The following is a 56825-nucleotide window of genomic DNA, read 5'->3' as shown; positions in this document are numbered from 1 at the left end:
GAAGAAAAACGGCGGCTCGCGGTCCGGATCGAAGCCCATTTCGCGCGCATGGGCGGCATAGTTGCGGCCCACGCAGTACACGCGACGCACGGGAAAACTGTCGCCGCTTCCGGCGACCGGCACGGCGACGGTCGCCGGCGGAGCAAAGACATAAGGCATGAGCAAGAAACCTTAGTTGGCAAAAGGAAAAACGACGACCGGCTACAGCAACGTCGACGGACTACGAACTACATCAAAGAAACCAGCTGCCCCAGACCCGGGACGCCGCGGATCCGGCTCCGCCGGTCCGCAGGCGTCGCCCCCTTGAGGGGGAGCGCGCAGCGCTTGGGGGTGGGCCCCACCCTCGGCTCCGCCGGTCCGCAGGCGTCGCCCCCTTAAGGGGGAAGCGAGCAGCGCTTCGGGGGGTGGGCCTTCCACCGGCCTGCCCTACACCCTCTCTTCGCGCAGCAGCCCCAGCGCCGCCTGCACCGGACGATCGGAATAGCTGAACAGGATGGCGTCTTCCATGGCGGCCAGTTGGACCGGTTGCCAGGACGGGGCCACGAAGACATCGCGCGGGCCGAAATGGAATTCCTGGTCGCCGACGCGCGCCGTGCCCCGGCCTTCCACCACCGAGTAGACGGTGGAGTCGGTGCTGCGATAGGTCTTGCCCTGGAAGCCGGCCGGCAGCAGTTGCATGAAGGTCGCCATGGTGGGCATGGGATAGCCGCCGGTCGCCGGATTGACGTAGCGCAGCTTGACGCCGTCCCAGGCGTCCAGTTCGCCGTGGCGGTACAGCTGGTCCAGCGCTTCGCGGCTGCGTTCGTAGGGATAGTTGAAGATGGGCGAGTTGCCGTTGGCCGGCACGTGGCGCACGGGCGCCATGTTGTGGCCGAAGCGGGCGAAGCTGTCGCCTTCCGGGCGCGTCACGGGCTGCGTGGAGGCCGGATAGTTTTCCGCGAAGCCGGCATCCAGCATGCGCAGCAGCGGGATATCCAGGCCGTCCAGCCAGACGACGGGTTCGCCGCCCTCGGCCGCTTCGATATTGCCGTGGTCGTGGAAAGTCCAGGACGGCGTGATGATGAAGTCGCCGGGATGCATGGTGGTGCGCTCGCCGTTGACCGCGGTATAGGCCCCCGACCCCTCGACGATGAAGCGCAGCGCCGATTGCGTGTGGCGGTGGCTGGGCGCGATTTCGCCGGGCAGGATCAATTGCAGGCCCGCGTACAGCGTCTGCGTGATGCTGGCCTGGCCGGGCAGCCCGGGATTTTCCAGGATCAGGACGCGCCGCACGGCCTCTTCCGCGGAAATCAGCGTGCCGGCTTCCATCACGTCCGCGCGGACCTCGTTGTAGCGCCACATGGCCGGCACGCAGCGCGGCTGCGGGGTGCGCGGGACCAGGTTGTGCAGCGATTCCCACAGCGGCGCCATGTTCTTGCGCGCGATGCGTTCGTAATAGGCGGCGCGATCGGCGCGCGGCGTGATTCCTTCAGCCATGGCCTTGTCTCCTTAGCGGTTTTCCGTATTATGGGAGCCGCGATATACGCTTAGAAATGAAATTATCTTATTATCCATACGCCGAATCGTATGGCCGGCCGGAATGCCCGCGCACTGTATCCCTTGATGGGGCAGCCGCCACTCCCTGCCCGGACGAAGAGACCCACATGGACTGGACCTACCGCCTGCGCCTGCGCAACCTGAAGATGTTGCTCAGCCTGGCCCAGACGCGCAACATCAGCCATTCCGCCGCCATGCTGAATACCACCCAGCCCGGCCTGTCGAAATGGCTGAAGGACCTGGAGGACGACATCGGCCTGCCGCTGTTCGAGCGGCATGCCCGCGGCCTGCGTCCCACCCCGTACGGCGAAGCCCTGATCGCCCATGCGCAGCGTATCGATGCCCAACTGGAGCGGGCCAGCGGCGATATGGCGGCGCTGCGCCAGGGCGGCGGCGGTCGGGTGGTGATCGGCGCGTCCGGCGCGTCGGCCTCGGACACCGTGCCGCTGGCCGTCATGCGGTTGCTGGAGCGCATGCCCCAGGCGCGCGTCAAGCTGGTGGAGTCCACCATGGACCACCTGCTGGCCCAGTTGGCGCAGGGGGAACTGGATATCGTCGTGGGCCGGTCGGCGCCGGAGCACCACGATCCCGCCATCCTGTCGGAGTCCCTTTACCTGGAGCCGGTGCACATGGTGGCGCGGCCGCGCCACCCCGTCTTCAGCCTGCCCCGCATCACCTGGGAAGACCTGATGGCCTACCGGTGGATCGTCTGGCCCAAGGGAACGCCTATCCGCAACGCGCTGGACACTGCGCTGGCCGCGGCCGGCAAGGCCCTGCCCGCGGATCATGTGGAATCGAATTCCGTCACCATCAATCTGACGCTGATCAGCAATAGCGACCTGGTCGGGGTGGCCTCGCATCGGGCCGCCCTGCGTTTTTCGCAGATGAACGCGATGCGCATCCTGCCCATCCGGCTGTCGGGTTTCGGCGCCGTCACCATGTATTGGCGGCAGGAGACCTTCCAGCCCGCGGCCGTCGAAATGGCGCTGGACAGCTTGCGCGCCGTGGTGGGCGAACACCAGGGCTAGGGTTTGGCGGCCCGGTCCCGATGCTGATCGGGCAGCAGCACGTGATCGGGACGGTCGGCGCGCGCCCGCGACATGCCGCGACAGGGCCATAATCCCGATGCAGGAGCGGAAAGCGGGGTGCATCGACATCCCGCCGCATACTAGGAGACTTCAATCATGTCACTGGAACACTGGCTGGCTTTCGTGGCCGCCTCGGCGATCCTGCTGGTCATTCCAGGCCCGACCATCCTGTCGGTCATCAGCTATTCGCTGGCGCACGGGCGGCGGGCGCGCTGGCCGCTGGTGGCGGCGGTGGCGCTGGGCGATTCCACCGCCTTGTGCGTATCCCTGCTGGGCCTGGGCGCCTTGCTGGCGGCCTCGGCCTTCTGGTTTACGGTGGTGAAGTGGATAGGCGGCGGCTACCTGCTGTACCTGGGGCTGCGCATGCTGGGTACGGGCGCGTCGGGCGGCGCGCTGCGGGCGGCGTCGGCGGTGCCGGCCTCGCGCTGGAAACTGTTTGCCAATACCTGGCTGGTCACCGCGCTGAATCCCAAGGGCATCGTGTTCTTCGTCGCCTTCCTGCCGCAATTCATCGAGCCGGCGCGCGATGCCTCGGGGCAGCTGTGGATCCTGGCGCTTACCTTCGTGGCGCTGGCGTCATTGAACGCCACCTTGTATGCCCTGTTCGCGGGCGCGGCCAGCCGCTGGCTGTCCTCGCCGCGCGCGCGCCGCGGGTTTCATCTGGCCGGTGGATCGCTATTGTCCGCGGCCGGGGTGTGGGCCTTGCTTGCCCGCCGGCCTTGAGGCAGGCCGGCGGGGATGCCGTCCGGACGCTTCAGTTCGCCGTGATGTTGGCCTTTTCGACGACGGACTTGTAGCGCACCAGCTCGTCGCGCGTGTACTTGCCCAGCTGTTCCGGTCCCATGAATTCCGCCTCGGCGCCCTGTTCGGCGGCCTTCTTGCGGAACTCGTCCGTCTTCATGATTTTCTCGATTTCGCTGGACAGCTTCACGATCACGTCGTTGGGCGTGCCGGCCGGCGCGTACATCGCGAACCAGGACGAGACGATCAGGTCGGGGTAGCCGGCTTCGGCGGCGGTGGGCACATCGGGCAGCGATTCCAGGCGCGCCTTGCCGGTGACCGCCAGGGGACGCAGCTTGCCGGCGGCGATCTGGCCCAGCAGGGGCGGCGGCGTGGTGATGGTCATGTCGACGGCGCCGCTCAGCAAATCGGCCAGCGCGGGGCCCGTTCCCTTGTAGGGGATGTGGGTGGTCTTGATGCCCGCCATCTGGTTCAGCAACTCGGTGGCGACCTGCTGCAGCGAGCCGTTGCCGGACGACGCATAGTTCAGTTCGCCCGGGTGGGCCTTGGCGTAGTCCACCAGTTCCTTCATCGACTTGATGGGCAGGCTGGGGCGCACCACCACCACTTGCGGCGCGGACAGCACGTTGGCCACGGGCGCGAAGGACTTGATGGGGTCCCAGTTCAGGCCCTGCGTGATCAACGGGGTGATGACCTGGTACCCGGAATATTGCAGCAGCAGGGTGTAGCCGTCGGGGGCCGCACGGCTGACCGCCTGCGCCGCGATGCTGCCGGAGGCGCCAGGCTTGTTCTCCACCACCACCGACTGGCCCAGGGCCTTGGCCAGCGGCTGCGCGATCAGGCGCGCCGCGATGTCGGTGGTGCCGCCCGGCGCGGCCGAGACGATCAGCGTGATGGGCCGCTCGGGGTAGGCCGCATTGGCCGCCAGCGGCGCCGCCGCGAGCGCGCAGAGGCCCGCGCCGGCAAGCAGGCGGCGCAGCGTCGTGATGGGATTCGAGGTTTTCATGGCGATGTCTCCGTTCGTTGTTGTGCGGAAGAAGGCGGTACTGAAGAAGGCGGTACTGAAGATGTCGGTACTTCCCGCTGGGTGGTGCGAGGCCGTGCGCGGGCGCGGGGCGCCATGCGCTCGGGCCGCACCATGCGTGCCGGCGGTAGGCCTGAAGCCGTCCCGCCGGGGCTTATGCGATCACCCCCGCGGCGCGCAGGGCGGCCCGGCGTTCGTCGTCCAGGCCGATCTCGCGCAACACGACGTCGGTGTCTTCGCCCAGGGTCGGGGCGCGTTCGCGCACCTGCCCGGGATTGCCGGAAAGCAGCGGAAAAACGGCGGGCATTTCGACGGCGACCCCGCTGGCCGATTCCACCGTGACGATGGCCTGGCGGGCGCGGTAATGCGGGTCCTGCGCGATGTCGGCGATGCTGTAGATGCGCCCGGCGGGCACGCCGGCCTCGCGCATCGCGTCCAGCACCTGGTCTATGGTGCGAGCCTGCGTCCACGCGGCGATGGCCTGGTCGATCTCCGTGACGCGGGCGACACGGCCGTCATTGCGGGCCAGGGCCGGGTCGCGTGCCAGGTCTTCGCGGCCGATGCGGGACATCAGCCGCGTGTAGATGCCATCGCCATTGCCCGCGATCAAGACATAGCCGTCCTGGCAGGGGTAGGCGTTGGAGGGGGCGATGCCCGGCAGCGCCGCGCCGGCCGGTTCGCGCACGGCGCCGAACACGGAATATTCGGGCAGCAGGCTTTCCGTCAGGTTGAAGATGCTTTCGTATAGCGCGGCGTCGATCACCTGTCCGGTGCCGCCGCGCGCGTCGCGCTCGTACAGCGCCAGCAGGACACCCAGGGCCCCGTGCAGGCCGGCGATGGTATCGCCCAGCGACAGCCCGGCGCGCACGGGCGCGCGGCCCGGTTCGCCGTTCAGGTAGCGCAGGCCCGCCATGGCTTCGCCGATGGCGGCGAAGCCCGGTTCGCCGGCCTTGGGGCCGGTCTGGCCGTAGCCGGAGATGCGCAGCATGATCAGGCGGGGATTCAAGCGGTGCAGCGCCTCCCAGGACAGGCCCCATTTCTCCATGGTGCCGGGCCGGAAGTTCTCGATCAGCACGTCGGCCTCGGCGGCCAGCTGGCGGACGATGTCCTGACCCTCGGGCTGGCGCAGGTCGACGCAAACCGATTGCTTGTTGCGCGACTGGGCCTCCCACCAGACCGAGGTCCCTTCATGCAGCATGCGCCATTTGCGCAGCGGATCGCCGACGCCCGGGGGTTCGATCTTGATGACCTGGGCGCCGAAGTCGGCCAGCGTTTTTGCCGCGAAGGGGCCGGCGATCAGCTGCCCCAGTTCCAGCACGCGGATGCCCGCGAGTATTTGTCGTGCCATGTCTCCTCCCTGCGTAGGCGTGCCAGGGAGCGACAGTGTGCCGCAGGCCGCCGCGGCGCGGGAATGACACATTCGCCAAAAGGGGTTTCCGCAAACGAGAAGGCCGGCGCGGGCGGGGCCCTGCGCGGCCCTACAGCAGCCCGAGCGAAGACGCCTTCAGGATGGCCGCCGCCCGCGTCGTGCACTGCAGCTTGCGGAAGACGTTCTCGACGTGGGTACGCACCGTGCTCGGGCTGAGCGCGAGCTGGCGGGCGGCTTCCTTGTTGGTGCAGCCCACGCTGATGGCGCGCAGCACGTCGCGTTCACGCGGGGTGAGGAGGGCGGCGTCCGGGCGGGCCGCGTCGTCCATGGTGTCCTTGACCCCACCGACGCCGACGATGCCGGCGCCACCGCCGCCGCTACAGCCGACCCCGGCGCCGCCGGCCTCGCCCGCCGCGCCGGACCATCCGGCCCCCGCTCCGGTCCCGCCGGCGAGCAATGCCTCGATGATGGGGCGGTCGAAGCGGCCGCGCTCCGCCTGGCCGCGCAGGAGCGAGGCCGCTTCATCGTCGGGCATCGCCCCCCGCCATGGCCGCGCGCAACGCAGCGCGACCCAGGCTACGGCGGCGGCGACGATCTGCGCCGGTTGGCTCACGGCGGGCGTGCCGACGGCGCGGAAATATCCGGAGCCGTCGGCGCGTTCATAGACATACGAGGCAAGCTCGGCGGCATCGGCCAGGGCGCCCGTCTGCTTGCCGGCGCGCGCCGTCCAGTATGGCACCAGGCGCACTTTTTCCCACGCGGCCGCGGACAGCCTGCCCGGCGTATTCCAGATCGCGTTCGGCACGGCGGCGCGGCCGATGCCATGTATCAGCCCCGCGCGATATACCGCGTCCATGGTGACATCGTCCAATGCCATCCTTCGCGCACATGCCGCCGCGGCTGTCGCGACGGCGCGTGAATAGCCCGTCATCCACGGGAGTTTCAGGTCGATGACGTCGGCGATCAGCTCCAGCGGCGCGTCGCGCAGCGTGGCCGGCGTGGGCTGGAGCGCCCGCGACGGCGATTCGTCCCGCGTCGCTTCCCCGCCGCGGTCCAGCTCGGCCAGCCAGGCGTCGGCGTGGGCGATGGCGATATCGGCCAGGCTGGCGGGATACGCGGCCTGCGCCTTCCCGCGGATGATCTCGCGCGCCTGCGCCATGCCGTAGGTGCGGCCGAGTATTTCCACGTCGCCGGCCAGGACCACCACGAAGACCTCCGGCGGGATCTCGGCGCCCCGCAATCCGCGCGGGTTGCCGCTGCCGTCCCAGGCCTCGAAGACGGCGCGCAGGATCTCGCCGACGCGCGCAGGCAGCCCCAGCATGGCCGCCACCTGGCCCGATACCTCGCAATGGATCTCCGCCAGGGGGCGCAGCGCGGCGGCGGTTCCGCCATGCAGCGCCAGCGACGCCGACCAGCCGGGACGCATCGCCAGCATGGCCGCGCGGCCGGCCACGTCGTCGCCGAAGACGCTGGCGACTTCCGCGGCGTTGGCGGTGCAGCCGGACCAGCGCAGCAGGGCGGCGTCCTGCACCGCGTGCACGGCTTCGGACGGCATGCCGGCGGCTTGCGCGATGCGGCATGCCAGCCGCGCGACGCGATCCGAGTGATCCGTCGGCTGCCCCATGCTGAGGTCGCCGATGAAGGCCAATGCCCGTATGGCATCGAAGACAGCGACCGGATGGTGGGACGCATGCATGCGCGAAGACTCCGTGGTGGCGGGCCCCGCCGGCCGCGGCGACAGCGGCCGGCAGCCGCTTCAGGGCCGGCCGCCGGCGGCATCGGATGTTCATCCGATGCCCTTATTCCGCCTCTTGCCTCAAGCTGGCGTCTCCTCGAACTGCACGGAGAATAGCATCGTGAAAACCCTGTTGAAGAAATTCCTGCCGGCCCTTTTTCTGACCGGTGCCCTGGCGGCCACGGCTGCGCATGCCGCGCCGCCGGCGCAGGACCTGAAAGGCAAGAACATCGTACTGGTGCACGGCGCTTTCGCCGATGGCTCCAGCTGGAACAAAGTCATTCCCCTGCTGGAGGCCCGCGGCGCTCACGTCGTCGCCGTGCAGAACCCGCTGTCTTCCCTGCGCGATGACGTCGATGCCGCACGCCGCGCCATCGAGGCGCAGCAGGGTCCAGTCATCTTGGTGGGACATTCCTGGGGCGGCGTGGTCATCACCGAAGCGGGCAACACGGACAAGGTGAAGGCGCTGGTCTACGTGGCCGCCTTCGCGCCCGACAACGGCCAGTCGATCAACGACATGACGCAGGGCGCGCCGGCGCCGGCATGGGCGGCGCAATTGCGCAAGGATTCCGGCGGTTTCCTCACCTTGTCGACGGAAGGCATCCTGCAGAACTTCGCACAGGATCTGCCCGCGCCGGCCGCCCGCCTGGTGGCGGCCACCCAGGGACCTGCCGCGGAAGCCATCTTCGGTACAAAGGTCGCGACGGCGGCCTGGCGCAACAAGCCTTCGGCCTTCGTGGTGGCCGACGCCGACCGGATGATCGATCCGGCCCTGCAGGCGAAAATGGCCGCCGACATCGGCGCGACGGTGACGCATGTGCGTTCCAGCCACGTCCCGATGCTGAGCCAGCCCGCCGCGGTGGCCAACGCCATCATCGCGGAGGCAAAGAAAGTCCGTTGAACCCCGCACCCCGACCGCGGTAATGGCGCCGGGGCCGGCGCGCACCCGGAATGTCCCGCGATCCGGGCGCGCCGGTCGCCGCCGTCGCCCCGCCGGGTGACGCGGCCGGCGATACATACCGCCCGGCCGGGCGGGCCGCGGGTGCCGCCGTCGCGGTACAAAATCCGACCTCCATATCGGAGGCCATCCGCCCACCGCGCATAGAACCGATCGAGCCGGTCTCCGCACTCAGGATTCCGCGGTCCGCCCGGGCCGGACGTACTGGAGATCGATCGTGTTGCTGCCCGTGATGTTGCAAGGCCTGTCCATTCTTGTCGTCGTGGGGGCCGCGTGCCTCGCGTTGCGGCACCTTCTGCGCGGCGGCTGGGCAGGCAGGATCTATTCCGGGATCATGCTGGCGTGTCTGGTGCTGGGCGTCGCAGGAATCGCTACGGCGCCACCGGACGATTCCGTCCACTCGCAGTTTGCCTGGGGCCTGTGGCTGGTACTGCTTTCCGTGGCGGGCGTAACCTTGCCCGGGCTGGGCGCCTTGTGCCTGCGCGTTGCCGCACCGGGCCGGCGCATGCGCGCACTGTGCGCGCGACTGCGAAGAAGGTCCTAGCCCGCCGCGCGCAATTGCGTCAGCAGCATGCGCGGCGCCAGCGCCAGCGTGTCGACATCGCGCACGGCCAGCAGCAGCCAGCGCCGGGTCCAGTCGTCCGTCAGGGGAATCAGCCGCAATTGCATGGAGCGGGCATGCGGCTCGGCAGCGATGCGCGGCAGCACGCCGATGCCGCGCGTGGCGACGACCATGCGGCAGATGGCGTCGAAGCTGCGCACCTGGATGCGCAGTTTCATGGGCAGCTCCAGGCGCGCGCATTCCTGCGCCAGCAGGCCCGCCAGCGACGTACTGGGCGGCAGGCCGACGTAGTCGTACTCCAGGGTTTCGGCGAAGGCCACGCTGGCCCGCGTGGCCAGCGGGTGGCTGTCGGGCACCACCAGCATGAGCTCGTCGCGCTTGTAGGGAAAGGTCTGCAGCCCGGCGTCCGGCGTGCGTTCGCCGAACACGCCGATATCGGCGCGGTTTTCCGCGACGGCGGCAACGATTTCGCTGCTGTTCTGTTCTTCGAGCTCGATGCGTACCGCAGGATGCTCGGTCATGAAACGCGACAGGTCGTCGGGCAGGAACTGCGTGATCGAAGAGGTATTGGCGGCGATGCGCACCTGCCCGCGCGCGCCCTGCGCGTAATCCGACAGCGTTCCGGCCATCTGGTCGACTTCCTGCAGGATGCGGGTGGCGTGTGCCAGGCAGGCCTGGCCGGCATCGGTCAGCTCCACGCCGGCGGCCTTGCGGAACAGCAGGGGCGATCCCAGCGCGGCTTCCAGGTCGGATATCCGCTTGCTGGCCGCGCCCACCGCCAGCCGCGCCTGGCGCGCGCCGGCGGATATGCTGCCCAGGCGGGCGACGGAGACGAACAACGCAAGCGTGACGAGGTCGATGCGGGCCAGGTTCATGGGCGCATTGTAGGCGCGGACGCCCAGTGTCCGGCGCCGGCCGGCACCGGGAACGCCGCCGCGGCGCCGGCCGGCGAGCCGGGTGGCGTCAGGCCGCCACGGCGACCCCGGTCAGCGATCCGGCATCATCGCGCGGCTTCAGCCGCGCGCCCAGTTCTTGGAAAGCTCCACCGCCTGTCCCCAGCGCCGCAACCGCGCCTCGCGCCGGTCCGCCGACCACGCGGGTGCGAAGCGCCGTTCGGCCTGCCATTGAGCGGCGAAGGCGTCCATATCTTTCCAGAAACCGACCGCCAGCCCGGCCAGGCCCGCCGCGCCACGCGCCGTGGATTCGGATACGCGCGGCCGCACCACCGGCACGCCCAGCAGATCCGCCTGCATCTGCATCAGCAGATCGTTGCGTGCCGCGCCGCCGTCCACGCGAAGCTCGGACAGCTCGATTCCGCAGTCCGCTTTCATCGCCGTGAGCAATTCCGCGCTTTGCAGGGCGATCGATTCCAGCGTGGCGCGTGCCACGTGGGCGCGGCTGGTGCCGCGCGTCAGACCCACCAGCGTGCCGCGGGCGTAGGGATCCCAGTGCGGCGCGCCCAGCCCGGCGAAAGCGGGCACCAGGAAAACATCGTCCGTATCGGCCACGCTGCCGGCCAGGGCTTCCACGTCTTCGGAGCGCTGGATGATGCCCAGGCCGTCGCGCAGCCACTGTACGGCCGCTCCCGCCACGAACACCCCGCCTTCCAGCATGAAGGTGGGCGTCCAGGCGGGGCCGCCGTTGGGGAATACTTGCGCGTCGGCCGTGTCTTCGGCCGGCCGCGGCAGGCCCCAGCCCACCGTCGACAGCAGCCGGTGGCGCGAAGCCACCGGCTTGTCGCCGACGTTCATCAGCATGAAGCAGCCGGTGCCATAGGTATTCTTGGCCATGCCCGGCTTGAAGCAGGCCTGCCCGAAGGTGGCGGCCTGCTGGTCGCCCGCCACGCCCGCGATCGGAATGGCGCCGCCGAACCATTGCGGCAGGGTTTCGGCCACCACCGCGCTGCTGGGCGCGATCGCCGGCAGCACGGCGCGCGGAATGTCCAGGCATTGCAGGAGCTCGTCGCTCCAGTCCTGCGTGTGGATATCGAACAGCAGCGTGCGCGAGGCATTGGTGCAATCGGTGCTGTGGACCTTGCCGCCGGTCAGTTGCCAGATCAGCCAGGTATCGATGGTGCCGAAGGCGACCTCGCCGCGCTCGGCCGCGGCGCGGGCGCCCGGCACGTGGTCCAGCAGCCAGGCCAGCTTGGTGCCGGCGAAATAGGCATCCAGCACCAGTCCCGTGCGCTGTTGCAGGAAGTCCGCCTTGCCCTCGGCGCGCATGCGGTCGCAGGCCTCGGCGGTGCGGCGGTCCTGCCAGACGATGGCATGGGCCAATGGCCGGCCGGTGGCGCGATCCCAGATCAGCGTGGTTTCGCGCTGGTTCGTGATGCCGATGGCGGCGATGTCGGCCGCTGTCGCGCCGGCGTTGTCCAGGGCTTCGCGCGCCACGTCCAGCTGGCTGCGCCAGATTTCGTTGGCGTCGTGCTCGACCCAGCCAGGGTGCGGGTAATACTGCCGGAACTCGCGCTGGCCCACGCCGCGCGCGCGTCCGGCGCGGTCGAACACGATGGCGCGTGAGCTGGTCGTGCCCTGGTCCAGGGCAAGAATGTATTCATTCTTCATCGCTGGTCTGCACCTTTCGTCCGTTCAATTGGCTGCCGGCCGCCGGGTCCAGCCGGCGGAATGAGAAAAAGGACGCCGCGCACAGCAACCCGATCACCAGGAAGCCGGCGACGATGTCCGCGACCTGGGCGCGATCGGAGCCGCGCAGCGCCATACTGACATTCAGCGTCACGGCGGCCACGCCCACGCCCAGGCTGACGCCCAGCTGCTGGGCCATGGCCGCGAAGCTGCTGGCGCGGCTCATTTTGTCCGCGCCGATGTCGGCATAGGTCAGGGCGTTGACGCCGGTGAACTGCAGCGAACGGAAGAACCCGCCGATGAGCAAAACCAGGATGATCACCCAGGACGGCGTGCTGGGCTGGAACAGCGCGCAGACGCAGATGAACAGGCCGGTCAGCAAGGCATTCACGGTCAGGACGCGGCGGAAGCCGAACCGGCGCACGATGGGGGTGGCGACGAACTTCATCAACAGGGCGCCCGCCGCGCTGGCGAAGGTGATCATGCCCGCGGCGAAGGGCGACAGCCCGAAGCCCACCTGCAGCAGCATCGCCAGCAGGAAGGGCGTGGCCCCGACCGAGAACCGGCACAGGTTGCCCGCCAGGGTGGAGATCGCGAACGTGGGGATGCGCATCAGCGTCAGGTCGATGATGGGATGGGCCGCCTTGCGCGAATGATGCACGTACCAGAATCCGCTGGCCAGCCCGATGGCGATGATGCCCAGGGCCTGGGCGGACGCATCCCGCCCCACGGCCTCGAACCCGCTGACCAGGGTGGCCATGCTGATACCGCTGAGCACGAAGCCCAGCCAATCCAGCCCCGGCACGTTTTTCTCGCGGATCTCCTGGATATAGCGCAGGATCAGGGCGATGCCCAGCACGCCCATCGGCACGTTGATCAGGAAGATCCAGTGCCAGGACGCATAGGTCACCAGGAAGCCGCCCAGCGGCGGGCCGATCACCGGGCCCAGCAGGGCGGGGATCGACAGGAAGGACATGGCCTTGAGCAGGTCCTCCTTGGGGACCGTGCGCAGCAGGATGATGCGGCCCACCGGCACCATCATGGCCCCCGCCACCCCCTGCGCCACGCGCGACAGCACCAGTTGCGCGACGGTCTGGGAGATGGCGCATGCCACCGAGCTCAGGGTGAACAGGGCGATGGCGGCGATGAAGACCCGGCGGGCGCCGAAGCGGTCGGCCGCCCAGCCGCTGACCGGTACGAATACCGCCGCCGCCAGCAGGTAGGACGTGATCGCCACGTTCAGCCGGACCGGCGTGGAATCCAGGGACGCGGCCATGGCCGGCAGCGCGGTGGCGACTACCGTTGCGTCCAGCATCTGCATGAACAGGGCGCAACCTACGATAAAGGGAATCATTTTTGCCGCGCGCAGGGCGGCAGGATCGGCAAGCGGGGGAGAGGCCAGCGTTTTGGTGGGCATGTCGGGAGGGACGGCGGGGGTGCCGTCCCATTGTAGCGCCGCGCTTTCCGCCGCCCTGAAGTAAACTGGCGGGTAACGCAACTCCCTGACGCACGGTTCCATGGCCACCAACTACGAGTCGGAAATCACCCGGTTCCTGAAGGACTACAAGAAAACCCATCCCGATGTGGAAAAACGGCAGCGCGAAGGCCGCGGCCTGCTGTGGGACAAGCCGCAGGATCCCGAACTCCTGGAAGGTTTCCGTGCCGCGCGCGTCCCGCAAAGGCCTTACGTCTATTCCAACGACTGAGCGGCCGGCTACCGTCCATGTCGCAAAATGCCGCCGTGCCCGGCAAGGACCTTGCCGCGCTCGTGGAGCCGCAGGTGGATAGCACGCCCGACACGGTCGATAGCGTGGCTTTCGCGCGGCTGTATGGCGAGCCGCTGTTCCAGCTGCCGCAGGACCTGTACATCCCCCCCGATGCCCTGGAAATCTTCCTGGAGGCCTTCGAGGGCCCGCTGGACCTGCTGCTGTACCTGATCCGCAAGCAGAACTTCAATGTGCTGGACATCCCCATGGCGGATGTCACGCGGCAATATCTTTCCTATGTAGAGCAGATCCGGCTGCACAACCTGGAACTGGCCGCCGAATACCTGCTGATGGCGGCCATGCTGATCGAGATCAAGTCGCGCATGCTGCTGCCCGTGCGCAAGAGCGACACCGGCGAAGAGGTCGAGGACCCGCGCGCCGAGCTCGTGCGCCGCCTGCTGGAATACGAACAGATGAAGCTGGCGGCGCAGAAACTGGACGCGCTGCCCCAGCTGGGCCGCGACTTCCAGCGCACCCAGGCGGTGGCCGACCTGAGCGTCGAGCGGGCCATGCCCGACGTGTCGCCGGAAGACCTGCGCCAGGCCTGGGCCGACATCATGAAGCGGGCCAAGCTGAATGCGCACCATCACATCACGCGCGAACAGCTGTCCGTGCGCGACCACATGACGCACATCCTGCGGCGCCTGAGCGACGTGCGCTTCATGGAATTCAGCGAAATGTTCATGGAGCGCATCGACGAAGGCGCGCCCGCCGCCGTGGTGGTGGTGCATTTCATCGCCATGCTGGAACTGGCGCGCGAATCCCTGCTGGAAATCACGCAGGCCGAGCCTTACGCGCCCATCTACGTGCGCCTGGCCTATACCAGCGTGGCGGCCGCGGCGGCCTGATTTCCGGCGCCCGCCCGCGCGGCGCGCCATTCCCGGAGACATTCTTGAAAGTCGTACACACCATCCAGGAACTGCGCGATCACCTGCGCGGGCAGAACCGGGTTTCCTTCGTGCCCACCATGGGCAACCTGCACGAAGGCCACCTGGCGCTGATGAAGCTGGCGCGCCAGCACGGCGATCCTGTCGTGGCCAGCATCTTCGTCAACCGGCTGCAGTTCGGGCCCTCGGAAGACTTCGACCGCTACCCCCGCACCCTGGCCGAGGACATCGAAAAGCTGGAACGCGAACGCGACGTCTATGTGCTGTTCGCCCCCGACGAGCGGGAAATGTATCCGGAGCCGCAGAATTACCGCGTGCGTCCCCCGGACGATCTGGGCGACATCCTGGAGGGCGAATTTCGCCCCGGTTTCTTCACCGGCGTATGCACCGTGGTGCTGAAGCTGTTTTCCTGCGTGCAGCCGCGCGTGGCGGTGTTCGGCAAAAAGGACTACCAGCAGCTGATGATCGTGCGTGCGATGTGCCGCCAATTCCAGTTGCCGGTCGATGTGCTGGCGCACGAAACCGTGCGGGCGGACGACGGCCTGGCCCTGTCCTCGCGCAACCGTTACCTGAGCGATGCCGAGCGCGCCGAGGCGCCCCGGCTCTATGCGCAGTTGCAGGAGGTCCAGCGCCAGCTGGCGTCCGGACAGCGCGACGCCGCCGCCCTGGAAGCCGATGCCATCGCGGCCCTGGCGGGCCGGGGGTGGCAGGTGGACTACATCGCGGTGCGTCGCCGCCGCGACCTGAAAGCCCCGGAAGCCGCCGACATGGCGGCGGGCGAGCCGCTGGTGGTGCTGGCCGCCGCCAAGCTGGGGTCGACCCGGCTGATCGACAACCTGGAGCTATAAACCACGCGGGCTAGGACCAGTCCTAGCCCGCGTGCGTCCAATCTGTACTGGTCTCGTGGCGAAATCGTCACCCTGTCAGAACTGACAGCTTTCGGCGGCATGGCATCCATGCAAGACTACCGGCCAACCCAATCTCAGGGAGGCCAGCATGATTCACCCGCAGGGGTGCGCAAGCAAGCAGGCGGTGGCATTGACGCCCCGCGAACGGGATATCGCGACTTATCTCGTCACCGGCAAATCCAATAAGTACATCGCCATCGAGCTGAATATCTCCGCGCGCACGGCAGAGGCCCACCGGGCGCGGATTTTCCGCAAGATGGGCGTGCGCAACGCGATGGAGCTGGCGTGCCGCATGTGCCCGCACAGCCGCTGCAACGACTAGGGCAACGGACCGGCCTGGCCGGCCTTCAAGGGCACTGGGGCGGCGTCTGCTTGGCCAGCTCGTTGATCGGGTCCAGGTCCGGCTGGCGCGTCAGGGTGTAGTTCAAGGACGGCGTGACGCCGGCAATGGCGCGCAGGCGCAGCACATTGTTGGCCGCGACGACGAATTCCGCGCGCACATTGTTGTCCCGGCCGATCAGGAAGACACGCGGCGGTTTTTCGTCGGTGACCGTCCAGCAGCCTTGTTCGGCAAGCGGTTTGTCGCGGTTGGGCGCGTCGTCCAGATAGGCCGAGCGGCCGCGCCAGCGGCCGTTGGGCGCCAGGGTCAGGGTGATGCGTTGGGCTTCGCATTCCATGCCCGCCGCGAAGCAGGGCAGGGTGCCCATATAGGTTTGCGGCTGCGGCACCAGATCGCGTTCGGACGCGTTGGGCGACCGCGGCTGCGCGGGGGCGCTGCTGTCGCCGGCGGACGACGCCACGGCCGTTTGCGGCATGGGCTGGCCGTCTTCCGTCGTGTTGCCTTCCTGGATCGCGCGTGCCCGCTGGGCTTCGACTTGCTGTTGCTGGCTGGGCGTGGGCGCCTTCAGGTCGAACTGCAGCTGCGAAGGGGCGCGTACCACGTTGCGGTAATCGGCGCCCGTGCCCATGATCTGGGCGTCGGTAACGGTGCTGGCGCGCGGCGGGTCGTAATAGCCGGCTTGTTTCTGTTCCGCGCAGCCCACGATGCCGGCCGTGCCGGCCAGCACCATGGCCAGTACCGCGGCGGGCAGGCCGCGCGAAGGCGGTACGGATGAGGCCGGGGATTCACAGGCAGGGGTAATGGCGGGCATGACAGCGTATCCAGGTTAATCACACATGCGCGCAATTCTCGCATGAATGCTCTGCCGCGGCGCGCTGTCTCCCCCGTTGAAACGGGGGAAATGGCCGGCATTGAACAAACCGCCACATGTCGGAATAATGCCGGGCGCCCGCCGTCCGCATACGGGCGGGGCCTGGGGTCGCACGCCGCATGCCCGGCCGTAGGCTCCGCATCCCGGCCGTTCCGCCCGGCCGGCCGGTCACGCGCCTGCTGCGAAAAGTACACGCGCGGGTAAAACGCGGCCGCTATCGTGCCAGTTCTCCATGGATCCATCCGTGCCTTTCGATTTCCATCCCGTCCTTCTGGATGCCGCCATTCCGCTTGCCGCCCTGCTCGGCCTGGCGGTCGGCAGCTGGCTGACCACGGTCGTGGATCGCCTGCCTCGCATCCTGGAATACGATTGGGACGAATCGTCGCGCGAGGGGCGGCGCGACCCGGCATCCCGGCCCAGTCTTTGGCGCCCCGCCTGCCGTTGTCCGGCCTGCGGTGGCGCGATACGGGGCTGGCGGCGCATTCCCCTGGCGGGATGGGCCGGCCTGCGCGGCCGCTGCGGCGATTGCGGCGCGCGTATCGCCTGGCGCTATCCCTTGATCGAAGCGCTGACGGCGGCGCTGTTCGCGCTGTGCGTCTGGCACTATGGGCCCGGTCCCGCCGCGCTGTGCGCGATGGCGCTGGCCGCCGCGCTGGTGGCGCTGGCATGGATAGACGCCGAAACCGGCCTGCTCCCCGACCTGATCACGCTGCCATTGACCTGGGCGGGGCTGCTCGTCAATGCCTTCCATGTGTTTACCTCTCCGGAGCAGGCCATACTGGGCGCGGCCATCGGCTACCTGTTCCTTTGGGCGCTGCACCATGCCTTCCGCTGGGCCACCGGCCGCGAAGGCATCGGCTACGGGGACTTCAAGCTGCTGGCGGCGCTGGGCGCCTGGCTGGGCCTGGGCGCCTTGCCGATGATGCTGATCGTCGCGTCGCTGGCCGGGGTTGCCGTCGGCCTGGGCTTGATCCTGGCCCGTCGCGTGGGCCGCGACCAGCCCCAGCCCTTCGGACCCTATCTGGCCCTGGCTGGTATCGTTGCGCTTCTGGTGACCGGACTGCCCTAGCGCTGGCGGCGGTCCCATCGCGGGCAGGGGAGAACGCAATGAAAGAGGTAACGCCACGCTTGAAGATCGGCCTGACGGGCGGCATCGGCTCGGGCAAGAGCCGCGTGGCCGATCTGCTTGCGTCCTGGGGCGCCTCGGTAATCGATACCGATGAGATCTCGCGCGCGCTTACCGCGGCCGACGGCGGCGCCATGCCGGAAATCGTGCGTGCTTTCGGTGCTCGCGCCGCCGGCCCGGACGGCGCCATGGACCGTGACTGGATGCGCGCCCAGGTGTTCGCCGACCCGCAAGCGCGCGGCCGCCTGGAAGCCATCCTGCATCCCTTGATATCGCGCGCCGCGCTGGATGCCGCGGCCAGCGCCGCGGGATGTTACGTGGTGTTCGTGGTGCCGCTGCTCATCGAATCGGGGCGCTGGGCGCGGCGCGTCGACCGGGTCTGCGTGGTCGACTGCGACCCCGAAACCCAGATACGCCGCGTACGGTCGCGCAGCGGGCTGACGATCGACACCATAGAGCGTATTATGGCGGCACAGGCCGCGCGGGACACCCGTCTGGCCGCTGCGCACGACGTTATATTGAATGACGGCGCCACGTCCGCTGAAACGCTGTGCGCGCGGACGAAAGCATTGCATGACCGATGGTGCGCCCTGGCGTCGCATCGGGCCACGCCGGGTGACACCGGCGGGCATCCATGACAACTTCGGCGCGACTCCGGTCGCGACCGGTTCCAACGACGGGCCTGTATCGAGCGTGATTCTTTACGAATATCCCTTCAACGAGCGCATCCGGGCGTATCTGCGCCTGGAATACCTCTTCGACCGGTTGTTCTTCTTCGCACGCCCGGGTGATCCCAAGAATCACCAGATCGCCGTCGGCACCATTTTCGACATCCTGGACGCCATCGAGCGCACGGACGTCAAAAGCGCGGTGCTGCAGGACATCGAACGGCAGCGGCTGCAACTGGTCGCGCTGCGCGATCATCCGGACGTTTCCCAGGACGTGCTGGAAGGCATGCTGCGCGATATGGAAAAGACCAGCACCTCGCTGGTCAGCCAGGGCAAGACCGGCCAGCCGCTGCGCGAAAACGAATGGCTGGTCAGCCTGCGCGGGCGCCTGGCGGTGCCGGGCGGCGGCACCCAGATCGAGATGCCCTCGTACTACGCCTGGCAGCAAAAACCCGAGGCCGTGCGCTGCGCCGACCTGAAATCCTGGATCGAACCCCTGCTGCCGCTGCACGAAGGCCTGCAGATCGGCCTGCGCCTGCTGCGCGAATCGGGCCGCCGTGTGCCGGCGGTGGCGGAACAGGGCACCTTCCAGCAGATGCTGGCCGGCAAGGCCCATCAGCTGCTGCGCGTGTGGGTGGATGGCGAAAGCGGCATCTTCCCCGAAATCAGCGCCAATAAGTACATGATCTGGATCAGGTTTTCCACGCAGGACGGCGAACTCAAGCCGCAGCAGGTGGCGCGCGACGTCGCATTCGAAATGTCGCTGTGCGCCTGAGCGCCGACGGGCGCGCCAGCCCGGATCGGCGGGCGGTCCGTCTCGCGCGGCCGGTTCAGGATCGCGCCGGCCGATTCCTGTTGCGGGCGATTTCAAATTCGGCAGGGTCGCTACTAAAACCGGACTTGTCTGATGGACAATAGCGGGTCACGGTAGCGTCCCCCTTTGCCCTCATGTCCGATCGTCCTTCCCTCCCGTCTTCTTCCCGTCCGCGCCGGCGCCTGCTGGCGTGGGTCGTGGCGCTCGTGGTGCTGGCCGGCCTGGCCTGGCTGGTCTTCCGGCCCAAGCCGGGCGCCGAGCCAGGGAAAGGCCAGGTCCGGGGGGGCGCGGCCGGGCACCGCCCGGCCGGCGGTGCCGGCCACCGGGGCCCCGGGGCCGGGCCCATGGCCGAGCCTGCCGTGCCCGTCCGGGTCTACACCGCCGCCACCAAGGACGTGGACGTAACGCTGCCGGCACTGGGAACGGTAACCGCCTATAACACCGTCACCGTGCGTGCCCGCGTCGATGGGGAACTGGTCCAGGTCAATTTCAAGGAAGGGCAGCGCGTCAAGGCCGGGGACGTGCTGGCGCAAGTCGATCCGCGGCCTTTCAACGTGCAATTGCAGCAGGCCCTGGGCACGCAGCAGCAGAACCTGGCCCAGCTGGAGAACGCCCGCCGCGACCTGGCCCGCTATCAGGCGCTGTACAAGCAGGATTCGATCGCCAAGCAGCAGGTCGACACGCAGGCCGCGCTGGTGCGCCAGTTCGAAGGCACGTTGAAGACCGACCAGGCCAATGTCGATAACGCCCGCCTGCAGCTTACCTTCGCCCGCATTACGGCGCCCATCGACGGCCGCCTGGGCCTGCGCCAGGTGGACCCGGGCAATCTGGTATCTTCCAGCGATACCAACGGCCTGGTCGTGATTACGCAGACCCAGCCCATCGCGGTCATTTTCACGCTGCCGGAAACGCAACTGCCGGATGTGCGCGAGCAACTGCACGCCGGCCGGACGCTGCGCGTCGATGCCTGGGACCGCACCAACACCAGGCGCCTGGCCACCGGGGTGCTGGAAACCCTGGACAACCAGATCGATGTCACCACCGGCACGGTCAAGCTGAAGGCGCGCTTCGACAATGCCGACGACGCCCTGTTTCCCAACCAGTTCGTCAACATCCAGCTCCTGGTGCAGACGCTGAAGGGCATGACGGTGATCCCCAACGGCGCCGTGCAGCGCGGCTCCCAGGGGCCCTTCGTGTTCGTGGCGCAGGCCGACAATACCGTGGCCGTGCGCCAGCTAAAGCTGGGCCCGGTCAGCGGCGACCTGGTGGTCGTGAGCGATGGCCTGAAACCGGGTGACCGCGTGGTCACGGAAGGCACCGACCGCCTGCGCGCCGGCGGCAAGGTCGAGGTCGTCACCGATCCGGCCGAGGTGACGCCCCCCACGCCCGGCGCCGCGCTGGGCGCGGGCCCCGCCACCGCCACGCCCAACGCCCCCGCCCGGACCGCGCCGTGAGCCCTTCGCGCGTCTTTATCCTGCGACCGGTTGCCACCACCTTGTCCATGGTGGCGATCCTGATCGCGGGATTCATCGCCTACCGGCTGCTGCCGGTTTCGGCGCTGCCGGAGGTCGACTACCCAACGATCCAGGTGGTCACCCTGTACCCCGGCGCCAGTCCGGACGTGATGACTTCGCTGGTCACCTCGCCGCTGGAGCGGCAGTTCGGGCAGATGCCGGGCTTGAACCAGATGTCGTCGACCAGTTCCGGCGGCGCCTCGGTGATCACGCTGCAGTTCACCCTGGATATCTCGCTGGACGTGGCCGAACAGGAGGTGCAGGCGGCCATCAACGCGGCATCCAATCTGCTGCCTTCGGACCTGCCGCTGCCGCCGACCTACAACAAGGTCAACCCCGCCGATGCGCCGGTGCTGACGCTGGGGATTACCTCGCCCACCATGCCGCTGCCGCAGGTGCGCGACCTGATCGATACGCGGATGGCGCAGAAGCTGTCGCAAATCCCGGGCGTGGGCCTGGTCAGCATTGCGGGCGGCCAGCGTCCCGCCGTGCGCATCCAGGTCAATCCGCAGGCGCTCGCCGCCAACGGCCTGGCAATGTCGGACCTGCGCACCGCCATCGTGGCGGCCAACGTCAACCAGCCCAAGGGCAACCTGGACGGTCCGCGGCGTTCGACCACCATCAACGCCAACGACCAGCTGAAGGCGCCCACCGACTACAACGACCTGATCGTCGCCTACCGCAACAACGCGCCGTTGCGCCTGTCGGACGTGGCCAAGGCGGTGCAGGGCGCGGAGGACGTGCGCCAGGCCGCGTGGGCGGGCGACAAGCCGGCGGTGCTGCTGAACGTGCAGCGCCAGCCGGGCGCCAACGTCATCGACGTGGTCAACCGTATCAATGCGCTGCTGCCGCAACTGCGTTCCTCGTTGCCGGCCACGCTGGACGTGACGGTGGTGGCCGACCGCACGCAGACCATCCGCGATTCCATCGACGACGTGCGCTTCGAGATGCTGCTGTCCATCGCGCTGGTGGTGATGGTCACCTTCCTGTTCCTGCGCAGCCTGACGGCGACGCTGATTCCCAGCGTGGTGGTGCCGCTGTCGTTGATCGGCACCTTCGGCATCATGTACCTGGCCGGCTTCAGTATCAACAATCTGACCCTGATGGCGCTGACCATCGCGACCGGCTTCGTGGTGGACGACGCCATCGTGATGATCGAGAACATCGCGCGCCACCTGGAAGAAGGCGAAACGCCGCTGCAGGCGGCCTTGAAAGGCGCCGGCCAGATCGGCTTCACGCTGATCTCGCTGACGTTTTCGCTGATCGCCGTGCTGATTCCGCTGCTGTTCATGACCGAAGTCGTCGGCCGGCTGTTCCGCGAATTCGCCATCACGCTGGCGGTGTCCATCCTGATTTCGCTGGTGGTGTCGCTGACGCTCACGCCGATGATGTGCGCGCGCCTGCTGCGTCCGGAAGGCAAGCCGGCGCGGCGCGACGCGGCGGGCCGGCCGTTGCCGGGGAGCGAGGCGGATGCGGCCCCCGGGACCGGCGACGCGGCCCGGCCGGCCGCCCACCACGGTCGCTTCCACCAATGGACGGGCAGCCTGATCGACCGCACCATCGCCGGCTACGACCGCATGCTGCGGGTGGTGTTGAATCATCAGCCGCTGACCCTGCTGGTGGCCCTGGCGACCTTCGCGCTGACCGTGCTGCTTTACATGCTGGTGCCCAAGGGCTTTTTTCCATCGCAGGATACCGGGCTGATCCAGGCCATCACCCAGGCGCCTCAAACGATTTCGTTCCAGGCCATGGCCGAGCGCCAGCAGGAGGCCGCGCGCATCATCCTGGCCGATCCGGACGTGCAGACCGTTTCGTCCTTCATCGGCGTGGATGGCAGCAATGCCACGCTGAGCGCCGGCCGCATCCAGATCGCCCTCAAGCCGCACGAGGCGCGCAGCGGCTCCATGACCGAGGTCCTGGCGCGCCTGCGGAGGTCGCTGGCGGACCTGAAAGGCATGACGGTCTACATGCAGCCGGTGCAGGACCTGACCATTGAGGACCGTATCGCCCGCACGCAATACCAGATGACGCTGTCGAACCCGGACCTGAAACTGCTCAGCGCCTGGACGCCGCGCGTGGTGGACCGCTTGCGCCAGCTGCCGCAGCTGGCGGATGTGACGGACGACCTGCAGGACGAGGGCCTGGAAACCTATGTGGACATCGACCGCGACGCCGCGTCCCGGCTGGGCATCACGGCCGCGGTCATCGACGAGGCCCTGTACAACGCCTTCGGCCAGCGCCTGATTTCCACCATCTTCACGCAATCCGCGCAGTACCGCGTGGTGCTGGAGGTGCAGCCGCAGTTCAGCCGCGGCCCGGACGCCTTGTCGCAAATCTACGTGCCGACCGCCGCGGGCACGCAGGTGCCGCTATCCAGCGTGGCGCGCATCAGCGAATCCAGCACGGTGCTGGCCATCAACCGCCTGGACCAGTTCCCCATGGTGACGGTGTCGTTCAACCTGGCGCCGGGCGCCTCGCTGTCCGACGCGGTGCAGGCGATCCAGGCGGCCGAGCGGGACATGGGCCTGCCGGCCGGCATCGAGACGCGCTTCCAGGGCGCGGCGCAGGCCTTCCAGAATTCCCTGACCAGCACGCTGTGGCTGATCCTGGCCGCCATCGTCACCATGTACATCGTGCTGGGCGTGCTGTACGAGAGCTTCATCCATCCCGTGACCATTCTGTCGACGCTGCCTTCGGCCGGCGTGGGAGCGCTGCTGGCGCTGCTGCTGACGCGCACGGAGCTGGACATGATAGGCATCATCGGCATCATCCTGCTGATCGGCATCGTCAAGAAGAACGCCATCATGATGATCGACTTCGCCCTGGAGGCCGAGCGCAAGCGCGGCCTGCCGCCGCGCGAAGCCATCCATGAGGCGGCCCTGCTGCGCTTCCGGCCCATCCTGATGACGACCCTGGCCGCCCTGTTCGGCGCGGTGCCGCTGATGCTTTCCACCGGCACGGGATCCGAGCTGCGGCAGCCCCTGGGCCTGGTGATGGTGGGCGGCTTGCTGGTCAGCCAGGTGCTGACGCTGTTCACCACGCCGGTGATCTACCTGATGTTCGACCGCCTGGCGCGCCGCTGGGGCAGCCGTCCCCAGACCGGCCGGGCCGAGGCGCCGCGATGATATTGTCCGCGCCCTTCATCGTGCGGCCCGTGGCGACCACGCTGCTGTCGCTGGCCGTGGTGCTGGCCGGTTCGCTGGCGTTTCGCCTGCTGCCGGTGGCGCCGCTGCCGGAGGTCGACATCCCCACCATATCCGTGACGGCCAGCCTGCCCGGCGCCAGTCCCGAGACCATGGCGTCCAGCGTCGCCACGCCGCTGGAGCGGGCGCTGGGCGCCATCGCCGGCGTGACTGAGATGACCTCCAGCAGCACGCAGGGCTCGACGCGCATCACGCTGCAGTTCGACCTGAGCCGCGACATCGACGGCGCCGCGCGGGACGTACAGGCAGCCATCAATGCCTCGCGCACGCTGCTGCCCAGCGGCCTGAAGAGCAATCCCACGTATCGCAAGGCGAACCCTTCCGCGGCGCCCATCATGACGCTGGCGCTGACCTCGGATACGCATACGCAGGGCGAACTGTACGACCTGGCGTCCACCATCGTCGCGCAGAAGCTGTCGCAGGTGAACGGCGTGGGCGATGTGACGGTGGGCGGCAGTTCGCTGCCCGCCGTGCGGGTGGACGTGCTGCCGGGCGCGCTGACCAGCCGCGGCGTGTCCCTGGACGATGTGCGCACGGCGCTGTCCAACGCCAACGCCAACCGGCCCAAGGGCTTTATCGACAGCGGCGAATACCAGTGGACCATCATGGCCAGCGACCAGCTGAGCAAGGCCGCGCAGTACCGGCCGCTGATCGTCGCCTGGCGCGACGGCGGGCCGGTGCGGCTGTCGGACGTAGCCACGGTACAGGATTCCGTCGAGGACCTGTACCAGACCGGCTTCTACAACCAGCGCAAGGCCATCCTGCTGATCGTGCGGCGCGAGGCGGCCGCCAACATCATCAAGGTGGTGGACGAGCTGCGCGCGCAGCTTCCGGAACTCCAGGCGCAGATGCCCGGCGGCGTACAGCTGAACGTGGCCCAGGACCGCACGCCCAGCATCCGCGCCTCGCTGTACGAGGCCGAGATGACCCTGGTCATCGCGGTCGGCCTGGTGATGGTGGTGGTGCTGGTGTTCCTGCGGCGCTGGCGGGCCGCGCTGATACCCAGCGTGGCGGTGCCGGTATCGCTGGTGGGCACCTTCAGCATCATGTACCTGTGCGGCTACACGCTGAACACCATATCGCTGATGGCGCTGATCGTCGCCACGGGCTTCGTCGTGGACGACGCCATCGTGGTGCTGGAAAACATCATGCGCTATATCGAGCGCGGCATGTCCCCGGTGCGCGCCGCCATGCGCGGCGCGCGCGAAGTGGGCTTCACCGTGCTGTCGATGAGCCTGTCGCTGGTGGCCGTGTTCATTCCCATCCTGCTGATGGGCGGCGTGGTGGGGCGTTTTTTCCGCGAATTCGCCGTGACGCTGTCGGCCGCCATCCTGGTGTCGCTGGTGACCTCGCTGACGCTGACGCCGATGATGTGCGGCCGCATGCTGCGGGCCGAACGCGAGGCGCGGTCCGCGGCGGATGGCGGCGAAACGGACGCCGCCCGGCGGCCCGGCCGCGTAAAGGCCCTGCTGGCGCGCCTGGGGCAATGGTCCGAGCGCGGCTTCCAGCGGCTGAGCGATGGCTATGCCCGCACACTGGGCTGGACGCTGAACCACGGCCCGGTGGTCATGCTGGTGCTGCTGCTGACGGTGTGCCTGAACGTGTACCTGTACATCGTCGTGCCCAAGGGCTTCTTCCCCAACCAGGACACGGGACAACTGCTGGGGTTCTTCCGCGTCGATCAGGGGACGTCCTTCCAGGCGACGGTGCCCAAGCTGGAGTACATGCGCAAGGTGGTGCTGTCGGATCCGGCGGTGCAGAGCATGACGGGTTATGCGGGCGGACGCGGGGGCAGCAATAGCAGCTTCATGCAAATCCAGCTCAAGCCCCTGTCCGAGCGGGGCGTGTCGGCGGAAGTGGTGATCGAACGCTTGCGCGGGCGCCTGCAAAGCATACCGGGCGCGCGCATGTTCCTGGTGGCGCAGCAGGATATCCGCATCGGCGGCCGTGCAAGCAGCACGGGATCCTACGACTACGCGCTGATGGCCAGCGACCTTTCCATGCTGCGTACGTGGATGCCGCGCGTGCAGCGGGCCCTGGCGGCGCTGCCCGAGCTGGTGGACGTCGATACCGACGTGGAGGACAAGGGCCAGCAGGTCAACCTGGTCATCGACCGCGAGGCCGCCACGCGCCTTGGCGTGAGCATGTCGGATATCTCGGCGGTGTTGAACAACTCCTTCAGCCAGCGGCAGGTGTCGGTGATGTACGGTCCCCTGAACCAGTACCACGTGATCCTGGGCGTGCCGCAGAACTTCGCCCAGGACGCGCAGTCGCTGCGCAAGGTCGACGTGGTGACCAGTACCGGCGCGCGCGTGCCGCTGGCTTCCTTCGCCTCTTTCGAGGTGGGCAGCGCGCCGCTGAGCGTCCAGCACCAGGGCCTGTTCGTGGCCGATACGATTTCCTTCAGCCTGGCGCCGGGCGTATCGCTGGGACAGGCCAGCGATGCGATCGATGCCGCGGTGGCGCGCATCGGCCTGCCGACGGACCAGATCCAGGCCAGCTTCCAGGGCACGGCGGCGGCGGCGCAGCAGAGCCAGCAGCAGCAGCCGCTGTTGATCCTGGCCGCGCTGGTGACCATGTACATCGTGCTGGGCATGCTGTATGAAAGCTTCGTCCATCCCTTCACCATCCTGTCCACCTTGCCGTCGGCGGGCATCGGCGCGCTGCTGGCGCTGATGCTGATGCGCACGGAGTTCACCGTGATCGCGCTGATCGGGGTGTTCCTGCTGATAGGCATCGTGAAGAAGAACGCCATCATGATGGTTGACTTCGCGCTGGCCGCCGAACGGGGCCAGGGGCTGGCGCCGCGCGAAGCCATCTTCCAGGCCTGCGTGACCCGCTTCCGGCCCATCATGATGACGACGCTGGCGGCGATCATGGGCGCGATTCCGCTGGTGGTGGCCACCGGCACCGGGGCGGAGATCCGCCAGCCCCTGGGCATCACCATCGTGGGCGGGCTGGTGGTCAGCCAGGTGCTGACGCTCTACACCACGCCCGTCGTTTATCTCTACCTGGACCGCCTGCGCCACTGGGCGCGCCGCCGCCGCGCCGCGCGCGCCGTCGCGCCTTCCACGGACTATTCATGACCCGCTTGCTCGAACCACGCCCGCGCGCCGCCCTGGCGCGGCTATTACCGGTGATGGCCCTGTGCGGCGCCCTGGGCGCCTGCGCGGTGGGCCCCGACTATGTGCGCCCCCCGGTGGACGTCGGCACGCAGTTCAAGGAAGGCCAGGACGACACGCCCGGCTGGAAGCCGGCGCAGCCCAACGAACTGGCCGACCGGGGCGCATGGTGGCGCGTCTACCAGGATCCGGTGCTGGACGAGCTGATGCGGCAGCTGGACGCGGCCAACCTGGACATCGCCCAGGCCGAGGCCAACTACCGCCAGGCGCAGGCGCTGGTGCGCGGGGCGCGGTCGGCCTTCTTTCCCACGGTCGGCGTGGGCGCCGGCGTGACCCGCTCGGGCAGCGGCGGCGGCACGGGCTCGTCCGCGACGAGCGGCAGCACGACAGGCAACAGCTATTCGCTCAGCGGCACCGTCAGCTGGGAGGCCGATATCTGGGGTTCGGTACGGCGTTCCGTGGAGGCCAGCCGCGCGGGCGCGCAGGCCAGCGCCGCCGACCTGGCGGCCGCGCGCCTGAGCGCCCAGAGCACGCTGGCGCAGAACTACTTCCAGCTGCGCGTGCTGGACGAGCAGGAACGGCTGCTGCGCGAAACGGTGGAAACCAACGAGCGATCCCTGCAGCTGACCATCAATCGCTATAACGCCGGCGTCGCGGCGAAGTCCGACGTGGCCGTGGCGCGCACCCAGCTGGAGAACACGCGGGCGCAGTGGGTGGACCTGGAGTGGCAGCGCGGGCAGTTCGAGCATGCCATCGCGGTGCTGACCGGCCAGGCGCCGTCGAAGTTCTCGCTGGCGCGCACGCCGTTTACGCAGCGCGTGCCGGCCATCCCCGTGGGCCTGCCTTCGCAGCTGCTGGAACGCCGGCCCGACGTGGCGGGCGCGGAGCGCCGCACCGCCCAGGCCAATGCGCAGATCGGCGTGGCGCAGGCGGCCTGGTTCCCGGACCTGACGCTGAGCGCGGACGGCGGCTTCCGCAGCGGCCAGTTCGCGCAATGGCTGACCGCGCCGGCGCGTTTCTGGTCCATCGGTCCGGCCCTGGCCCAGACCTTGTTCGACGGCGGTTTGCGCGCCTCGCAGGTGGAATCGGCGCGCGCGGCGTACGATGCCCAGGCCGCGGCCTACCGCCAGGTGGTGCTGGGCGCGCTGCGCGAAGTCGAGGACACCATGATCCAGCTGCGCGTCTTCGACCGCGAACAACAAGTCCAGCGGCGCGCGCTGGAGGCGGCGCGCGAGTCGCTGGAGCTGACGCGCAACCAGTACAAGGAAGGGCTGGTGGATTACCTGAGCGTGGCGGTGTTGGAGAACACCGCCCTGAGTTCCGAGCGCGAGGCGATATCCCTGATGGGCAATCGCCTGGTGGCCAGCGTGCAATTGATCGCGGCGCTGGGCGGCGGCTGGGACGGCAATGTGGATGCGCCGACGATGGCATCGGCGGCAGGCACGGACGGTCCGGCATCGCGCGCCGCGCCGGCATCGCAACCCGGCGTGGCGCCGCAGGCCGGCGCGCCCGCGGATACGGCCACGCCCCCCGCCGGCGCAGCGCCGCCGGCCATGCCCGCCGAGGCGCCTACGGTCCCCCGAAGACGCCCCTGATCGCCGCGACGCCATGGGCGCCGTGCTCCATGGCGGCCGCCAGGGTGTCCGGTCCCTGGCCGCCGATGGCATAGGCGGGCAGGCCGGCATCCCGGTTGATGTCCATGAAGGCCTGCCAGCCCAGTGCCGGGCGGCCGGGATGGCTGGCGGTCTGGGCCACCGGTCCCACCACCGCGAAATCGGCGTCCAGCCGGCGCGCCTGAGCCATTTGTTCCGCGTCATGCACCGAGACGCCCACCCAATAGCCATTGCCCGCCAGGGGGCGCTTGGCCATGGCCGCCGCATCGGCCGCGCGCAGGTGCACGCCGTCGGCTTCCCGCCACCAGGCCTCGGGATGGACGCTATTGACCAGCACGCGCGCGCCGGCCTGGCGGCAGCGCTTCAAGATCTGCTGCAGGGCCTCGTGCAGGCTGGCCGAGGCCGGCCCCTCGGGCCAGCCGGGCTCGCGCAGCTGCACCAGCCGCAGGCCGTTCTCCAGGGCGCGGTCCAGCCGCGCCAGGAAGGCGGGCAGCGCGGCGGGCGAACCGGCCTGGGTGATGCCGTACGTATCGGGCAGCCGCAGCCAGCGCAGCGGCGGCAGCGTGGCGGGCAGCAGCTGGCCCACGCTTTCGGCACGGGCGGGATCCACCCATTCCAGCCGCTGGTTTTCCAACCCCCGCGGATCGCCCAGCCAGCCGGTGACGCGGCAGAAGGCCAGCCGGACCGTCGTATGGGGATAGGCGTGGACATAGGTGACCCAGCGCGTGGCCTGCGTGACCTGGATGCCCAGTTCTTCGTCGAGCTCGCGCGCCAGCGCCTGCAGTACGGTCTCGCCGGGTTCCAGCTTGCCGCCCGGCAGTTCCCACCAGCCCGACCAGGGCTTGCCTTCCGGACGCTGGCCCAACAGCAGCTTGCCGTCGCGGCGCAGGATCAGGCCGGCCGCCACGTCCAGGATCTGCTCAGACATGGCGGGCGGCCCAGTCGCGCGCGAACTGATAGGCCACGCGGCCCGAACGCGAGCCGCGCTCTATGGTCCATTGCAGGGCTTCCGTGCGCGAGGCTTCGATATGTTCTTCCGGGCAGCCGAGTTCGCGCAGCCAATGGCGCACGATGTCCAGGTAGTCGTCCTGGCGGAAGGGATAGAACGACAGCCACAGGCCGAAGCGCTCCGATAGCGAGATTTTTTCTTCCACGGTTTCGCCGGGGTGGATTTCGCCGTCGGGCTGGTGCTTGGCCTGCAGGTTCTCGCTCATGTATTCCGGCATCAGGTGCCGGCGGTTGGAGGTCGCGTAGATCAGGACGTTGTCGCCCGAGGCGGCCACCGATCCGTCCAGCACGGACTTCAGCGCCTTGTAGCCGGCCTCGCCTTCTTCGAAGGAAAGGTCGTCGCAGAACACGATGAAGCGTTCCGGCCGCGTGCCCACCAGTTCGACGATGTCGGCCAGGTCGCCCAGGTCGGATTTGTCGACCTCGATCAGGCGCAGGCCGCGCGGGGCATAGGCGGCCAGCATGGCCTTGACCAGCGAGCTCTTGCCGGTGCCCCGGGCGCCGGTCATCAGCACGTTATTGGCCGGCTTTTTTTCCAGGAAGTGCAGGGTGTTGCGGTCGATCACGGCCTTTTGGCGCTCGATGTGCTGCAGGTCGTCGAGATCGATGCGGGCGATATGGCGCACCGCGTCCAGCCAGCCGCGCGAACCGCGCTTGCGCCAGCGGAAGGCATGCGCGCTCCAGTCTATGTCGGGCGGGGCGGGGGGCAGATAGGCTTCCAGTTGGGCCAGCACCCGTTCGGCCCGGGCAAGAAGGGTGGTGAATTCGGAAGAGACGGTCACTGTTGCGATTCCTGCCTATCAGGAGCGGTAATCCGCGTTGATGCTGACGTACTCGTGCGAGAAGTCGCAGGTATAGACGGTGTCGGCGACCTGGCCGCGGCCCAGGGCGATGCGCACCAGGATCTCGGGCTGCTTCATCACCCGCTGGCCGTCTTCTTCGCGGTAGTCGGGATTGCGGCCGCCCTGGGTGGCGACCAGTACGTCGTCCAGCCACAGGCGCAGGCGGCCGACGTCGAGGTCGTCGATGCCGGCGTAGCCGATCGCCGCCAGGATGCGGCCCAGGTTGGGGTCGGAGGCGTAGAACGCGGTCTTGACCAGGGGCGAGTGCGCCACGGCGTAGGCGACCTTCAGCGCTTCTTCCGTGTTGCCGGCTTCTTCCACCCGGATGGTCATGAACTTGGTGGCGCCCTCGGCGTCGCGGACGATCTTCTGCGCGAGCTCGGCCGCCGCGTCGCCCAGCGCGCGGGCCAGTTCGGCGTAGTGCGGATCGCCTTCGCCGTCGACGCGCAGGCCGGACTTTCCGGTGGCGATCACGATGAAGGAGTCATTGGTGGACGTATCGCCGTCCACCGTGATGCGGTTGAAGGACAAGTCGGCGATACGGCGCGTCAGCGTTTGCAGCAGCGGGGCGGCGATGCCGGCGTCCGTGGCCAGGAAACCCAGCATGGTCGCCATGTTGGGCCGGATCATGCCCGCGCCCTTGCTGATGCCCGTGATGGTGATCGTCCGGCCGCCCACGGTTTTGCGCGTGGAAACCACCTTGGGCAGGGTGTCCGTGGTCATGATGCCGTGCGCGGCGTTCATCCAGTTGTCGGGCGCCAGCGCGGCGACGGCCTTGGGCAGGCCGGCCACCAGGCGATCCACCGGCAGCGGTTCCAGGATCACGCCGGTGGAGAAGGGCAGGATCTGCGTGGGCTGGACCCCCAGCAGGCCGGCCAGGGCGTCGCAGGTGGCCTGGGTGCGCGCCAGGCCGTCGGCCCCGGTGCCGGCATTGGCGTTGCCCGTGTTGATGACCAGGGCGGCAATGGCTTGTCCCCCGGCCAGGTGGCTTTCGCAGACCTGGACCGGCGCGGCGCGGAAGCGATTGCGCGTGAACACCCCCGCCACCGTGGCCCCGTCCGCCAGGCGGAATACCGTCAGATCTCGCCGCCCGGCCTTGCGGATGCCGGCTTCGGCGACGCCGATCTCGACGCCGGGTACGGGGAAAATTTCGGATTCGGAGGGGATCTTCAGGTTGACGGCCATGGACGGAGTCTCTGTGGCGGCCCGGTGCGACGGACCGGCGTGGGGGAACGCCGTCCGGTGCGAACGGCGGTGCCAAAAGTGCGTATTATCCCAGCCTTTTGTTCAGGGCGTCGTACCGATGGACGCGACGTCCAGCACGCCCGCCGCGCGGTTGCTCATGACCGCGCGCACGGTGCCGTCGGGCGCTTGCAGCACCGATTGCCCGGAGGGCACGTCGTCGCCGTCGTTGCGGCTGGCGGAGCGGCCGCGCGAGGGGCTGAAGACCATGTCGCCCGGCTTGGCGCCGGCCACCGCCGCGCCGGCCGTGGCCACGCGCGTACCGGCGGGATAGGTCATGGGGCCCAGGTCGTACTCCGAAGCCAGGCTGCCCTCGAACCAGACCAGCTTGCGCTGGCGGTCCAGCCGCAGGTCGGCCTTCAGCAAGGGCATGCCGGCGACCATGGAAGGATCGCTGCCGTCGGTGCGCAGCAGCCAGCCGTCCACGTGCTGGAAGTCGCTGGCCGGCCGGGCGCCATGGCGCAGCGCCACCCAGGTGCCGGCGGGCAGGGACTGTCCGCCCACGGTATTGCCCGCCGCCAGATGGCAGCTGCTGAACCGCAGCCTGCCGTCTTCGTCGGGCTTGAATTCCACTTTGTGGCCGCGCGCGCAGCGCCAGCCGTCCGCGGCTTCGTCGCCGGGCAGGGTCCCGGATGCGCCCGTGGCACGGAATTGCTGTACCCCGGATTTGGCCAGGTAGCGTTCCAGGCTGACCACCGGGATGCCGCCCACCGGGACGGGGCCGGGAAAGTGCGCCGCCTCGAAGGTGTCGGGCCGGTCTTCCAGGCGCACCAGCAGGCGCGTTCCCGCCGGCATATCGATGCCGCCCAGCGTGCGCGGGCCATCCAGCACGACCGTGTGCGCCGCCTTGTCGGCGGCGGCCTGGTGGCCGTCCATCCAGCGCAGGGCCAGCCGGACGGGGAAAATGCCGCCGAGCACCGCCAGGGCCAGCATGGCGACCGCATTGCTGCGCGGTCGGGCGCGCAGCCGCATCCGGGCCAGCCTGTTGGTGCAGAGCACGGCGATCCAGGTCAGCAGCGTCGCCAGGCATACCAGCGAGACGGCCAGCATGGGATAGAAATTGCCGCCGGGCAGCGCGACCGGATTCATGCGGGGGGTTCTGACGGATCGTTGAGAAATTCAGCGCGCCCGGGAGCGGCTGGCCACGACCTGGAGTTTAAGCTCTCCCAGGGTCTGGAAGAGCGCATTGCGACTGCTTTCCGGCAAACCGGACAACAATTCCTTTACCCAGCTTTCATGCGCCCGCGCCATCCTGGCGAAGGTCTTGCGCCCCTGGGGCGTCAACTTGATGAGCGAGCTGCGGCGGTCGGACGCCACTTTGGTGCGCACCACCAGGCCTTCTTTTTCGAGCTGGTCGGTAATACCGGTGATGTTCCCGTTGGTCACCATCATATGGCGCGACAATTCGCCCATCTTCATGCCCTTGGGCGCGCGCTGCAGCTGCGCCATCAGGTCGAAGCGGGGCAGCGTGGTGTCGAACTCGGCGCGCAGGCGGCCGCGGATCTCGCCTTCCACCAGGTTGGCGCAGGTCAGCAGGCGCAGCCACAGGCGCAGCGCGTGGTGGTCGTCCGGCGCGGCGCGGGATTCCAGGTCGGGAAGTTGTGTCATCGTGGCGGCGCGGCCGGCGGGCTTGCGGCGGCCAGACCCATCTGTTCGAAAATGGCGCGCGTGATCGGCGCATCCGGGTCGTTCAGCCGCAGCACGATGTCGAAATGGTTGCTATCGGGCATGGCGACGTAGCGGGCATCGCCGCCACGGGCCCGCAGAGCCTGCACGTAATCGCGGGTCTGGCGCTTGAATTCGTCGGTCTCGTTGCCGCCATGGCTGGCCACCACCGGCGGTGGCGAGGCGGGCAGGTGCAGCATGGGGCTGTTGCGCGCGGCGGCCTCCGGCGTCAGGCGCATCCATTCGTTGATATGCGTGTGCACCAGGGGCGTCAGATCGAACAGGCCGGACAGCGGCGCGGCGCCGCGGATGACGTCGGCCGGCACGCCGTAGCGCGCCTGCCAATCATCGGCCAGCAGCATGCCCGCCAGGTGGCCGCCGGCCGAACTGCCGCCCACGTGGATGCGCGCCGGATCGCCGCCGTGGGCCGCCACGTTGCCGTGCAGCCAGGCGACGGCGCGGCGGACCTGGTCCACGATACGGTCCAGCGTGGCCGCCGGGGCCAGCGAGTAGTTCAATGCCACCAGCATGGCGCCCGCGCGGGTGAAGGCCGGCGCCATGCCGCTGGAATCGTCCTTGGAAAGCAGCCGCCAGTAGCCCCCGTGCACGAAGACGAAGACCGGCGCGGGCCCGCCGCCGGCGGCCGGGAAGATGTCCAGCGTTTCGTCCGCGTGCGGCCCGTAGGCCACGTCCAGCGCGCAGGGCAGCGTCTCGCGCGCGCGCCGGCTTTCTTCGGCATACTGGCGCGTGATGGCGCTGAAGTCGGGCACCGTGGCGCGTGCGTTGTACTGGATGTCCAGCGCGGCGCGATCGTAGTCGCGATAAAGTGTGGCCATTACGGGGGTATTGGTAAAAACCCTAGACTTGTTCGGCACATTACTTTAAACCTAAACTATGTCGGACGCCAGCGTGCAGGGGGAATGCAAACGCCGGCGGTCGTGGAATCGCATCACACATTTCAAGAACCGGCCGGCGCGGCTCGCGCCAGGAGCATCGCATGCGTTTCATCCCGTCTCTCGTCGCGGCCGCCGTGCTGCTGCCCGGCATCGCCGCGGCGGACACCATCAAGGTCGGCATCGCCAACGATATCTCCGGGCCGTTCTCGGCCCTGGGCGCCGAAGCCCGCGATGGATTCAACCTGGCCATCAAGCAGCTGGGCAACAAGCTGGGCGGCCAGCCCGCCGAGTTCCTGCAAACGGACATGGGCGGCAACCCGGACCAGGCGCGCCAACTGGTTACGCGCTATATCCAGCGCGAAAAGATCGATTTCTTCACCGGGCCCATAGGCTCGAACGTGGCGCTGGCCGTCGGCCCGGCGCTGTTCGCGGCCAAGGTGCCTTATCTGTCCAATAACCCCGGCCCCAGCCAGTATGCGGGCGAGCAGTGCAACGCCTACTGGTTCGGCACCGCCTACCAGAACGATGCCTTCCACGAGGTAGCCGGCAAGATGGCGGCGGACCGCGGCTATAAGAAGATGCTGATCATCGCGCCCGACTACCCGGCGGGACGCGACGCGCTGACCGGCTTCAAGCGCGGCTACAAGGCCCCTGTGGCCGAGGAACTCTATACCAAGCTGGGCCAGCTGGACTACGCCGCCGAGCTCGCGCAGATACGCGCCGCCAAGCCGGACGCCGTGTACATCTTCCTGCCCGGCGGCATGGGCATCAACTTCATCAAGCAATTCGTGGGCGCGGGCCTGAAGAGCGGCATCGCCCTGGTGGGACCCGGCTTCTCCGCCGACGAGGACGTGATCCAGGCGGTGGGCGCGGACATGGTGGGCATGTACAACACCGCCCAGTGGGCGCATGACCTGGACGTGCCGGCCAACAAGGCGTTCGTCGACGCCTTCCGCAAGGAATACAACGGCCGCTATCCTTCCTTGTACGCGGCGCAGGCCTATGACGTGATCATGGCCATGGATGCGGCGGTCAAGCAGAGCGGCGGCAAGGCCGGCGACCGCCAGGCCATCGTGGCGGCGCTGGCCAAGGCCGACTTCCCGTCGGTGCGAGGCAAGTTCAGCTACGGCGTGAACCACTATCCCATCCAGGCCTACTATGTCCGCGTGATCGACAAGGACGGCAGCGGCCGCGTGACGAACAAGCTCGTGGGCAAGGCGGTGGATCACTACCAGGACGTCTACGTCGGGCAGTGCAAGCTCTGACGGCGCCATGGGATACACCCTTGTCCTGGAGCAATTGCTCAACGGACTGCAATTCGGCCTGATGCTGTTCCTGATCGCCGCCGGCCTGACGCTGGTCTTCGGCATCATGGACATCCTGAACCTGGCGCACGGCTCGCTGTACATGGCCGGCGCCTATGTGGCGGCGGAAACCATGCAGCGCACCGGCTCCTTCGTGGCGGCGGTGTGCGTGGCGGCGCTGGCCACCGGCGTGGTCGGCGCGGTGCTGGAACTCGTGCTGATCCGCCGCCTGGCGCTGCGCGACCACCTGGCGCAGGTGCTGGGCACCTATGCCGTCATCCTGATCGCCAACGACCTGGTCAAGCTGGTCTGGGGGCCGGCGCCCGTGATGCTGGCCACGCCCGCGGCGCTGAGCGGGCCGGTGCGGCTGCTGCCCGACCTGATGTATTCCTCCTACCGGCTCATGATCATCGCGGTCGGCCTGCTGGTGGCGCTGGGGCTTTATCTCTTCGTGACGCGTACGCGCGCCGGCGTGCTGGTGCGGGCGGGCGCCTCCAACCGCCAGATGGCCACGCTGATGGGCGTGCGCGTGCCGCTGCTATTCCTGGGGGTGTTCTGCCTGGGCGCCATGCTGGCCGCCGTGGCCGGCGCGCTGCTGGGGCCGCTGACCGCCGTGCAGGTAGGCATGGGCGAAGACATCCTGATCCTGGTGCTGGTCTGCATCGTGATCGGCGGGATCGGCTCGATACGGGGCGCCTTCGTCGGCGCGCTGCTGGTCGGCATGGTCGATACGGCGGGGCGGGCGTTCCTGCCCCTGCTGCTGCGGCAAGTGTTTCCGCCATCGGTCGCGGGCAGCGTGGGTCCCACGCTGGCGGCGCTGGCGATCTATATCCTGATGGCGGCGGTGCTGGTGTTCCGTCCCGCCGGCCTGTTTCCCGCCCGCGGATGATTATGCGACGCAGCATGTTGTGGACCCTGGCAGGCGTCGGCGCGTTGGCGCTGTTTCCCCTGGTGGCGCCCCTGGTCGGGCTGGACTTCTATATTTCCTTCGTGCGGCGCGTGCTGATCTTCGCCCTGGCGGCAGCCGGCCTGAACCTGGTGCTGGGCTACGGCGGCATGGTGGCGCTGGGGCATGCCGCGTTTTTCGGCGCGGGCGCCTATGCCGCCGCGATGCTGGCGACGGCAGGGGTGCGCTCGGCGCTGGTCGCCTGGCCCGCGGCGGCGCTGCTGGCCGCGCTGCTGGCCTGGATCGTCGGCGCGATCTCGCTGCGCACGCGTGGCGTGTACTTCATCATGATCACGCTGGCCTTCGCCCAGATGCTTTATTACGTCTTCATCTCGCTGCGCCAGTACGGCGGCGAGGACGGCCTGAACCTGCCGGGGCCGGCGGTGCTGCCCGGCGTGGACCTGGGCGCGGACGTCCCGTTCTACTACGTCGTCCTGCTGCTGTTCGTACTGGTGTCGGCGCTGTTGAACCGCCTGACGGATTCGCGCTACGGGGCCGCGCTGCAGGGCGTACGGGAGAACGAATCCCGCATGACGGCGCTGGGTTACCCGGTATACCGCATCAAGCTGGGCGCCTTCGTGATCGGCGCGGCCGTCGCCGGCCTGGCCGGGGCGCTGCTGGCCAACAACAATCTGTTCGTATCGCCCAACCTCATGCATTGGACGCAGTCGGCGAACCTGTTGATCATGGTGCTGGTGGGCGGCATGGGCTTGCGCTACGGCGGCCTGGCTGGCGCGGCCGTCATGTTGACGCTGGAAGAAGTCCTGCGCATGTGGACCGAATATTGGCACCTGCCGCTGGGCCTGGTGTTGCTGGCGGTGGTGTTCGGGGCGCCGCGCGGCCTGGCTGGCCTGGCGGCGCCCTGGTTCGGCGGGCGGCGGCGCGCCGTTCCCGACGGCGATGAAGCCGCCGAAGGGGAAGCGGCCGCGGCGCCGCATGCCGTTCCGGCCGGCGCGGCCCTGAGCTGCGGCATGGACGGCGCCAGGCACGGCGGCGTGGCGAGCGGCGGGATCGGTGGCAGGGCAGGCGCCGGGACCGGTGGCGTGGCACGCGCCACGGGCACGCCAGGCCCCGCGGCGGTCCCCGCCCTGCAGGCCCAGGGCCTTGTGAAGCGATTCGGCGCGCTGACCGCCACCGACAATCTGTCGCTGGCGCTGATGCCCGGAGAGATCCACGCCGTGATCGGCCCCAACGGCGCCGGCAAATCCACCCTGATCCACCTGCTTTCCGGCACGTTGCCCGCCGATGGGGGCGTCCTGCTCCTGGGGGGCGAGGACATCGCCCGGCTGCCGGCGCATCGCCGGGTGGGCGCGGGGCTTTCGCGTTCCTACCAGGTCACGAATGTCTTCAAGCGGTTGTCGGTGCGAGACAACCTGTTGCTGGCCGTGCAGGCACACGATGGCGGCGGCCTGGGATGCTGGCAACCGCGCGCGGCGGACCGCGGCCTGTACCGCGCGGCGCGGGCGCTGGCGCGCGAGTGCGGCCTGGATACGGACCGGCTGGACGCGCCGGCGGAAACCTTGCCCCACGGCGAACAGCGCAAGCTGGAGTTCGCGCTGGCGCTGGCGGCCCGGCCCCGGGTGCTGCTGCTGGACGAACCCATGGCCGGCATGGGGCCGGACGAAACGGCGCGCCTGGCCGACCTGATCGAATCGATGCGCGGCAGGGCGGCCATGTTGCTGGTCGAGCACGATATGGAGGCCGTGTTCCGCCTGGCGGACCGCATCTCCGTGCTGGTCTACGGACGCATCATCGCCACCGGCACGCCGGAAGAAATCCGCAACGACGCCGCCGTGCGCCAGGCCTATCTGGGAGACGAGATGGACGCAAGCCCGCTCGCGACCGCATGAACGCGACACCGATGCTGCAGCTCGAAGGCGTGCAAAGCGGCTATGGCGCCAGCCAGGTGCTGTTCGGCGTCGATCTTTCCATCGCGGCGGGCGAGGTCGTTACATTGCTCGGGCGCAACGGCATGGGCAAGACCACGCTGCTGCGCACCTTGTATGGGCAGCTTCCGCTGAAGGGCGGCCGCATACGGTTCGATGGCCGCGACATCGCCGGCTGGGCCACCGACCGCATCGCCCGCGCGGGCATCGCCATCGTGCCGGAAGGCCGCCAATGCTTTCCCAACCTGACGGTGCGCGAGCACCTGACCGCCTTCGCCACGCGGCGGACGGGCATGGGTGCCGCCGGTTCGGACAGTCCTGGCGCCGCCGAGGGCCCCTGGACGCCCGAGCGTGTCTGCGCGCTTTTCCCGCGGCTGGCGGAGCGCGCCGGCCACATGGGCAATCAATTGTCCGGTGGCGAACAGCAGATGCTGGCGATCGGCCGCGCGCTGGTCACCAACCCCAGCCTGCTCATCCTGGACGAAGCCACCGAGGGACTCGCGCCCAAGGTGCGCGAGGAAATCTGGGGCTGCCTGGCGCGCCTGCGCGCGGCCGGCCAGACCATCCTGGTGATCGACAAATACGTGGAGCGGCTGCTCGCGCTGGCGGACCGCCACGCCATCCTGGAACGGGGGCGCATCGTCTGGACAGGCGGCTCGCGGGAGCTGGACGCCGATCGCGGTCTCTGGACGCGCTATCTGGGTGTGTGAACGCAGGCCCGCGCCCCGCATGCCACGCCAGGTCCCGCCCGTGGGCGCGGCATGGCCCGCCGGCGGGCAAAGAAACGACATAAATCGGCAGACCGTCGAAATGTTGCGGGGCAGTCCCGCGGCACTCGCCCCTAATCCTCTTGAAGCAGCCAAATTTGCCTTGTTTTCAGGGGTAATCCGCGCGGGCCGGCACTCTACACTGATAGTCGACCGAACGTGGACCAACGGGGGCCGCGCCACCGGTCGGACACCCAGGCCGTGTCGCGCGCTCGGGGCGGATACGGCCGGGTGGAGGAAAAGATTTCATGGCGAAGTTAGGTCTGCGGGCGAAATCGCTGCTCGCGCTGGTGCTGGCATGCCTGCTGGCGCTGATTCCCACCGCATTGCTGGGCTGGCACGCCATGGAGCAGGTGCGGGAGCATTTCGGCCGCGCCTATGCCGATAATTTCGCGCTGCTCAGCCGTCAGCGGATACTGGCCCCGATTACACGCGAGCTGGCGCTGTCGCAGCGCCTGGCCGAATCCGAACTGGCCGTGGACTGGATGCGCAACGAGGACGATGCCGACAGGCGCGACCGCTTCTTCCGCGAAGCCGAACGCTACCGCGCCGCCTTCCGCTCGCACGCCTACTTCCTGATCAACGCGGCCAGCGGCAAGTATTACTTCAACGATGCCGACAAGCCGTTCTCGGCGGAGCCGCGCTACCAACTGCACGCGAGCGACCCCGAGGACCGCTGGTTCTACGACAGCCTGAAGTCGCCCGGTGACTACAACATCAACGTCAATCCGGACGGCAAGCTCAAGGTCACGCGGGTGTGGTTCAACGTCATCGTGCGCGACCACGGGAAACCGCTGGCCATCGGCGGCGCCAGCCTGGACCTGAGCGACTTCCTGCGCGAATTCGTCGGCAGCGGCGAACCGGGCGTCACGCCCATGATCATCGACGAACAAGGCAATATCCAGGCGCATCCGGATGCGGCGCTGATCGACTACAACTCCGGCGCGACCGCGACCGCGGCCGCCGGACGCGGCCGGATCTACACCTTGATCCAGGACGGTCCGGGCCGCGCGGCGCTGGAGCAGGCGCTGCGCGAAGCCCCGAAGACCCCCGATGCGGCCCAGGCGATATGGGTTCGCCTGCAAGGCAAGCGCCAGCTGATGTCGGTGTCCTACGTTCCCGAACTGCACTGGTACGTGCTGGCCGCCGTCGACCTGCACGCCGCGCGCATCGTCGACACCGGCGGCCTGTGGCCGGCCGCCGCCGCGCTGGTCCTGTTGATCGGCGGCCTGCTGGCCGCCTTCGGCTATGCGGTCAACCGCCTGGTGCTGCGCCCTATCCGCAAGCTGCAGCAATCCGCGCGCGCCATCGCCGACGGGCGCTACGACGTGCACCTGCCCAAGGGCGGGGCCGACGAGATCGGCGATCTCAGCCGCGCCTTCGGCGTCATGGCGGAAAAGGTGCGGACCCATACCCTGGAATTGGAAAGCAAGGTGCGCGAGCGCACCCGCGCGCTGGAAGCCGCCAACCTGGCCATGGCCAGCGCCAACAAGAAGATCGGCGATTCCATCGATTACGCCAGCCTGATCCAGCAGGCCATCCTGCCGCGGCGTCAGATGGCGCAGTCCCTGGGCGCGCGCCACTTCGTCATGTGGAAGCCGCGCGACGTGGTGGGGGGCGATTTCTACGTGTTCCGCGCCGATGGCGAGAACTGCCTGCTGGGCGTGATGGATTGCGCGGGCCATGGCGTGCCGGGCGCGCTCATGACCATGCTGGTGCGCGCGGCGGTGGATGTGGCCATCGCCGAAGCCGGTGCCGCCGACCCGGCCGCGGTGCTGGCGCGTACCGATGCGGCCATCCGCGCCATGCTGGCCGATATGCAGCTGCCGCATGCCCTGGCCACCAATACCGACGCGGGCCTGGTTTATATTGACCGGTCCGCGGGCCGATTGCTGTTCGCCGGGGCCAAGATTTCGCTGTACGAAAGCGATGGCGCCGAATGCCGCGAATACCGTGGCGCCCGGCGCGCGCTGGGGGACAAGCGCCAGGGCGAGTACGCCAACCTGGTCCTGCCCCTGAAACCGGGCATGACCTTCTATCTGACCACGGATGGATTCCTGGACCAGGCGGGCGGCGAGCATGGCTTCGGTTTCGGCAGTACGCGCTTCACCCGCATGCTGACCGATCTCGCGCGGCTGCCGCTGGGCGCGCAGGCCGAGGCCCTGGACCGCGCGCTGGAGGAATACCGTGGCGACTTGCCCCAGCGCGACGACATCACCATACTTTCCTTTCGCTTCGAATAACCTTCCAGACCGACACCCATGAAAGCATCGGACCTTTACGCGCTGCGAGAACGATTCAACCAGGATCGCACGCTGCTTTGCTTCAACGGACCGATCTCGCGCAGCCTGATCGAGGAAATCGGCAACGCCCTGAAGAACTACCTGGAAACCCAGGAAGCGCGGCCCGCCGAGGCCATGGACGTGTTTTCCGCCTATATCGAAATGACGCAGAACATACGCCAGTACGCCGTGCAGAAGGGTTATGGCGACGCCGACGCGGCGGCGACGGTGGTGATCGCCCGCGATGCGGAAGGCCGCTACACAGTCAGCGCCGGCAACCGCGTCGAACTGCCCGATGGCGAGCGCCTGGTGGAGCGCGTGCGCGAGCTGGCGGCGATGGACAAGGCCCAACTGAAGGCCGCCTACAAGACGCAGCTGCGCCAGCCGCGCGACCCGGCCGCCGCCACCGGCGCCGGACTTGGCCTGATCGACCTGGCGCGCCGCGCCAGTGCCGGCATCGAGGCTTCGCTCAGCCCGCATGGCGATGGCCGCGGGTTTTTCAGCCTGAGCGTCGTCATCTGATCCGTACCGTCCCGAACAACAACGCATATGAAAGAACTCAATATCCCCGCTTCCCAATCGACGCCGTCCATCGTGACCGACAGCGCGAAGGGCAGCCTGCACCTGAGCGGCGACTCCTATCCGGAGAACTCCTTCGAGCTGTTCGGTCCGGTCATCCAGTGGGTGGACGAATACCTGGCGTCGACCCGGCAGGCCTTGTCCATGATCCTGGAACTGCAGTATCTGAACACCAGCAGCGTGAAGGCGGTCATGGACATCTTCGACCTGCTGGAAGCCGCCCACGGCGACGGCCACGACGTCTCCGTGACCTGGTACTACGACAGCCGCAACGAGCGCGTCGGCGAGCTGGCCGAGGAATTCAAGGAAGACTGCACCTTCCCCTTTACGGTCGTCGGCCGCTGATGAAAAAGAAGCGCTACCAGGATCTCGAGACCCGCATCCAATCCATGCTGGATGAGCCGCAATACGCGGACCATCCGCTGCGCGAGGTGCTCGAGGATCTCTGGCAGCACACCAACGACCAGTTGGAGCGCATCGAGCGCATTTCCTACCTGTCCGATGCCTTCCAGGCGATGGCCCGGCAGCGCGAACTGGGCCTGGTCGCGCGCTATGACCGCGAATTGAAGCGGCTGGCGAAGCTCGTGCGCATCTCCGACGGCTACCAGGAGATGATGCGCGACATGAATGCCGCGCTCAAGGAATCGTCCATCCGCGATCCCCTGACCAATCTCCTGAACCGCCGCGCCTTGATGGAGCGCATGAAGGAACTGTCCCTGGCCGCGCGCCCGGACCAGCCGGCCTTCGTCGTGGCCATGCTGGACGTGGATCATTTCAAGCGCATCAACGACCGCTACGGACACGATGCCGGCGACCGCGCGCTGACGCGCCTGGCCGACATCATGCGCTGCTCCGTGCGCGAGAGCGACGATGTGGCGCGCTGGGGCGGCGAGGAATTCCTCGTCCTGCTGCCCAACATCAGCCTGGAAGAAGGCGAGGCCGTCATCGACCGCATCCTGGCGGGCGTGCGCGGCAATGCCATCGAGGTCGAAGGCGAACAACTGCTGCTGACCGTCAGCGTCGGCATGGCCCTGCATCGCAGCGGCGAAAGCGTTTCCACCACCCTGAGCCGCGCCGACCGCGCGCTGTACCTGGCCAAGCAGGCGGGCCGCGACCGCGTCGCGCTGGAGCGCCGGCCGGCCTCCTAGCGCCGCGCGCGTCCGGTCTTCCGTCCCCGTACCCCCCTCGCAAACCCGTGTTGCGGCCGCCGTCGCTCCGGGTATATATTTCAAGCCTAAACTATCTAGGCTTGAAACTCCGGCTGCTGGCGGCCGGGCCGGACTGCGAGTGACGCGATGAAGATAGTGTGCTTGGGGGGCGGCCCCGCCGGGCTGTACTTCGGCCTGTTGATGAAGCTGCGCAACCCCGCCAACCGGATTACGGTGGTCGAACGCAACCGGCCGTACGACACCTTCGGCTGGGGGGTGGTGTTTTCCGATGCCACGCTGGAGAACCTGCGCCGGGCCGACCCCGTGTCGGCCGAGCGGATCAGCGATGCCTTCAACCATTGGGACGACATCGATATCCACTTCAAGGGCCGCACGCTGCGCAGCGGCGGGCATGGCTTCATCGGCATCGGGCGCAAGAAGCTGCTGAACATCCTGCAGGCGCGCTGCGAGGAGGCCGGCGTCGAACTGGTCTTCGAAACCACCGTGGAGGACGACCAGGCGCTGGCGCGGCAGTACGACGCGGACCTGCTCATCGCCGCCGACGGCATCAACAGCCGCGTGCGCGCCGCCTATGCGGATACCTTCCAGCCCGACATCGACCAACGGCAGAATCGCTTCGTCTGGCTGGGCACGGAAAAGGCCTTCGATGCCTTCACCTTCGCCTTCGTCCAGACGCCGCATGGCTGGTTCCAGGCGCACGCGTATCGCTTCGAACCCGGCCTGTCCACGTTCATCGTCGAAACGCCAGAGGCCGCCTGGCGCGCGGCGGGCCTGGACCGCATGAGCCAGGAAGAAGGCATCCGCTACTGCGAAACGCTGTTCGCGCCCTGGCTGGACGGCCACCGGCTGATGAGCAACGCCGCCCATCTGCGCGGATCCGCCATCTGGATCCGCTTCCCACGCGTCATCTGCGGGCATTGGGTGCATTGGAACACGCTTGACACGCCGCGCGGACGGCGCCAGGTGCCGGTGGTACTGATGGGCGATGCGGCGCACACCGCGCACTTCTCCGTGGGCTCCGGCACCAAGCTGGCGCTGGAGGACGCGATCGAGCTGGCCGACCAGCTGACCGCCGGGCAGGGCGGGTGCACGAGCCGGCCCGGACCGGACGACGGCTCCCCGGACGCCGTGCCGGCCGAGCAGGACCTGCGCGCCGCCCTGCAGCGCTACGAAGACGTCCGCGGCGTGGAGGTCCTGAAAATCCAGAACGCCGCGCGCAATTCCACCGAGTGGTTCGAGCATGTCGACCGCTATGCCGGGCTGGAGCCCGAGCAGTTCGCCTATTCCCTGTTGACGCGCTCGCAGCGCATTTCCCACGAGAACCTGCGCCTGCGCGATCCCCGGTGGCTGCAGGGCTACGAAAGCTGGCTGGCCACGCGGGCGGGCGTGGATGTGGGGTCCCGGGAGCGGCCCCCCTTGCCCATGCTGACGCCCTACGAAGTGCGCGGCGTGCGGCTGAAGAATCGTATCGTCGTTTCGCCCATGGCGATGTACGCCTGCACCGAGGGCGTGCCGGGCGATTTCCACCTGGTGCACCTGGGCGCCAAGGCGCTGGGCGGCGCCGGCCTGGTCATGGTCGAAATGACCTGCCCTTCGCCGGACGCGCGCATCACCCCGGGCTGCCCCGGCCTGTGGAACGACGAACAAGGTGCGGCGTTCGCCCGCATCGTGGGTTTCGTCCACGGCCACAGCGACGCCCGCATCGGCATCCAGCTGGGGCATGCCGGCCGCAAGGGCTCCACGCAGCTGGGCTGGCAGCGCATGGACCATCCCTTGCCGGCGGACAACTGGCCGCTGATGTCGGCCTCGGCCCTGCCTTACCTGCCGGGCATCTCGCAGACCCCGCGAGCCATGACGCGCGCCGACATGGACCGCGTGCGCCAGGACTTCGTCGACGCCGCGCGGCGCGCCGCGACGGCCGGTTTCGACTGGCTGGAGCTGCACTGCGCCCACGGCTACCTGCTGTCCAGCTTTATCTCGCCGCTGACCAACCTGCGCGATGACGAGTACGGCGGCGATCTGGACGGGCGGCTGCGCTATCCGCTGGAGGTCTTCGCCGCCGTGCGCGAGGCCTGGCCCGCGCGGCTGCCCATGTCGGTGCGGATCTCCGCCCACGATTGGGTGGAAGGCGGCATCACCGCCGACGACGCGGTGGAGATCGCGCGCCGCTTCAAGGCCGCCGGCGCCGATATGATCGATTGCTCGTCCGGCCAGGTCAGCCCGGATCAGCATCCCGTGTACGGCCGCATGTACCAGACGCCCTTCGCCGACCGTATCCGCAACGAGGCCGGCATTCCCACCATCGCCGTGGGCGCTATTTTCGAGGCCGACCATGTGAACGGCATCATCGCGTCCGGCCGGGCCGACCTGTGCGCCCTGGCGCGCCCGCACCTGGCCGATTCCGCCTGGACCCTGCGCGAGGCGGCCCGCGTCGGCTATACCGACGTCGACTGGCCGGTGCACTACCTGGCGGGCAAGCGCCAGCTGGAAACCAACTTCGTCCGCGCCGCCGCCGCGGTGCCGGCTCCCGCGCGGAGCGAGGCATGAACGCCCCGCTGCACGGTCGCCACGCGCTGGTCACCGGTGCCGGCCGGGGGATCGGGTACGCCATCGCCGAGCGCCTGCTGCACGAGGGCGCCGCGGTTACCCTGGTGGGCCGCGACGACGCGGTCCTGGCCAGGGCCGCCGATACGCTCGCGGCGCTGTCGCCCGCGGGCAGCGTGAGCTGGCAGGCGGCCGACGTCACCGACGCCGACGGCATCGCGCGGGCCTTCGAGGCGGCCGCGCGCGACCTGGGCCCTATCGGCATACTGGTCAACAATGCCGGCCAGGCGCGCAGCGAACGCTTCGACCGCACCGGCACGGCGCTTTGGCAACAGATGCTGGCCGTCAACCTGAGCGGCACCTTCCACTGCATCCAGGCGGCGCTGCCGGGCATGCTGGCCGCGGGCTGGGGGCGCGTCGTCAATGTGGCCAGCACGGCCGGCCTGCAAGGCTATGCCTATGTCAGCGCCTATTGCGCGGCCAAGCATGGCGTCATCGGCCTGACGCGCGCGCTGGCCCTGGAAACAGCGGGCAAGGGCGTCACCGTCAACGCCGTCTGCCCGGGCTATACCGACACCGACATCGTGCGCGAGGCCGTGCGCAACATCGTCGCCAAGACCGGCATGGACGAGACGCAGGCGCGCGCGAAGCTGGCCGAGCGCAATCCGCAAGGGCGGCTGGTACGGCCCGACGAAGTCGCGCATGCCGTGGCCTGGCTGTGCCAGCCCGGCGCGGCGGCGATCAATGGCCAGTCCATCCCGGTGGACGGCGGTGAAGTCATGGTGGGATAGCGGCCGGCAGTCCGCCGCCGCGACGGCGCCCGGAAGCGAGTCCCGCGCCGGGCGGCATGCATGGACAGGAGATACGCAGTGACCGACATTCCGCATGACGACGCGGCGGCGCCGCAGGGCATGGCGCACCATCGCCGGCCCATGGCGGGCACGCAGCCCCGCACCTTCCGCTGGGAGACCCGCGACAACGGCAAGGTCGGCGTGATCACGCTGGACCGGCCCGAACGCAAGAATCCCCTGACTTTCGATTCCTACGCCGAGCTGCGGGATCTTTTCCGGGCGCTGGTGTATGCGACGGACATCAAGGTCGTGGTCGTCACCGGCGCGGGCGGCAACTTCTGCTCCGGGGGCGACGTGCACGAGATCATCGGCCCGCTCACGCGCATGACGATGCCGGAGCTGCTGGATTTCACCCGCATGACCGGCGACCTGGTCAAGGCCATGCGGGCCTGCCCGCAGCCCATCGTCGCGGCCGTGGATGGCGTGTGCGCGGGCGCGGGCGCCATGGTCGCGCTGGCATCCGATATGCGGCTGGGTACGCCGCGCGCGCGCACGGCCTTCCTGTTCACCCGGGTGGGACTGGCAGGCGCCGACATGGGCGCCTGCACGCTGCTGCCGCGCATGATAGGGCAGGGGCGCGCCTCGGAACTGCTGTACACCGGCCGCGCGATGAACGCGCAGGAAGGGGCCGCCTGGGGCTTCTTCAACGCCCTGCACGAGCCCGATGCCCTGTTGGCCGCGGCCTGCGAGCTGGCCTCGCAACTGGCCGCCGGGCCGACCTTCGCGCACGGCATGACCAAAAAACTGCTGCACCAGGAATGGAATATGGGCGTGGACGAAGCCATCGAGGCCGAGGCCCAGGCGCAGGCCATCTGCATGCAGACGCAAGATTTCCGCCGCGCCTACGAGGCCTTCGTCGACAAGCGCCAGCCGCGCTTCGAGGGGGACTGACATGACCGCGCGATCCGATTGGCTGGAATGGCCGTTCTTCGACGCCATGCACCGCGACCTGGGCGGGCGTGCCGACACCTGGTGCGCGGCTACGCTGCGGGACCTGGACCACGCCGACACCGATGGGGCCTGCCGGACGCTGGTCAGGCAGCTGGGGCAGGGCGGCTGGCTGCGCTATTGCGTGCCCGCCGGCCCCGGGGGAAGCTGGGGCGGCGCCATGCCCGCGGTCGATTCCCGCGCCGTATGCATCCTGCGCGAGACCCTGGCGCGCCATGAGGGCCTGGCCGATTTCGCCTTCGCCATGCAGGGCCTGGGCAGCGGCGCCATCGCGCTGGCGGGCTCGGATGCCTTGCGGGCCCGTTATCTGCCGCGCGTGGCCCGGGGCGAGGCCATCGCCGCCTTCGCGTTGTCCGAAGCCGAGGCCGGTTCCGATGTGGCGGCCATGGCCTGCGAGGCGCGCCGCGACGGCGACCACTATGTGCTGAACGGCGCCAAGACCTGGATTTCCAACGGCGGCATCGCCGATTTCTATTGCGTCTTCGCGCGTACGGGCGAGGCGCCCGGGGCGCGCGGCATCAGCGCCTTCGTGGTCGACGCGGGCACGCCGGGATTCGAGATCGCCGAGCGCATCCAGGTCATCGCGCCGCACCCGCTGGCGACCTTGCGATTCCAGGACTGCCGCATTCCCGCTACCCACCTGCTGGGCGAGCCCGGGCAGGGCTTCAAGCTGGCCATGATGACGCTGGATATTTTCCGCGCGTCCGTGGCCGCGGCGGCGCTGGGTTTCGCGCGGCGCGCCCTGGACGAGGCGCTGGCCCGCGCCACGACCCGCCGCATGTTCGGCCAGACATTGGGCGACCTGCAATTGACCCAGGCGGCGCTGGGCGACATGGCCACCGCCATCGACGCCTCGGCATTGCTGACGTACCGCGCCGCCTGGCAGCGCGACGTGCAGGGCCGGCCCACCACGCGGGAGGCCGCCATGGCCAAGATGATGGCCACGGAATCCGCGCAGACCGTCATCGACCGCGCCCTGCAGATGTTCGGCGGCGCCGGCGTGGTGTCCGGCATGCCGGTGGAAAAGCTGTATCGCGAAATCCGCGCCCTGCGCATCTACGAAGGCGCGACCGAAGTGCAAAAACTGATCATTGCCCGCGCATTGTTCAAGGGCGGTTGAGCCGGGCCGCCGCCGGCATCAAGGGGAACGTCATGCAAGCAACCATCGATACGGCGCCGCGCGCCACGGCACACGTCGATACTTTCGCGCGGGACAATCTGCCGCCCGCGCAGGAATGGCCGGAACTGCTGCTGGATGGCCCGGATACCGCCTATCCGGCGCGCCTGAACTGCGCGGTGGAGCTGGTCGACGCCGCCGTCGCGCGCGGCCAGGGCGACCGCGTCGCGCTGCGGTGGCCGGCGGCCGATGGCGGCCAGGCCGCCATGACCTACGCGGAACTGGCGGCGCTGACCGACCGCATCGCCCGCGTCCTGGTCGAGGACATGGGGCTGGTGCCGGGCAACCGCGTGCTGCTGCGCGGCCCGAACAATCCCATGATGGCCGCCTCCTGGCTGGGCGCGATCAAGGCGGGCATGGTCACCGTGCCCACCATGCCGCTGCTGCGCGCCAAGGAACTGAAGCAGATCATCGACAAGGCGCGCGTCAGCGCCATGCTGTGCGATGTCCGGCTGAAGGACGAGGCGATGCCCTGCATGCAGCCCGGGCACGAGTACCATAGCCCGGACCTGCGGCGCATCGTCTATTTCAACGATACGGCGCCGGACAGCCTGGATAGCCTGGCGCGCGGCAAGCCGGCGGGCTTTACCGCCTGCGATACCGCCGCCGACGATGTCTGCCTGATCGCCTTCACCAGCGGCACCACCGGCAAGCCCAAGGGCTGCATGCACTTTCACCGCGATGTGCTGGCGATGTGCGACCTGTTCCCGCGCCATGTCATCCGCCCGGCGCCGGACGATATCTTCTGCGGCACGCCGCCGCTGGCCTTTACCTTCGGGCTGGGCGGCCTGCTGTGCTTTCCGCTGCGCATCGGCGCCTGCGCGCTGCTTGCCGAGAAACTGACGCCCGACGGCCTGCTCAAGCTGATCCAGGACTTCCGTGCCACCATCGTATTCACCGCGCCCACTTTCTATCGCCAGATGGCGGGCCTGGCCGCCCGCTATGACCTGGCCTCGCTGCGGAAAAGCGTCTCGGCCGGCGAGGCCCTGCCCGACGCCACGCGACAGCTATGGAAGCAGGCGACCGGGATAGAGATGATAGATGGCATCGGCGGCACGGAGATGATCCACGTGTTCGTGTCGAGCCCGGAGCACGAAGTCCGCCACGGCGCCATCGGCAAGGTGGTGCCCGGCTATATCGCGCAGGTGGTGGACGAGGACATGCGTCCCGTGCCGGTCGGCCAACCGGGCCGGCTGGCGGTCAAGGGCCCGACCGGCTGCCGCTACCTGGCCGATCCGCGCCAGCGCGAGTTCGTGCGTCAGGGTTGGAACCTGCCGGGCGACACCTTCGTGCAGGACGCCGATGGTTATTTCTTCTACCAGGCCCGCAACGACGACATGATCGTCTCGGCCGGCTACAACATCGCCGGTCCCGAGGTCGAGGACGCCCTGCTGCGCCATCCCGCGGTGGCGGAATGCGGCGTGGTCGGCGCGCCGGACGACGAGCGCGGACAGATCGTCAAGGCCTATGTCGTGCTCAAGCCGGGCGTGAAGGGCGACGCCGTTCTGGCGGCGGACATGCAGGAGTTCGTCAAGGCCGCCATCGCCCCCTACAAGTACCCGCGGCAGATCGACTTCGTCGATGCCCTGCCGCGCACCGAAACCGGCAAGCTGCAGCGTTTCCTGCTGCGCCAGCAGGCGCGCCGGCAGGCGTCGTGACCGGACGACGTCGAACACAATCACAACAGGATGGACTCATGCAAATACTGCAACCGCCCGACTGGCTGCCGCCGCGCGGATATTCCAACGGCATGCTGACGGAGCTGCAGCCGGGCAGCCGGCTGGTATTCATCGGCGGCCAGATCGGCTGGAACGGCGAACAGCGCTTCGAGAGCGACGATTTCGCCGACCAGACCCGCCAGGCGCTGGCCAATATCGTCGCCGTGCTGGCCCAGGGCGGCGGCCGCCCCGAGCACATCACGCGCCTGACCTGGTACGTGACCGACCGCGATGAATACGTGGCGGCGTACCCCCAGATCGGCGTGCATTACCGCGACATCATCGGCCGCCATTTCCCCGCCATGACCGCGGTGCAGGTCGCGGCCTTGGTCGAGCCGCGCGCCAAGGTGGAAATCGAAGCCACCGCCGTCATACCGGCATCAGTCGGCTAGATCCAGCATCCTTTCCAGCACGCCACGGACGAAGGTATGGCAGTTGTAATACCAGCCAAATCCATAAGGCTGGTGCGAGAAGGTCAAAGCCTCCTGCCGGAACGCGCGCTCGAAGTGCGGGCTGTACTTCGGATCCAGTGCAAAAGTCAGCCCCAGGTTTATGGCCGCTTGCCTTTGCGTTTTGAAGATGCCCTTGTCCAGCATGGCCTCGATGGTTTTGCTGGTAAAGATATAGCTCCTCTGCGGGATCCCGTCGATTCGCCTGGTGAACTTTGCACTGTAGCCCCATTGTTGCCTGACCTTGGGTCCCATAAAAAATGGTTCCAACGCGAGATCCATATCGTAGACGCGGTCGGCAAAGTAAAGCGATGAGTGACCGTCACGTAGGGTACCCGCGATGCCTGCCGCTTCAATGATGACCCTGCCCGCGGCGACATGTGCCTGGAACTGGTCGAGGGAGTCCACGCGCCTCGCCCCCATCCTGGGCAGCAAGGTTAAGCCTATCGTTTCGACGTCTTGTCTTCTTCCGCCGCCCATACGCTGGCGCCAATTGCGCCATGCCTTCTGGATTCGCGCCGCGGCATGATTCCGGACGGTCTCTTCCCGAACGATATCCGCCGTGTCCAGTGGCCTCGCCAGAATTGCCGGATGCGCGCCCTCGATATCCACCCCCGCCAGTCGCGCCACATCAAGAGCGAAGCGTTGCACCGCGCCTATCGGCGCATGCCCGCCGGGGTCGGTGAGATTGACGGGATCGTCCGCGCAATACGCGCGGGGATTCAGCCCGCCCGATCCGAAGGGGCTGTCGTCATCCGGCGCGTTGAAGCGCATCAGTGCGGGTAGTAAGTAGCGGTAGCCGTTGCCGAGGGCGTAGGCGCAGGTGATCCGGTCACGCAACCGACCGGCATAACGGAGCGCCCATGGGCTTCCCATGCGTTTGCCTGTAGGTTCTCATGTCGCGGGATCTCGCCAGGGCGCACGCTGCGCCATTCCGACGTCCAGCCACGCGAGTACGTTACACGGGCGGTGGCCGATGGAGCTTTTCATCGTGGTCAAGTTTGTTTTGATTTTCGTGACGATGCGATGCGCCGCGGGCACTTTGGCACGCCCCGGCCTGCGAACGTATCTACCGTCGTCATACCGGCATCACTCGGCCAGATCCAGCATTCTTTCCAGCACGCCGCGGACGAAGGTATGGCAGTTGTAGTACCAGCCATAGGCATAAGGCAGATGCGAGAAGGTAAATCCCTCCTGTCGCAATGCCAGGTCGAAGTGCTGGCTGTACTTCTCATCCAGTACGAAGGTCAGCCCCTGTTCTATGGCGAGTTCTATGGGCGCCCTGTAGCGGCCTACGTCCAGTAGGATTTGGAGGGGTTTATTGCGTGAGATATAGGCTCTTTTCGGCCACCTGCCGCGCCGCACGGTCAACTTCGCTTCGTAGCCCAACGGTTGCCTGATGGCGCGGTCCTCCGGACCACGTTCCGCCAAGAGATCCATGTCGTAGGCATGGCCGGAAAAGTAGAGCGTTGAATGACCCTCGCGAAGCGTGCCCACGGTGCCGGCCGCCTCGATGACAACTCTGCCACGAGCGATAAGCTCCTGGAATTGGTCCAGCGATTCGACGGGGGTTGCCCCCATCCTTGGCAGCAAAGTTGAGCGTATGTGCTGGACGTCCTCTCTTCTTCCGCCGCCCATGCGTTGGCGCCAGTTGCGCCATGCCTTCTGGAACCGTGCGGCAACTCGATGCCGGACGGCCTGATCTTGGAGCCCATCCGCCACCGCCAACGGTCCGGACAGGCCGGCGGGATGCACGTCTTCCATATCGACGCCCGCGAGACGGGCGGCATCCAGGGCAGCGCGTTCCATCGCGCCTATGGGCGCATGCCCGCCGGGGTCGCTACGATTGACCGGATCGCCCGCGCAATACGCATAGGTATTGAGTCCGCCCTCGGCGAATGGGCTGTCGTCGTCCGGCGCGTTGAAGCGCATCAGCGTGGGCAGGAAACGCCGATAGCCGTGGCCCAGCGGGTAGGTCGCGCTGGCCGGGTCCTGGAACTCGCCGCCATAGCCGAGCGGCCGTACGTTTGCCATGTGTCGGTCTGGAAGTCGTCATGGCGCCGGATCGCGCCAGGGGGGCGACCGCGCCTTCCCGGCGTCCGGCGCCACGGCCACCTTACGGCCGCCGTGGCTGACAGGGTTTTCATCGGTGGCAGAGGTGTTTTGGTTTCCGTGGCGTCTCGCACCGCGAACTTCAGCCCGCCCCGGGGCGGCGCAATCTGCCTACAGCGACGCGAACACTTTCTCGGCCGCGTCCAGGGTATGTGCAATGGCGGCGTCGTCATGCGCGGCCGATACGAACCCGGCTTCGAAGGCAGAGGGCGCGAAATGCACGCCGTGGTCCAGCATGGCGTGGAAGAAGCGCTTGAAGGCCTCGATATCGCAGGCCGAGACTTCGGCCAGCGTCGTGGGGATGTTCTCGCTGAAATAAATGCCGAACATGCCGCCGATGGCGTCGGCGCTGAACGGTACGCCAGCCGCTTTCGCCCGCTCGCGCAGGCCGTCCACCAGTGCACGGGTCGTGGCCGCCAGCCTGTCGTAGAAGCCGGGTTCGCCGATCAGGCGCAGCGTTTCCAGGCCCGCCGCGACCGCCACCGGATTGCCCGACAACGTGCCGGCCTGGTACACCGCGCCCAACGGGGCGATATGCCGCATGATCTCGCGGCTGCCGCCGAAGGCGCCCACCGGCATGCCGCCGCCTATCACCTTGGCCAGCGTGGTCAGGTCCGGCTTGATGCCCGTCAGGCCCTGCACGCCCTGCGGGCCCACGCGGAATCCCGTCATCACTTCGTCGAAAACCAGCAGCGCGCCGTGCTGCGTGCACAGTTCGCGCAGGCCTTCCAGGAAGCCCGGGCGCGGCCGTACCAGGTTCATGTTGCCGGCCACCGGTTCGACGATCACACAGGCGATATCGCCGCCATAACGGGTAAAGGCCTGGCGCACGGCGTCCAGGTCGTTGTAGTCCAGTACCAGGGTGTGTTCGACAAACTCCGCCGGCACGCCGGCCGAGGTCGGGTTGCCGAAGGTCAGCAGGCCCGATCCGGCCTTGACCAGCAGACTGTCGGCGTGACCGTGATAGCAGCCTTCGAACTTGACGATCTTGTTGCGCCCGGTCGCGCCACGCGCCAGCCGGATGGCCGTCATGGTGGCTTCCGTGCCGGAGCTGACCAGCCGCACCTGCTCCATGGAAGGCATGCGCGCGATCAGCGTTTCGGCGAGCGTGATCTCCGCCTGGGTGGGGGCGCCGAAGGACAGGCCGTTCACCGCGGCTTCCTGCACCGCGCGCACCACATCGGGATGCGCGTGGCCCAGGATCGCGGGTCCCCAGGAGCCGATGTAGTCCACGTAGCGCGTGCCCTCCGCGTCCCATACATAGGCACCCTGGCCGCGGGCGATAAAGCGGGGCGTCCCACCCACGGAGCGGAAGGCGCGCACGGGGGAATTGACGCCGCCCGGAATGCTGCGGCTCGCTCGTTCGAAAAGTTCGGCGTTGCTGGACATGGAGGACATCTGCATGGGTGCTGGGTTGATCGCCGGTCGCCGCGCGCGGCGGTGATCGCTCGCGCCGGGCGCCGGGCCGGTAAAGGAATCAGTCGGGGGCGTCCGCCCGCGGCGGCAGGAAGGGGCGCGTGCATTCCATGGCCGCCCGGCCGACATCGGCGGCTTCGAACAGGCCCGTGATCACGGCGACCGCATCGGCGCCGGCCTGCGCCACCAGCGCGGCATTGGCGGGCGTGATGCCGCCGATGGCCACCACCGCCGGCCGCGGCGCCGCCCGCGAGGCCGCCAGTTCGCGGGCGCGCGCGAACAGGTCCAGCGGGGCGCGCACCGCCGCCGGTTTGGTCGGGGAAGGAAAGACGGCGCCGAAGGCGATGTAGTCGGCGCCCGCGTCCAGCATGTCGCGCGCCCGCCCGATGTCGTCGTAGCACGACGCCCCGATGACCAGGTCCGGCGCCTGCGCGCGGACGCGGGCCAGGTCGCCGTCGTCGCGGCCCAGGTGCACGCCGTCCGCGCCGGCCTCCAGCGCCAGCTCCCAGTGGTCGTTGACCAGGAAAACCACGCCCAGCTCGCGGCAGATCCGCGCTAGCGCGAGGGCCTGCTCGCGGCGGGTCGCCGCCGGCACGTCCTTGCGGCGCAACTGCAGCGAGCGCATGCCGCCGGCGGCCGCCTGCCTGACCGCGCGCAAGAGGCGGTCGGTATCGTCCCATTCCGGCGTGACGCCGTACAGGCCGCGGGGAAAGCGCAGCGCCGTCATTGCAGGCGCATCCGGTTGACCACCCGCCTGCCCATGCCGGGCAGGAAACTTGCTGCGATGCCGGCATCGGCGTGCGCCAGGGCGCGCTCCACCGCCTGCGGCACCGGCATGCCGTGCGCCAGGTAGGCGGTCAGCGCCGTGGCCAGCATGCCGCCGGTGTCGCCGCTGCGTTCGGGAGGGGGCTGCCAGGGCGCGTTGGTCGTCGTGCCGTTGGGTCCGATCAGCACATTGGCATAGTGCCCGGGCCGCAGCGGACTGCCGAGTACCAGTACCCACTTGGCGCCGGCGCCCAGCATCGCATGGGCCGGCGACGAGGCTTCCCCGATGTCCATGGCGCCATCCGCCAGCCATTGAGCCAGCCGTGCATGCTCCACCACCACCACATCCGCCTGAGGCAAGACCAGTTCCAGCGTCGCGGCCAGCAGGTCGTCGGCGTCTTCCTGTTCCGCGGCGTCTTCCGGCATGGGGCCGCGCTGCCCCAGGTGCAGCACCAGCGGGACATGGCTGTAGTCCGCCGCCACCTGGGCCACGGCGCTGGCGGCTTCCGCGGTGAACAGGCCGCCGACCTTGATCGCCTGCACGGGCATGTCCTCGAGCACGCACCGGGCCTGGTCGTCCAGGAGCTCGGGCGCGACCGCCTGGACCTCTTCGACCGCGGCGGTGTCCTGCACCGTCAGCGCGGTGACGGCGGCCAGGCCGTGGCAGCCCAGGCTGGCGCAGGTCACCGCGTCCGCGGGAAGGCCATCCGACCCCGTGGGGTCGAAGGGGCCGAAAATCAGTACGATGGGGGGAGTCGGGGAAGTCACTTCGACAGCATGGCCGGCCCCGTTTTTTGCGTCAACCGGGCCAGAAACCTATTGGGTTTGGGTAAGATCGACCCCATTCTAAATGATCGCGTCCGCTTGGGCGGTTTTATCCCCCGCCGGGGCCGTAACTTTGATTTCAGGGAAACTATGCGAACTTGGATGTGTCTGATCTGTGGCTGGGTCTACGACGAAGAGGCCGGACTGCCGGAAGAAGGCATCCCGCCGGGCACGCGGTGGGAAGATGTGCCGCCGAATTGGGTCTGCCCGGAATGCGGCGCCCGCAAGGAAGATTTCGAGTTGATGGAGATCTGAACGACGACCATCCAGTTTCCGTTTACCGGGTGCCCGCGGGGCCCCGGTTCCGCGTAATAGGGCGCGAATTGTCCTGGGGGGACATCATGAGCGACGACAACAACAAGCCGGGCGGCGACGACACGCCGGCGGTCGATTTTTCCAATCAATTCCTGGTCGCGATGCCCAATATGGTGGAAGGCAGCCTTGCGGGGGCCGTCATCTATATTTGCGAGCACACCGCCAAGGGCGCGCTGGGCCTGGTCATCAACCGTCCCACCGACCTGACGCTGGGCACCCTGTTCGAGCGCATCGATCTCAATCTGGAGATCGCGCCGGTCAAGGAAACGCCCGTCTTTTTTGGCGGACCGGTACAGACGGACCGCGGTTTCGTGCTGCATGCCCCGCCGGGGGACTATACGTCCAGCATCAAGCTGGGCGGCCTGGCCCTGACGACCTCGCGCGATGTGCTGCAGGCGGTGGCCGACGGCAATGGTCCCGCCCGCATGCTGGTCACGCTGGGCTATGCCGGCTGGGGCGCCGGCCAGCTGGAAAGCGAAATGGCGCGCAATGCCTGGCTCAGCGTATCGGCCGACCCGGACATCATCTTCGACGTGCCGCCGGAGGACCGCTATCCGGCCGCGCTCAAACTGTTGGGCATAGACCCCATCATGCTGGCCGGGGATGCCGGCCATGCCTGAGCAGGCGCCAACCGCGCCGGGTTCGCCCATTGCGGACCCGGCGTCCCCAGGCGCGGTGCTGGCGGGCGTGCC

52 protein-coding genes and 1 pseudogene (2 of these 53 cut by a window edge) are annotated in these 56825 nt (G+C 68.4%); 33 read left to right on the top strand and 20 right to left on the bottom strand.

All coding sequences use genetic code 11. The features are described 5' to 3' along the window. On the bottom strand, positions 1-159 hold the 5' end (the start) of the coding sequence (locus BAU06_RS22995) for a fumarylacetoacetate hydrolase family protein (protein ID WP_066356094.1). It extends 540 nt beyond the left edge of the window; the window shows 159 of its 699 coding nt (coding positions 1-159); it begins with the start codon at positions 157-159; the stop codon falls past the left edge of the window. A gap of 267 nt (positions 160-426) precedes the next feature. Then, entirely contained in the window at positions 427-1476 is a 1050-nt protein-coding gene (gene gtdA, locus BAU06_RS22990; protein WP_066356092.1) for a gentisate 1,2-dioxygenase, read from the bottom strand. 167 nt (positions 1477-1643) lie between these two features. Between gtdA and BAU06_RS22985 the strand changes: the two genes are divergently transcribed. Together BAU06_RS22985 and BAU06_RS22980 are read left to right on the top strand one after the other, a co-directional pair. Next, the gene (locus BAU06_RS22985) at positions 1644-2564 is read left to right on the top strand and encodes a LysR family transcriptional regulator (protein ID WP_066356088.1); all 921 of its coding nucleotides are present in this window, start codon (positions 1644-1646) and stop codon (positions 2562-2564) included. A 156-nt stretch (positions 2565-2720) separates the two neighbouring features. Continuing rightward, positions 2721-3347 (top strand): LysE family translocator, encoded by a 627-nt coding sequence (locus BAU06_RS22980; protein WP_066356083.1) that lies wholly within the window; start codon positions 2721-2723, stop codon positions 3345-3347. 31 nt (positions 3348-3378) lie between these two features. Here BAU06_RS22980 and BAU06_RS22975 read toward each other — a convergent pair whose 3' ends face one another. From BAU06_RS22975 to BAU06_RS22965, 3 genes are all read right to left on the bottom strand, one after another. Then, on the bottom strand, positions 3379-4371 hold the full coding sequence (locus BAU06_RS22975) for a Bug family tripartite tricarboxylate transporter substrate binding protein (RefSeq protein WP_066356079.1): 993 nt from the start codon (positions 4369-4371) through the stop codon (positions 3379-3381). Between the two features lie 172 nt (positions 4372-4543). Beyond that, positions 4544-5737, bottom strand: coding sequence for a CaiB/BaiF CoA transferase family protein (locus tag BAU06_RS22970; RefSeq protein WP_066356078.1), 1194 nt, complete (start codon positions 5735-5737; stop codon positions 4544-4546). A 130-nt stretch (positions 5738-5867) separates the two neighbouring features. Further along, a complete protein-coding gene (locus BAU06_RS22965; RefSeq protein ID WP_066356077.1) occupies positions 5868-7454 on the bottom strand; it encodes an HD domain-containing phosphohydrolase in 1587 nt (528 codons plus the stop codon). 160 nt (positions 7455-7614) lie between these two features. On the opposite strand from BAU06_RS22965, the gene BAU06_RS22960 reads away from it, so the two are divergent. Together BAU06_RS22960 and BAU06_RS22955 are read left to right on the top strand one after the other, a co-directional pair. Continuing rightward, positions 7615-8394 (top strand): alpha/beta fold hydrolase, encoded by a 780-nt coding sequence (locus BAU06_RS22960; RefSeq protein WP_066359620.1) that lies wholly within the window; start codon positions 7615-7617, stop codon positions 8392-8394. A gap of 274 nt (positions 8395-8668) precedes the next feature. Then, positions 8669-8995 (top strand): hypothetical protein, encoded by a 327-nt coding sequence (locus tag BAU06_RS22955; protein WP_066356071.1) that lies wholly within the window; start codon positions 8669-8671, stop codon positions 8993-8995. Here BAU06_RS22955 and BAU06_RS22950 read toward each other — a convergent pair. The 3 genes from BAU06_RS22950 to BAU06_RS22940 all read right to left on the bottom strand — a co-directional run bounded on the left by BAU06_RS22950 (position 8992) and on the right by BAU06_RS22940 (position 12949). Then, positions 8992-9888: a LysR family transcriptional regulator gene (locus BAU06_RS22950; protein ID WP_066356070.1), complete on the bottom strand. Its 897-nt coding sequence runs from the start codon at positions 9886-9888 to the stop codon at positions 8992-8994. The genes BAU06_RS22955 and BAU06_RS22950 overlap by 4 nt on opposite strands. A gap of 138 nt (positions 9889-10026) precedes the next feature. Continuing rightward, complete coding sequence (gene glpK, locus BAU06_RS22945) at positions 10027-11577, bottom strand: glycerol kinase GlpK (RefSeq protein WP_066356069.1); 1551 nt, start codon at positions 11575-11577, stop codon at positions 10027-10029. Beyond that, a complete protein-coding gene (locus BAU06_RS22940) occupies positions 11567-12949 on the bottom strand; it encodes a DHA2 family efflux MFS transporter permease subunit (protein ID WP_156770429.1) in 1383 nt (460 codons plus the stop codon). The genes glpK and BAU06_RS22940 overlap by 11 nt, the downstream gene beginning before the upstream one ends. Positions 12950-13112: 163 nt before the next feature. Between BAU06_RS22940 and BAU06_RS22935 the strand changes: the two genes are divergently transcribed. From BAU06_RS22935 to BAU06_RS22920, 4 genes are all read left to right on the top strand, one after another. After that, the gene (locus tag BAU06_RS22935; protein ID WP_066356061.1) at positions 13113-13301 is read left to right on the top strand and encodes a DUF3460 family protein; all 189 of its coding nucleotides are present in this window, start codon (positions 13113-13115) and stop codon (positions 13299-13301) included. 17 nt (positions 13302-13318) lie between these two features. Then, complete coding sequence (locus BAU06_RS22930; RefSeq protein ID WP_066356059.1) at positions 13319-14209, top strand: segregation and condensation protein A; 891 nt, start codon at positions 13319-13321, stop codon at positions 14207-14209. 44 nt (positions 14210-14253) lie between these two features. After that, positions 14254-15096 carry a pantoate--beta-alanine ligase gene (panC, locus tag BAU06_RS22925; protein ID WP_066356057.1) on the top strand — a complete coding sequence of 281 codons (843 nt, stop codon included), beginning with the start codon at positions 14254-14256 and terminating at the stop codon, positions 15094-15096. A gap of 148 nt (positions 15097-15244) precedes the next feature. Beyond that, a complete protein-coding gene (locus BAU06_RS22920; RefSeq protein WP_066356052.1) occupies positions 15245-15478 on the top strand; it encodes a response regulator transcription factor in 234 nt (77 codons plus the stop codon). Positions 15479-15503: 25 nt separating this feature from the next. On the opposite strand, the gene BAU06_RS22915 is transcribed toward BAU06_RS22920, so the two are convergent. Further along, complete coding sequence (locus BAU06_RS22915) at positions 15504-16226, bottom strand: copper resistance protein NlpE N-terminal domain-containing protein (protein WP_066359617.1); 723 nt, start codon at positions 16224-16226, stop codon at positions 15504-15506. A gap of 373 nt (positions 16227-16599) precedes the next feature. On the opposite strand from BAU06_RS22915, the gene BAU06_RS22910 reads away from it, so the two are divergent. From BAU06_RS22910 to BAU06_RS22880, 7 genes are all read left to right on the top strand, one after another. Further along, positions 16600-17436 carry a prepilin peptidase gene (locus BAU06_RS22910; protein ID WP_066356041.1) on the top strand — a complete coding sequence of 279 codons (837 nt, stop codon included), beginning with the start codon at positions 16600-16602 and terminating at the stop codon, positions 17434-17436. Between the two features lie 38 nt (positions 17437-17474). Beyond that, on the top strand, positions 17475-18131 hold the full coding sequence (gene coaE, locus BAU06_RS22905) for a dephospho-CoA kinase (protein WP_066356038.1): 657 nt from the start codon (positions 17475-17477) through the stop codon (positions 18129-18131). A gap of 55 nt (positions 18132-18186) precedes the next feature. Then, positions 18187-18936 carry a cell division protein ZapD gene (gene zapD, locus BAU06_RS22900; RefSeq protein WP_066359614.1) on the top strand — a complete coding sequence of 250 codons (750 nt, stop codon included), beginning with the start codon at positions 18187-18189 and terminating at the stop codon, positions 18934-18936. A gap of 173 nt (positions 18937-19109) precedes the next feature. Continuing rightward, positions 19110-20429: an MdtA/MuxA family multidrug efflux RND transporter periplasmic adaptor subunit gene (locus BAU06_RS22895; RefSeq protein WP_066356036.1), complete on the top strand. Its 1320-nt coding sequence runs from the start codon at positions 19110-19112 to the stop codon at positions 20427-20429. Then, the gene (locus BAU06_RS22890) at positions 20426-23614 is read left to right on the top strand and encodes an efflux RND transporter permease subunit (RefSeq protein WP_066356035.1); all 3189 of its coding nucleotides are present in this window, start codon (positions 20426-20428) and stop codon (positions 23612-23614) included. The genes BAU06_RS22895 and BAU06_RS22890 overlap by 4 nt, the downstream gene beginning before the upstream one ends. Next, positions 23611-26778, top strand: a complete 3168-nt coding sequence (locus tag BAU06_RS22885; protein WP_066356034.1) for an efflux RND transporter permease subunit — start codon at positions 23611-23613, stop codon at positions 26776-26778. The genes BAU06_RS22890 and BAU06_RS22885 overlap by 4 nt, the downstream gene beginning before the upstream one ends. Continuing rightward, positions 26775-28409, top strand: coding sequence for an efflux transporter outer membrane subunit (locus BAU06_RS22880; protein ID WP_082993791.1), 1635 nt, complete (start codon positions 26775-26777; stop codon positions 28407-28409). The genes BAU06_RS22885 and BAU06_RS22880 overlap by 4 nt, the downstream gene beginning before the upstream one ends. Here the strand turns inward: BAU06_RS22880 and BAU06_RS22875 are convergent. The 6 genes from BAU06_RS22875 to BAU06_RS22850 all read right to left on the bottom strand — a co-directional run bounded on the left by BAU06_RS22875 (position 28384) and on the right by BAU06_RS22850 (position 34020). Continuing rightward, positions 28384-29355, bottom strand: coding sequence for a Nudix family hydrolase (locus BAU06_RS22875; protein ID WP_066356033.1), 972 nt, complete (start codon positions 29353-29355; stop codon positions 28384-28386). The genes BAU06_RS22880 and BAU06_RS22875 overlap by 26 nt on opposite strands. Further along, entirely contained in the window at positions 29348-30217 is an 870-nt protein-coding gene (locus BAU06_RS22870; protein WP_066356024.1) for an ATP-binding protein, read from the bottom strand. Before BAU06_RS22870 ends, BAU06_RS22875 begins: the two co-directional genes overlap by 8 nt. An 18-nt stretch (positions 30218-30235) precedes the next feature. Next, positions 30236-31462 (bottom strand): bifunctional glutamate N-acetyltransferase/amino-acid acetyltransferase ArgJ, encoded by a 1227-nt coding sequence (gene argJ, locus BAU06_RS22865; RefSeq protein ID WP_066356023.1) that lies wholly within the window; start codon positions 31460-31462, stop codon positions 30236-30238. 102 nt (positions 31463-31564) lie between these two features. After that, positions 31565-32608, bottom strand: a complete 1044-nt coding sequence (locus BAU06_RS22860; RefSeq protein ID WP_066356021.1) for a hypothetical protein — start codon at positions 32606-32608, stop codon at positions 31565-31567. Between the two features lie 30 nt (positions 32609-32638). Beyond that, on the bottom strand, positions 32639-33127 hold the full coding sequence (locus tag BAU06_RS22855) for a MarR family winged helix-turn-helix transcriptional regulator (RefSeq protein ID WP_066356019.1): 489 nt from the start codon (positions 33125-33127) through the stop codon (positions 32639-32641). Continuing rightward, positions 33124-34020: an alpha/beta hydrolase gene (locus BAU06_RS22850; protein WP_066356010.1), complete on the bottom strand. Its 897-nt coding sequence runs from the start codon at positions 34018-34020 to the stop codon at positions 33124-33126. Before BAU06_RS22850 ends, BAU06_RS22855 begins: the two co-directional genes overlap by 4 nt. A 161-nt stretch (positions 34021-34181) precedes the next feature. On the opposite strand from BAU06_RS22850, the gene BAU06_RS22845 reads away from it, so the two are divergent. The 15 genes and pseudogenes from BAU06_RS22845 (at position 34182) to BAU06_RS22780 (ending at position 50643) form a co-directional block, all read left to right on the top strand. Further along, positions 34182-35345: an ABC transporter substrate-binding protein gene (locus BAU06_RS22845; RefSeq protein ID WP_066356008.1), complete on the top strand. Its 1164-nt coding sequence runs from the start codon at positions 34182-34184 to the stop codon at positions 35343-35345. Between the two features lie 7 nt (positions 35346-35352). Continuing rightward, positions 35353-36273, top strand: a complete 921-nt coding sequence (locus BAU06_RS22840) for a branched-chain amino acid ABC transporter permease (RefSeq protein ID WP_066356007.1) — start codon at positions 35353-35355, stop codon at positions 36271-36273. A gap of 2 nt (positions 36274-36275) precedes the next feature. Further along, a pseudogene (locus BAU06_RS22835) lies at positions 36276-37217 on the top strand (branched-chain amino acid ABC transporter permease); the annotation flags it as partial. A 156-nt stretch (positions 37218-37373) separates the two neighbouring features. After that, positions 37374-38180, top strand: coding sequence for an ABC transporter ATP-binding protein (locus BAU06_RS26360; protein ID WP_231934132.1), 807 nt, complete (start codon positions 37374-37376; stop codon positions 38178-38180). An 11-nt stretch (positions 38181-38191) separates the two neighbouring features. Beyond that, positions 38192-38926: an ABC transporter ATP-binding protein gene (locus BAU06_RS22830; RefSeq protein WP_066355998.1), complete on the top strand. Its 735-nt coding sequence runs from the start codon at positions 38192-38194 to the stop codon at positions 38924-38926. A 305-nt stretch (positions 38927-39231) separates the two neighbouring features. Beyond that, entirely contained in the window at positions 39232-41226 is a 1995-nt protein-coding gene (siaA, locus tag BAU06_RS22825) for a biofilm regulation protein phosphatase SiaA (protein WP_066355996.1), read from the top strand. An 18-nt stretch (positions 41227-41244) separates the two neighbouring features. Further along, positions 41245-41787: a biofilm regulation protein kinase SiaB gene (siaB, locus tag BAU06_RS22820; RefSeq protein WP_066355995.1), complete on the top strand. Its 543-nt coding sequence runs from the start codon at positions 41245-41247 to the stop codon at positions 41785-41787. Positions 41788-41814: 27 nt separating this feature from the next. Beyond that, positions 41815-42189 (top strand): biofilm regulation phosphoprotein SiaC, encoded by a 375-nt coding sequence (siaC, locus tag BAU06_RS22815; protein WP_066355992.1) that lies wholly within the window; start codon positions 41815-41817, stop codon positions 42187-42189. Further along, positions 42189-42992, top strand: a complete 804-nt coding sequence (gene siaD / locus BAU06_RS22810) for a biofilm regulation diguanylate cyclase SiaD (RefSeq protein ID WP_066355990.1) — start codon at positions 42189-42191, stop codon at positions 42990-42992. Before siaC ends, siaD begins: the two co-directional genes overlap by 1 nt. 147 nt (positions 42993-43139) lie before the next feature. Beyond that, positions 43140-45560 (top strand): bifunctional salicylyl-CoA 5-hydroxylase/oxidoreductase, encoded by a 2421-nt coding sequence (locus tag BAU06_RS22805; RefSeq protein WP_066355988.1) that lies wholly within the window; start codon positions 43140-43142, stop codon positions 45558-45560. After that, the gene (locus tag BAU06_RS22800; protein WP_066355986.1) at positions 45557-46348 is read left to right on the top strand and encodes an SDR family NAD(P)-dependent oxidoreductase; all 792 of its coding nucleotides are present in this window, start codon (positions 45557-45559) and stop codon (positions 46346-46348) included. The genes BAU06_RS22805 and BAU06_RS22800 overlap by 4 nt, the downstream gene beginning before the upstream one ends. Before the next feature lie 120 nt (positions 46349-46468). Then, complete coding sequence (locus BAU06_RS22795) at positions 46469-47299, top strand: enoyl-CoA hydratase family protein (RefSeq protein ID WP_066359608.1); 831 nt, start codon at positions 46469-46471, stop codon at positions 47297-47299. 1 nt (position 47300) lies between these two features. Next, positions 47301-48476 (top strand): acyl-CoA dehydrogenase family protein, encoded by a 1176-nt coding sequence (locus BAU06_RS22790; protein WP_066355984.1) that lies wholly within the window; start codon positions 47301-47303, stop codon positions 48474-48476. A gap of 32 nt (positions 48477-48508) precedes the next feature. After that, positions 48509-50191, top strand: a complete 1683-nt coding sequence (locus BAU06_RS22785) for an AMP-binding protein (protein ID WP_066359605.1) — start codon at positions 48509-48511, stop codon at positions 50189-50191. Positions 50192-50229: 38 nt separating this feature from the next. Beyond that, complete coding sequence (locus BAU06_RS22780; RefSeq protein WP_066355977.1) at positions 50230-50643, top strand: RidA family protein; 414 nt, start codon at positions 50230-50232, stop codon at positions 50641-50643. Here BAU06_RS22780 and BAU06_RS22775 read toward each other — a convergent pair. From BAU06_RS22775 to thiD, 5 genes are all read right to left on the bottom strand, one after another. Then, positions 50632-51576, bottom strand: coding sequence for an RHS repeat-associated core domain-containing protein (locus BAU06_RS22775; protein ID WP_066355973.1), 945 nt, complete (start codon positions 51574-51576; stop codon positions 50632-50634). The two genes, BAU06_RS22780 and BAU06_RS22775, sit on opposite strands and share 12 nt — an antisense overlap. A gap of 213 nt (positions 51577-51789) precedes the next feature. Beyond that, positions 51790-52734: an RHS repeat-associated core domain-containing protein gene (locus BAU06_RS22770; protein WP_066355968.1), complete on the bottom strand. Its 945-nt coding sequence runs from the start codon at positions 52732-52734 to the stop codon at positions 51790-51792. 189 nt (positions 52735-52923) lie between these two features. Next, the gene (hemL, locus tag BAU06_RS22765) at positions 52924-54201 is read right to left on the bottom strand and encodes a glutamate-1-semialdehyde 2,1-aminomutase (protein WP_066359601.1); all 1278 of its coding nucleotides are present in this window, start codon (positions 54199-54201) and stop codon (positions 52924-52926) included. An 88-nt stretch (positions 54202-54289) separates the two neighbouring features. After that, complete coding sequence (gene thiE / locus BAU06_RS22760) at positions 54290-54955, bottom strand: thiamine phosphate synthase (protein ID WP_066355964.1); 666 nt, start codon at positions 54953-54955, stop codon at positions 54290-54292. Next, positions 54952-55761, bottom strand: a complete 810-nt coding sequence (thiD, locus tag BAU06_RS22755; protein WP_231933942.1) for a bifunctional hydroxymethylpyrimidine kinase/phosphomethylpyrimidine kinase — start codon at positions 55759-55761, stop codon at positions 54952-54954. The genes thiE and thiD overlap by 4 nt, the downstream gene beginning before the upstream one ends. Positions 55762-55908: 147 nt before the next feature. On the opposite strand from thiD, the gene BAU06_RS22750 reads away from it, so the two are divergent. The 3 genes from BAU06_RS22750 to ruvX all read left to right on the top strand — a co-directional run. After that, the gene (locus tag BAU06_RS22750) at positions 55909-56073 is read left to right on the top strand and encodes a rubredoxin (protein WP_066355957.1); all 165 of its coding nucleotides are present in this window, start codon (positions 55909-55911) and stop codon (positions 56071-56073) included. An 86-nt stretch (positions 56074-56159) separates the two neighbouring features. Further along, positions 56160-56753 carry a YqgE/AlgH family protein gene (locus BAU06_RS22745; protein ID WP_066355956.1) on the top strand — a complete coding sequence of 198 codons (594 nt, stop codon included), beginning with the start codon at positions 56160-56162 and terminating at the stop codon, positions 56751-56753. Beyond that, positions 56746-56825: the beginning of a Holliday junction resolvase RuvX gene (gene ruvX, locus BAU06_RS22740; protein WP_082993894.1), read on the top strand. It continues 418 nt past the right edge of the window; 80 of the gene's 498 nt are visible here — the first part of the coding sequence; the start codon lies at positions 56746-56748; its stop codon lies beyond the right edge, outside the window. Before BAU06_RS22745 ends, ruvX begins: the two co-directional genes overlap by 8 nt.

This window comes from Bordetella bronchialis, from assembly GCF_001676705.1.
GTDB classification, from domain to species: domain Bacteria; phylum Pseudomonadota; class Gammaproteobacteria; order Burkholderiales; family Burkholderiaceae_B; genus Bordetella_C; species Bordetella_C bronchialis.
The sequence above is the reverse complement of the archived record's forward strand: the minus strand, read 5'-3'. Positions and strand labels throughout refer to the sequence as shown.

Excerpts from the sequence above, each read along its gene's own strand:
- BAU06_RS22875 (WP_066356033.1), bottom strand. The coding sequence starts at position 29,355 with ATGTCTGAGCAGATCCTGGACGTGGCGGCCGGCCTGATCCTGCGCCGC.
- BAU06_RS22880 (WP_082993791.1), top strand. The coding sequence starts at position 26,775 with ATGACCCGCTTGCTCGAACCACGCCCGCGCGCCGCCCTGGCGCGGCTA.
- BAU06_RS22845 (WP_066356008.1), top strand. The coding sequence starts at position 34,182 with ATGCGTTTCATCCCGTCTCTCGTCGCGGCCGCCGTGCTGCTGCCCGGC.
- thiE (WP_066355964.1), bottom strand. The coding sequence starts at position 54,955 with ATGACGGCGCTGCGCTTTCCCCGCGGCCTGTACGGCGTCACGCCGGAA.
- argJ (WP_066356023.1), bottom strand. The coding sequence starts at position 31,462 with ATGGCCGTCAACCTGAAGATCCCCTCCGAATCCGAAATTTTCCCCGTA.
- BAU06_RS22790 (WP_066355984.1), top strand. The coding sequence starts at position 47,301 with ATGACCGCGCGATCCGATTGGCTGGAATGGCCGTTCTTCGACGCCATG.
- BAU06_RS22940 (WP_156770429.1), bottom strand. The coding sequence starts at position 12,949 with ATGATTCCCTTTATCGTAGGTTGCGCCCTGTTCATGCAGATGCTGGAC.
- siaC (WP_066355992.1), top strand. The coding sequence starts at position 41,815 with ATGAAAGAACTCAATATCCCCGCTTCCCAATCGACGCCGTCCATCGTG.
- BAU06_RS22910 (WP_066356041.1), top strand. The coding sequence starts at position 16,600 with ATGGATCCATCCGTGCCTTTCGATTTCCATCCCGTCCTTCTGGATGCC.
- BAU06_RS22770 (WP_066355968.1), bottom strand. The coding sequence starts at position 52,734 with ATGGCAAACGTACGGCCGCTCGGCTATGGCGGCGAGTTCCAGGACCCG.
- hemL (WP_066359601.1), bottom strand. The coding sequence starts at position 54,201 with ATGTCCAGCAACGCCGAACTTTTCGAACGAGCGAGCCGCAGCATTCCG.
- BAU06_RS22985 (WP_066356088.1), top strand. The coding sequence starts at position 1,644 with ATGGACTGGACCTACCGCCTGCGCCTGCGCAACCTGAAGATGTTGCTC.
- glpK (WP_066356069.1), bottom strand. The coding sequence starts at position 11,577 with ATGAAGAATGAATACATTCTTGCCCTGGACCAGGGCACGACCAGCTCA.
- BAU06_RS22915 (WP_066359617.1), bottom strand. The coding sequence starts at position 16,226 with ATGGTGCTGGCCGGCACGGCCGGCATCGTGGGCTGCGCGGAACAGAAA.
- BAU06_RS22800 (WP_066355986.1), top strand. The coding sequence starts at position 45,557 with ATGAACGCCCCGCTGCACGGTCGCCACGCGCTGGTCACCGGTGCCGGC.
- BAU06_RS22855 (WP_066356019.1), bottom strand. The coding sequence starts at position 33,127 with ATGACACAACTTCCCGACCTGGAATCCCGCGCCGCGCCGGACGACCAC.
- BAU06_RS22745 (WP_066355956.1), top strand. The coding sequence starts at position 56,160 with ATGAGCGACGACAACAACAAGCCGGGCGGCGACGACACGCCGGCGGTC.
- BAU06_RS22850 (WP_066356010.1), bottom strand. The coding sequence starts at position 34,020 with ATGGCCACACTTTATCGCGACTACGATCGCGCCGCGCTGGACATCCAG.
- BAU06_RS22775 (WP_066355973.1), bottom strand. The coding sequence starts at position 51,576 with ATGGGAAGCCCATGGGCGCTCCGTTATGCCGGTCGGTTGCGTGACCGG.
- BAU06_RS22885 (WP_066356034.1), top strand. The coding sequence starts at position 23,611 with ATGATATTGTCCGCGCCCTTCATCGTGCGGCCCGTGGCGACCACGCTG.
- siaB (WP_066355995.1), top strand. The coding sequence starts at position 41,245 with ATGAAAGCATCGGACCTTTACGCGCTGCGAGAACGATTCAACCAGGAT.
- BAU06_RS22950 (WP_066356070.1), bottom strand. The coding sequence starts at position 9,888 with ATGAACCTGGCCCGCATCGACCTCGTCACGCTTGCGTTGTTCGTCTCC.
- BAU06_RS22975 (WP_066356079.1), bottom strand. The coding sequence starts at position 4,371 with ATGAAAACCTCGAATCCCATCACGACGCTGCGCCGCCTGCTTGCCGGC.
- siaA (WP_066355996.1), top strand. The coding sequence starts at position 39,232 with ATGGCGAAGTTAGGTCTGCGGGCGAAATCGCTGCTCGCGCTGGTGCTG.
- BAU06_RS22840 (WP_066356007.1), top strand. The coding sequence starts at position 35,353 with ATGGGATACACCCTTGTCCTGGAGCAATTGCTCAACGGACTGCAATTC.
- BAU06_RS22895 (WP_066356036.1), top strand. The coding sequence starts at position 19,110 with ATGTCCGATCGTCCTTCCCTCCCGTCTTCTTCCCGTCCGCGCCGGCGC.
- siaD (WP_066355990.1), top strand. The coding sequence starts at position 42,189 with ATGAAAAAGAAGCGCTACCAGGATCTCGAGACCCGCATCCAATCCATG.
- BAU06_RS22780 (WP_066355977.1), top strand. The coding sequence starts at position 50,230 with ATGCAAATACTGCAACCGCCCGACTGGCTGCCGCCGCGCGGATATTCC.
- coaE (WP_066356038.1), top strand. The coding sequence starts at position 17,475 with ATGAAAGAGGTAACGCCACGCTTGAAGATCGGCCTGACGGGCGGCATC.
- BAU06_RS22965 (WP_066356077.1), bottom strand. The coding sequence starts at position 7,454 with ATGCATGCGTCCCACCATCCGGTCGCTGTCTTCGATGCCATACGGGCA.
- BAU06_RS22830 (WP_066355998.1), top strand. The coding sequence starts at position 38,192 with ATGCTGCAGCTCGAAGGCGTGCAAAGCGGCTATGGCGCCAGCCAGGTG.
- BAU06_RS22785 (WP_066359605.1), top strand. The coding sequence starts at position 48,509 with ATGCAAGCAACCATCGATACGGCGCCGCGCGCCACGGCACACGTCGAT.
- BAU06_RS22750 (WP_066355957.1), top strand. The coding sequence starts at position 55,909 with ATGCGAACTTGGATGTGTCTGATCTGTGGCTGGGTCTACGACGAAGAG.
- BAU06_RS22970 (WP_066356078.1), bottom strand. The coding sequence starts at position 5,737 with ATGGCACGACAAATACTCGCGGGCATCCGCGTGCTGGAACTGGGGCAG.
- BAU06_RS22935 (WP_066356061.1), top strand. The coding sequence starts at position 13,113 with ATGGCCACCAACTACGAGTCGGAAATCACCCGGTTCCTGAAGGACTAC.
- BAU06_RS22795 (WP_066359608.1), top strand. The coding sequence starts at position 46,469 with ATGGCGCACCATCGCCGGCCCATGGCGGGCACGCAGCCCCGCACCTTC.
- gtdA (WP_066356092.1), bottom strand. The coding sequence starts at position 1,476 with ATGGCTGAAGGAATCACGCCGCGCGCCGATCGCGCCGCCTATTACGAA.
- BAU06_RS22930 (WP_066356059.1), top strand. The coding sequence starts at position 13,319 with ATGTCGCAAAATGCCGCCGTGCCCGGCAAGGACCTTGCCGCGCTCGTG.
- BAU06_RS22980 (WP_066356083.1), top strand. The coding sequence starts at position 2,721 with ATGTCACTGGAACACTGGCTGGCTTTCGTGGCCGCCTCGGCGATCCTG.
- BAU06_RS22860 (WP_066356021.1), bottom strand. The coding sequence starts at position 32,608 with ATGAATCCGGTCGCGCTGCCCGGCGGCAATTTCTATCCCATGCTGGCC.
- BAU06_RS22920 (WP_066356052.1), top strand. The coding sequence starts at position 15,245 with ATGATTCACCCGCAGGGGTGCGCAAGCAAGCAGGCGGTGGCATTGACG.
- BAU06_RS22805 (WP_066355988.1), top strand. The coding sequence starts at position 43,140 with ATGAAGATAGTGTGCTTGGGGGGCGGCCCCGCCGGGCTGTACTTCGGC.